The sequence below is a fragment of the Vibrio eleionomae genome, assembly GCF_009874545.1.
In the GTDB taxonomy this organism is placed as follows: domain Bacteria; phylum Pseudomonadota; class Gammaproteobacteria; order Enterobacterales; family Vibrionaceae; genus Vibrio; species Vibrio nitrifigilis.
Window position 1 is genome coordinate 1 of record NZ_WEKT01000015.1, and the last position, 57,671, is coordinate 57,671.

Here is a 57,671-nt window from a genome sequence, read left to right on the forward strand (position 1 = left end):
CTATTAGAGATATATCTAGAAATAAAATGGCTATTCCACAAAAAATTTAACATTTATTTATCATTTATGAATAAATAAAATTTATATTAAGGTATGTTTATATAAAACATTTTAATGATATTGGTTATCATTACCAAAAACAAAAAACCGACTAAGATACATAACCTACACCACCGTACAGCATTTTATCCTGCCAAATATGCATTATTAACACTTTAATCCGAACAACATACTTAACTAAAAATATTCACCATAATGCTGACAGATTTGAACCCAAAGTTTACAGGCACAAAAATACGGCGTTTAATATGAAAATTTGTGAAATTTATGGAACAAAATACTTTGGACATATTGCGTCCCTAAAAAGGACTCAGAATGATATGTTGTATATTAAGAATGCAATTAATAAAAAACTCTTTAATATAACGAACGAAGTACACTAATAGAGAGTTATTTAATATATTATAATAGTTAATTCCAACCATTTTGATTTGACAAATAATAGGTAAAATAAAAACACCGTATTATTAATAGTTAAATATGGCTATTAATTTCTGGTATTTTTATATTACTACTATTTTTAATTTCTAGAGGAATAGACAGTACTGCTATATTAATACTAATATTTAATTTCTATTAATAATAATATTAGTCACATTATCTCAGGAACAACATTTATATACGTCGAAAGAGAATGAACATTCTTGCCGTGATTGAACGTAACTTAAGCTCCTTGATGAAGCTTCGAATCATGCATCTTGAGATCATTTGGGTATAGACATGACGTTGGAAAACACCAGCACGCTTCTAGTTTTCATAGTACCACTACGCTTCCCGTTAACCCTGCCTGACAAAATGCAATATGATGCATAATACCATTAATTATTTCGTAACGCTAAATAACTTTTACAGAATATGTGTAGCGCCGCACAAGTTAACACCTGACATCAAATCAATAGAGCTCATATATTATAACTTAATCGTACAAAAAGCCCTTTCTAGACAGCTCTAGAAAGGGCTTTTGAAACATGGGGCATTGATGCTATTGGTCTGTTACACCGCTACATCATCATAAAGAGGCACTTGAGTCAGCTCGGTCACTTCATCAATGTATTGACGAACCTTTTCTGGGAACAGCACACCTTTCACTGCCGTGTAGTTACGCAAGAAAGGATAAAGATTGATATCATCATATGAAAGCTGACCACCACGAGAAGACGGTAAGGTTAACCAAGTTAATTGTTCAAGCTTCGCGTTAATCTGTTGGATGTATTCTTCACTGTGGGCTAGCGCATCTTCAAAACTCATATCAATCATTGCGGTCTTGTTTTTGGTAAACCAAGCGCGAGCTTCTGCAGTCTCAAATTCAGGCAAGTTCAATTTGAACCAGCGTGGATACAGCAACACTGACGCAAGAAATCCCGTCTCTTTTAGCCATTGAGAAACTTGGTCGGCTTGTTGTGCTGGTTGAATAGTCGATGTGCCGTCAAAGTTATCGAGATACTGAACAATATCTAGACTTTCTCCCATATAACTACCATCCGGTTTTTGCAGTATAGGAACCATGTTTGCCCCTACTTTGCTGATGCGAGCATCCACATCGTGATTTTGCAAAAAGACCCATTCCACATCGAGTTTTTTGTATCCTGCCGCCATGGTTGCTTTTACACAAAATGGACAGTGGTGAAAAATGAAAAGTTTCATGATCATTCCTATCTTGTTGAGCATGAAACCAGTTTACGCGTACAAATGAAACGCAACAAGAGTCATAGCTATTGAGAATCTGTCTTACCTAGTGAGCAAGATCACTTCATGACGAAATAATTAATTCAAAGTAGCCTTGAATGAAACATTTTAAACAACACAGTTTCTCCCTCGCTTTTTCCCCAAATAAAGGGCTCTATCGGAGATCTTTAATAGTTCTTGAATACTGTCCGATTGTGTTGACGATGCCACCCCCTGAGTAATCGTTATCGAAATCTTTTTTTTTCGGTGTTGAATAACATTATGTTCCACTTTTTGCCTTATACGTTCAGCAATGATAAGAGCAGCTTGGTGGCTTGTATCTGGGAGAAAGATGACAAACTCTTCTCCTCCCATTCTCGCAAATACATCTTTATCACGCAGATTTTTATTAATGCATTTTACCGTTTGTTTGAGTACGGCATCACCACCGTCATGCCCGTAATCGTCATTGACCGCTTTAAAATGATCAAAATCGATAGATATTAACGAAAACACCCAATCATGTTCACTATGCTGTTGTTTAAGTTCTTTTACTCTATTGAGCAAGAAGCGACGGTTATATGTACCAGTCAAAGGATCGGTTGTGGATTCCTTCTCTAATTGAAGCTCCATATTCTTACGGTCGGTAATATTGATCACTTGCCCCGACCATAAAACCGATCCCTCTCCCTGCTGTATTGGAGAAGACTGGAAGTAATACCATTGCGTTTTGTCATCACGCGTTATCCTAAATTCACATTCGGCATCAGACATATCTAAAAATGACTGATCAACCACATTAAGAATATTTTTCACATCATCAGGGTGAATTACCTCAAACACCCGCAATGCATCTTCAGCAGCAACTTTCGGAGACACACCAAAAACATGTTCAAATTCTTGACTCACATATGGAAATGACATGTGTCCATCCGCTTTTTTTTCAAATTGATAGATAACGCCAGGAGGTAGCAGTGACAGACTTTTAAGATGCTGATTAAGAGTAATAAATTCTGATAGATCAATAACCGACCCCACGAAATAAGCAGGTTCATCACCACTATCTACATAACGGATACGGTCCACAAGCCACACGCTCTCGCCATTTGCTTTGGTAAATCGATACTCACAGTCCATAATCGGATGATAAGAACGTTCTTTAGTTAATTCCGTACACCGTTGGTATTCTGCCAAATCTTCTTCAGCGATGTGGGAGCACCACCAGTGGGGTTTTCCGACCAATTCCTCAGCGGAGTAACCCAAAAGACGCTCAACACCACTACTTACAAACAAAATCTTTGCGTCTCTATCACTCGCCATTTTATAAATAACTGATGGCGACAATGCCATTAGTTCATCGAGTTGCTCCTGTAACTTTTCCAGCTCTAGTTGAGCCATTTTGGATCGGTTGATATCAATACGAGCACCAAACACCCATTCGGGTTCTCCATTGGATAACCTCGATACCACTCGCCCAATGTCTTTGACCCAAATCCACTCCCCTTCATGATTTAAAACGGGAGATTCAAGTTCAAAATACGCCTCTTTACCGACGTAATGAGCATTTAATTTTTGTGCTAAAAGATGATGATAATCTGGATGCAGGTGGTCTTGCCAGGTTTTATAAGTAACTGGTGCAATCGATTCTAATGAATAACCTAAGATATTGGCCCACAGTTCATTTACATGTAGTTCGTCGGAAGTTATGTTCCATTCCCACGTTGCAATACGGGCACTATCAAGAATGTTGATCATCTTATCATTTGGTGAGCTACTATTATCTGTGGCATGCTTTAAGCTAACAATAAACTCTTGTTGTCCATCGACTTTGGCTACACAGGTAACATTACCTGAATAGACTTGCTCCTCAAACTCGATATATACATCAATTCGAAATTGTTTCTGCAGTATTTCTTTCAGAGATGGAAACTTTATCTGTTGTTGATTCCTATACGATATGACTAATTCATCAATATTACGTAGTGACAGATCATCAAACGAATGGGTAGATGCGATTAGTCGTCCTTGTTCATTAAACACCAGAGACATGGTATGCATAGCTTGGAATCTCAATTGCCAGTAACAAAGTAAGTGTAGACAAAACTATTCAAGCACGACGAATTAGAAGAGCAATGAGAAAAAAGGTCATCAAAAAGATGACCTTAATTAAAATGAGTGAAATAAGAGAGTTAGTTTGAAGACTGTTTCTCAACCAGAGAAGCCATTACTGTTTCACGGTTATCTAAATACTCGTTCAACCCAGCTTTACGCAGCAGACATGATGGGCATTCACCACAACCATCACCAATAATGCCGTTATAACACGTCAATGTATGTTCACGTACTAAATCTAAAGCATCATTTTGATCGGCTAACGCCCAAGTTTCTGCTTTATTCAACCACATCAATGGGGTACGAATTTCTAACGCGCGATCCATTCCCTGCACCAAGGCACTATTCATGGCTTTCACAAAATCATCACGGCAATCTGGGTACCCTGAAAAATCGGTTTCGCATACACCAGTGATTACGGTGTCTGCACCAATTTGATAAGCGTAGATACCGGCCAGAGTTAGAAACAGAATATTACGGCCAGGAACAAATGAATTCGGTAATCCATTTTCTTGCAGTTCATTAGAAACAGGAATGTCATCACGAGTAAGAGAGCTGATTGCTAACTCATTGAGTAAGCCAACATCCATAACTTTATGCGCAGCAACGCCTAATTTCTTAGCTGTATCTTGTGCAACTTGGATCTCTTGCTTATGACGTTGACCATAGTCAAAGGTAATCGCATGAACCTCGTCAAACTCGTTCAACGCTTGCACTAGGCAAGTTGTAGAGTCTTGCCCACCACTGAATACAACAACCGCTTTTTTCATGATTTAGTTCCTTACGCAATACTAAGATATTTGTGGGTCTGCACTGATAAACGCCAATTACGGGCAATACAGGTATCGATACATAACTGAGTTGCACGCGCTTTTTGGCTGATAGGTTGCAAAGCAATCACAGTATGCGCAGGCACGTTGGCTTTGACAATGAGCTCATCAAGGTTATCTATATCTTTTTGGGTAGCGACCGGATGTTTGATCTCATTCGCTCTTAATAGGGCGCTATCCAATACTGGAAGTTTCCCTTTCATCGCCACTTTAGGTGACACTGTAACCCATGTATTATCTGATGCTAATACTTCACTAGTACCACTTGTTTCAATCTGACAACGACAATCAATGGCTTCAAATGCATCCGTTAATGGTCTTAAATCAAAAATACATGGCTCACCACCTGTGATAACAATATGCTTGGCGGTATAACCTTTCTCGCGATAGCGCGCAATAACTTGTTCAGCACTTGCTGAGCACCACGTTGGGTTATCCGCTGTCTTTGACAGAATAATGTCAAATGAGGTTTCATCCGATGGTGTGGCATCCCACGTCTGCTTAGTATCACACCAAGCACAACCAACCGGACAACCTTGCAAACGAACAAAGACAGCAGGCACGCCGGTAAACACGCCCTCACCTTGGATCGTTTCAAACATTTCGTTAATTTTATACACGATGATTGTTGCCTAACTCAATTACAAAAAATGCAGGGGGCTGACCTTAATGTATGGATCGCAAGAGGTCAAATTAAACATGCTTTTTATCACCATTTTCTTAACTATATAGCCCTGCGACGGCATTTCATCTCAATTCGAATCAAGGTAAGATAGGAGCATCATTCAACTTAAAGAAATGTTGACGTGATCTCGAATCGTTGAACATCGCTCGATCTAAGGGGAAACCCTCATGTAAGTATTGAGCATTCCCTACACATTTCTGTTCATCGACCGAGCCATTTATCCTTGGTATTCAATTTTCGCGCTGTGATTAGGTCTAATATGTATAAAATTATCGCTTTAGATATGGATGGCACCCTACTAAATAGCCAAAAGCAAATTTCTCCTCGCACGAAAGAAGCGATTGCAAAAGCCCAACAACAAGGCATCCGTGTTGTACTCGCCTCTGGCCGTCCAATCGAAGGCATCCGTAACCAACTTGCAGAACTTAACATTGCCTCAGATAGCGATTTCGTTCTTTATTACAATGGATCAATTGTAGAAAACGTGGGGACTGGTGAAATTATTCATCAAGATATTATTACCGGTAAAGATGCCAAGCAAATTGCTCGTATGGCCAAAGAATTAGGCGTACATACTCACGCGTTTAGCCAAATCCATGGTTTGATCACCCCAAAAAACAGTCGCTATACGGATGTTGAAGCAGAGATTAATGGCATCACCATCACTGAGATGGATTTTGAACAACTGGAAGATGATCACCCTATTATCAAATCCATGATCATCGATGAACCAGAGTTACTTGCTAAAGCGATAGAACAGATGCCTGCGGAGTTACAGCAACAATTTACCATGGTAAAAAGCGCTCCATACTTCCTTGAATTCTTAAATCCCAATAGTAATAAAGGTGTTGGTTTAAAAGCAGTAGCCGATTACCTTAATGTCTCCGCTGAAGAAGTGATCAGTATGGGCGATGCTGGTAATGATTTACACATGCTCCATTACGCAGGCCTTGGCATTGCCATGGCTAACGCAATGGAAGAAGCGAAACAGGCAGCCAACGCAATTACATTATCTAATGATGAAGATGGCGTTGCAGTGGCGATAGAAAAATACGCGCTGTCATAACCAGGTTTGTACCCAAGTAATATAAAGAGGCTCTGAGTGATAGAGCCTCTTTTTGATCGATGTTGACGTTATTTAGTTGAAGCGAGTCCAATCACAGTATCGCCATGTTGTAACATTGAAAATGCCTGTGTCTCTGGTGGCACAAAAATACACACGCGCACAGGTTGCTGTTTAAGCTCAGCCAAACGCTGGCCTAATTGCGCCCCATCGTTAAATAATTCTCTTTCTGCATCACGCCGACACAAATCAACCCATTCAAATGGGCATGTTTTCGGGTATAGAACTAACTCTGCTTGTTGCATGACACGCAATGCTTTAAGTGACAAAAGTTCAATATCATGATTAAACTCGATCCAATGCACCTCACTCTTACGTTCAATGGGCTCTTTAAGTAACGCTTTATATGCTTGTTCAAGCGTATCTCGTGTTTGCGCTTGTTTGACTTGGGGTAAATCGAAGTATCGTTCCCAAAATTGGCGGCGTAGATCCACACTTGGCAAAGCTTCTTTAATCGAATTACGCTTTGATGCGCCAAATTGGGCCAACAAACCTAAATTATTGGGTAAGACCGCTTCTATCTGTTCACGTAAGTTACGGACCAATACTGGTGAAGCACCACCACTGGAGATGGCGATTTGTATTTGTCCTCGTCCAATCATAGATGGGGTAATGAAATCACAATAAGGTTGATCATCAACAACATTGACTAATATGCCACGTTCTTTGGCATCTTTATATACTTCGTGATTTAGCTCCGGATTATCCGTCGTCGCCCAAACCTGGATAAATTCATGATTCATCACCTGAGATGAATAAAAATTCTTTATCCAGTGACACTTACCTTCATTGACTAGAGACTCAAGGTAGGTTGCGATATTTGGTGACACTATTGTTACTATAGCGCCCGCCCTAAGCAGGGCGTCGATTTTACGGCATGCCACCTCGCCTCCACCAACAACTAAGACGGGTTTATTGTTCAAATCTAGGAACAGAGGAAAATATCGCATTTAACGTTTCTCACCTTGATCTATGACTAATTTATTCATTCGACCAATAAAGGTGCACAAAACCCAAAAAAAAAGGAATCAAAAATAATTAACAACTGAAATTATGAACTAAACTAGTTAAATATTCCGATTTATTGTTTCAGTAGATAACTGTTCGCTATGAATACTAGCCGTTAACAGCATCCGTTCTGTTGCACCAAATTGGGTATCTCTTGCACTATTTACAATATAATGACATTTCGCCATTCTAACTACTGTGGCGATAAGGAGAGAATAACCGAAAAGCTTTTTAAATTATATATTTGTGAAAGTATAAACCTTATCTCTACGCATAAATGCTTGATTTATCAGTAACGGATATCACTGAAAATTCAAACAAATAAAGATTAAAACACAACAATTTGTGAACCTTGCATCAGGAAAACCTGATCATACATGGATCATACAGGAAGGATACAAATGGCAAATAAACTAACACTTCTTGCGTCTGTTATAGCCGCTTCTACTGCGTTAGTCTCTATCAATGCATCTGCTGCAGAAGAAAGCACTCTGGATAAAGTACTTGCTAAAGGTGAAGTCTCTTGTGGTGTAAGTACAGGTCTCCCAGGTTTCTCAAACCCTAACGCTAAAGGCCAATGGGAAGGTATCGATGTTGACTATTGTCGTGCAGTAGCTGCTGCAGTTCTGGGCGACAAAAATAAAGTGAAATTTGTTCCACTCACCGCTAAAGAACGTTTTACAGCACTCCAATCTGGTGAAATCGACATTCTTTCACGTAACACAACATGGACTCTACAACGTGATACAGCGCTAGGTCTTAACTTTGCTGGCGTTAACTACTATGACGGCCAAGGCTTCATGGTGAAAAAATCACTGGGTCTAAAAAGTGCTAAAGAGCTAGACGGCGCATCTATCTGTGTTCAATCTGGTACAACAACTGAACTCAACCTAGCTGATTACTTCCGTAAAAATGGTATGAGCTACAAATCAGTGGTATTCGATACCTCTGCTCAAACTGTTAAAGGTTTCGAATCTGGTCGTTGTGACGCACTAACCACTGACCAATCAGGTCTTTACGCACTACGTCTTAACCTAGCAGATCCTAGTTCAGCGATGGTTCTACCTGAAATCATCTCTAAAGAACCTCTAGGCCCTGTTGTTCGCCAAGGCGATGACAAATGGTTCAACGTTGCTAAATGGACACTGTTCGCACAAATCAACGCAGAAGAATACGGCATTACGTCTAAAAACGTAGACAAAATGTTGAAATCGAACGATCCAAACATCAAACGTATCCTAGGTGTTGATGGCCCTAAAGGTTCAGGCTTAGGTATCCGTGATGATTGGGGTTACCAAATCATCAAACAAGTGGGTAACTACGGCGAAATGTTTGACCGTACAGTGGGTAAAGATTCTCCATTGCAAATCGCTCGTGGCGTAAACGCACTGTGGAATGCGGGCGGCTTCATGTACGCTCCACCAATCCGTTAATCGAGATTGACACCTAACCATTAATGAGTGGTGGCTTATAGTAAACACTGTAGGCCACTACTTTATATCAACAAAGGTATACCAAGGATGGTTAACGTCATCTTTATATCGAAAAATGGATATGAGGTTATCGCTGTATGAAACCTAATAATAGTGCTGCGAGTTCGCCAACGGCTAACTCAGCAAAAAGCTCAAATCTACTCTATAATCCAACCTTTCGATCAGTCGTTTTTCAGTTCATCACTGTGGTTGCACTGGTCTACTTTATCTACACCATCGTAAATAATGCCCTTATCAACCTCGATGAACGTGGTATCGCGACGGGTTTTGGATTCTTAGATCAACCAGCAGGCTTTGGTATTGGTCTATCCCTGATAGACTATAACGAAACCTTTTCTTATGGCCGCACCTTCATCGTCGGTCTGCTTAACACAGCGCTTGTTTCTGTGTTGGGAATTATCTTCGCTACCATTTTTGGTTTTGCTATCGGTGTTGCGCGTCTATCGAACAACTGGTTAGTAAGCAAATTGGCAGCGGTGTATATCGAAATCTTCCGTAACGTTCCGTTACTGTTGCAGATCCTTTTCTGGTATTTCGCTGTACTTCAAGCATTGCCTTCAGCACGCCAAAGTTTACATTTGGGAGAAAGTATTTTCCTAAACGTACGTGGTTTATACATTCCTGCTCCTGTATTTGAAGCAGGCAGTGGTTATGTATTTGCTGCCTTTATTTTTGGTGTTGTCGCAACTATCGTGACCTATGTTTGGGCTAAAAACCGTCAAAAACTGACCGGACAACAAACATCAATGTGGCCGATTGCAACTGGCCTTATCATTGCGCTTCCTTTAGTTGTGTACTTTATCTCAGGCATGCCTATCTCTGCTGATTACCCAGTATTAAAAGGATTTAACTTCCGTGGTGGCTTCACCATCATTCCGGAATTAGTTGCTCTATGGTTCGCCCTTGCCATTTATACTGCTGCGTTTATTGCTGAAATTGTACGTTCAGGTATCAACGCTGTGAGTTATGGTCAAACTGAAGCGGCAATGTCACTGGGTCTTTCGCGTAAACGTACTCTGAAGTTAGTCATTATTCCTCAGGCAATGCGTATTATTATCCCACCACTGACATCTGAATATCTAAACTTAACCAAGAACTCGTCACTTGCGACCGCGATTGGTTATCCAGATCTCGTGTCAGTCTTTGCTGGGACCACCATGAACCAAACTGGTCAAGCGATTGAAATCATATCGATGACGATGGGAGTTTACTTAGTCTTGAGTTTGGTCACATCATTATTAATGAACATGTACAACCGTAAAGTTGCTTTGGTGGAGAGATAAGATGAAAGTACAAAAAGTACATCAATTTCAACCTGATCTTCCGCCACCAGAAAACACAACAGGCGTGATCGGTTGGTTAAAGAAAAACCTATTTAACGGTCCTATCAACACCATCGTTACTCTAATCTTGGTTTACTTAGCAGCTAAGGGCATTTGGGCTGTTGTTGACTGGGCGTTCATTCGTGCTGACTGGGTTGGAACGACTCGTGATGCCTGTACGCGTGATGGTGCATGTTGGGTATTTATCAAAGTGCGCTGGGAACAGTTCATGTATGGCTTTTACCCTGCCGATCAGCTTTGGCGTCCGCGGGTATTCTTTACCACTCTAGCTATCTTAATCGGTTTGTTAGCTTGGGAGAAAACACCTGGTCGTAAATGGATCTTTGCATTCTTTGTCTTCATCTATCCCTTCATTATGGGTGCCCTGCTTTCCGGCGGCTTCGCTGGATTGCCTGAGGTTGAAACTCATAAATGGGGTGGCTTATTGATTACATTGGTGATTGCATTAGTTGGTATTGTCGTATCACTGCCAATCGGTATCGTGCTTGCACTTGGACGACGCTCAAAAATGCCAATTATCCGTACCTTCAGTACTATCTACATTGAAGTATGGCGTGGTGTGCCACTCATCACGGTACTATTTATGGCATCGGTAATGATTCCGCTGTTCTTATCGCATGGACACGATATGAACAAGCTAATGCGTGCTCTTATCGGTGTGGCTCTATTTAGTGCCGCCTATATGGCAGAAGTGGTTCGTGGTGGCTTACAAGCGATCCCTAAAGGCCAATATGAAGCTGCAGACGCATTAGGTTTAAGTTACTGGAAGAAAATGGGACTGATTATCTTGCCTCAGGCACTGAAAATTACAATTCCATCTATCGTAAACACCTTCCTAGGCTTATTCAAAGATACTAGCTTGGTTATGATCATCGGTATGTTCGACGTACTGGGTGTTGGCCAGGCAGCAATCACCGACCCATCTTGGTTAGGTTTTGCAACAGAGAGTTATGTTTTTGTCGCGTTAGTGTTCTGGATTTTCTGTTTCATCATGTCGAGATACTCGATTTGGTTAGAAGACAGACTCAATACCGGCCACAAACGATAATTTTGATTCAAGGAACGTATTATGACGCAACAGAATACAAATGAATTTATGATCCAGTTGAAGGACATGAACAAGTGGTACGGTGAATTCCACGTACTGAAAAACATCAACCTGAATGTGACAAAAGGCGAGAAAATCGTTATCTGTGGCCCATCAGGTTCTGGTAAATCAACAATGATCCGTTGTATCAACCGCTTGGAAGAACACCAAGCAGGACAAATCATTGTCGCAGGCAACGAACTGACTGAAGATTTAAAAAATATTGAGCTAGTTCGTCGTGAAGTGGGTATGTGTTTCCAACACTTTAACCTCTTCCCTCACCTAACCGTACTAGAGAACTGTACTCTGGCGCCAATTTGGGTGAAGAAAATGCCGAAAGAAGAAGCAGAAGCCATTGCGATGAAATACCTAAAACGCGTTAAGATTCCAGACCAAGCGGATAAATTCCCGGGTCAGTTATCTGGTGGTCAGCAACAGCGTGTTGCGATTGCTCGCTCTCTTTGTATGAGTCCAGAAGTGATGTTATTTGATGAACCAACGTCGGCTCTCGATCCAGAAATGGTTCGTGAAGTGCTAGATGTTATGGTTGAATTAGCAGAAGAAGGCATGACCATGTTGTGTGTAACGCACGAAATGGGCTTTGCTAAAGAAGTTGCTGACCGAGTTATCTTTATGGATGCGGGTGAAATTATTGAAGAAAACAATCCAAAGGATTTCTTCGAAAACCCACAATCCGATCGTACTCAGAACTTCCTGTCGCAAATTTTGCACCACTGATGCTCAATCAGTAAAGAAACATCCCAAAAGCCAAGAGGTTCTCCTCTTGGCTTTATTTATTGGAATTCATAATCCTGTTAAACAACTGCACCAATGTGTGCTCTTCTCTTACCAATCACTTGAGATCAACGCCTTGTCTAAGCCCGAGTAGATTCTCTCTGAAGCAACATCTTGAGGTTGCATTGTATAACACTATGTTTTATTAACATTTACGCCTATAATGATTGACTTAAATGGTAACAAATCACTGGCAAGAAACCTTGATTTCGTTTTACATCGTCTCTATTTTAACTGAGTCGCGAATTGAACGAGTTTTTCTCAAAATCAAAGACATATTGTGTTACAACTTGGCAATACGTTTGTTACCCATTTTTGATTAATATAAATTTAGCGTTGGAGTTAACGGTGAATAGTTTAAGGCCGAATAACTAAGGCCACCATTTCACTGCCATAACCATACTAGATTGTACAAGATTAGACTTGATGGCTTGAAAAAGTGAACTTTTACCCCCATCAATGTCTATATAAAGTAAATAGTAAACCTTTGACGAGGAAGAATATGAACAAGTCAATGTACACAAGTTCAAGCACCTATAGTAGTGCGCTGCAAACGAACAAGGTGCTACGTAATACCTATGCACTACTGTCGATGACCCTACTTTGGTCTGCGATCGTGGCAGGCGTCTCTATGGCGTTTAACCTTCCTCGACCAGGCCTAATCATCATGCTAGTTGGTTTCTATGGCCTTCTCTTTTTAACAGAAAAGAACCGTAACAACGGCATGGGTCTTGTCTTCACATTCCTATTCACTGGCTTCTTAGGCTACACATTAGGTCCAATCCTAAATATGTACGTCGGTGCCGGTATGGGTGATGTGGTATTAACCGCTCTTGGTGGTACTGCACTAGCGTTCTTGGGCTCATCAGCTTACGCACTAACAACAAAACGCGACCTTTCATTCCTTAATGGTATGTTGATGGCAGGTTTTGTTGTGCTACTTATCGGTACTGTAGCGAATATCTTCCTACACCTACCAATGTTGTACCTTGCAATGAGCGGCCTGTTTATCCTGTTTTCAACAGGTGCGATCATGCTGACAACACAGCAAATCATTCGTGGCGGTGAAAATAACTACATTTCAGCAACCATTACGCTGTATGTATCCATCTACAATATGTTCATCAGCCTATTGAGCATTTTGGGTGTCATGAACGACGACTAAGTCGCGCATAATTAGATAAGCGAGTCGGGCCCGAGAAGAAATTCTCGGGCCTTTCTTTATGGGGCGCGTTATTACGCATAATTTCCACTTGAGCGAACAGAGCGGCTTCGCTACCCTATCGCCATCACGCAGATGAGATAATAAATACTAATGATTAAATACCAAGGTCAAGACATTGAAACAGATGCTGAAGGCTATCTGTTAGATTTTACATTGTGGGAAGAAGGCATGATCAATGTGCTCGCGGAGCACGAAGGTCTTGAAGTCACCGATGCCCATCTGGAAATTATCCTATTTGTTCGTCATTTCTACGAAGAGTTCAATACATCGCCCGCGGTAAGGATGTTAGTCAAAGCTGTAGAAAAAGAGCACGGAAAAGAAAAAGGCAACAGCAAATACCTCTTTAAGCTATTCCCTAAAGGGCCAGCAAAACAAGCAACGAAATTAGCAGGGCTACCCAAACCGGCAAAATGTTTATAAATAGATGCTTCTATCCCTACATGAGCTTAAGAGACAGACATAACGAGAAGTTTTAGTCTCTGAAACAAAATCTAGGGTTACTTGGGGGATCGTAAAGAAAACAAAACCTATCAGAGCCTAAACTCCGATAGGTTTTTTCATACTGCAGTATTGATGAACACCAAAGCGGTTAAAGAATTCTAAATCCGCAATAATTTTGATCACATCCCACTTGTTCTCGAATTACATCTTCAACCACGGCGGTTCGTGGCCCTTTTAAAAGAAATGCATATAATTCATCGAGTTGTTCTGGATGCCCATGGGCAACCACTTCAACACTGCCATCAAATAGGTTCTTGGCATAGCCAGTTAAACCTAATTTCATGCACTCTTGCGCTGTAATATAACGAAAACCTACAGCCTGGACGACACCAGATACATTAAATTTTTCACAAGTCATCGTCTCGTTCTTCCTTGTTGTCTGCATATTGTGTTAGTTAATACACTAGCGGTACACCTTCACCACACTAGTAACAAGGGTATTTTACTAAAATCGTAAAACACGGAACGCCACCTAGATCGCATCTCGTTCATTCTGTGACGTTCATCAAACCCAGTATAATCCAACTTAAAATGTTGCACTATTTAAAATAATTAGCATAAAAAGCTAACCATAAAGAATTACCCAGTTGGTGGTAGCTGTGTTTTATAAAATGGTAGTCAACTGCATGTTTATGCGATTTTTATTGATTTTCTCTATTGGTGAGAAATCAACGTTCGCTGGGTTTCTATCTGTTATCTCAAAGCAAATTTGCTTTTCACCAATAGTTACACGACAATAGCGACCCTTTTCTAACTATCGATTTTTGAGTATCGTCATGACTCCTGCAATTTATCTGGCTAAAGGCCGTGAAAAATCCCTACTTCGCCGTCATCCTTGGATCTTTTCCCGTGGTATTCACAAAGTAGACGGTGAACCACAGTTGGGAGAGACAGTCGATGTATTTAGTCACGATGGTCGTTGGTTAGCAAAAGCAGCGTACTCTCCAAAATCTCAAATTCGCGCGCGAGTATGGAGCTTTGATAAAGAAGCGATTGATACTGCTTTCTTTATTCGCCGTATTGAACAAGCGCAACGTTTACGCGATGAACTCATAGAGCGTGATGGTCTTACTGGTTATCGTCTCATTGCCGCAGAATCTGATGGTTTACCCGGCATTACCATCGATAAATATCAAGATTACCTAGTCTGTCAATTACTTAGCGCGGGCGCTGAATTTAATAAGCCAGCGCTAGTTGAAGCACTACTGCACTGCTTCCCGAATGCCAATATTTATGAGCGCTCTGATGTCGCTGTACGTAAAAAAGAGGGATTAGAAGAGACGGTCGGCGTACTTCATGGTGAAGAGCCACCAGCGTCAGTGGTGATTGAAGAGAATGGCGTAAAAATCAGCGTTGATATCGTTGGCGGCCACAAAACAGGTTTCTATCTGGATCAACGAGACAGTCGCGCACAATCGATGAAATATGTTGAAGGTAAAGAGGTACTTAACTGCTTCTCATACACCGGTGGTTTTGGTTTATATGCACTGAAGGGTGGCGCAAAACGAGTCATTAATGCTGATGTATCACAACATGCATTAGATACAGCGAAATACAACGCCGAGCTCAATGAATTTGATATTTCGAAAAAACGCGCAGTTTTCCTTAACGCCGATGTATTTAAATTGCTACGTGAATATCGCGATCAAGGTACCAAGTTTGATGTTGTGGTCATGGACCCACCAAAATTTGCAGAGTCGAAAGCGCAACTGAACGGCGCATGTCGTGGCTACAAAGATATCAACATGCTAGCGATGCAAATTCTTAAACCAGGTGGCACATTGCTCACTTACTCTTGCTCTGGTTTGATGGATCAAGTGCTATTTCAAAAAGTCATCGCCGATGCCGCCGTGGATTCTGGCCGCAGTGTGAAATTTGTCGAACGTTTTGAACAAGCGGCCGATCACCCTATCGATACCGCCTACCCTGAAGGTTTCTACTTGAAAGGCTTTGCTTGCAAAGTGTTCTAATACTAGCACCGTAGGTTAAATACTCAGAGTCACTGTTGTTAAAGATTAAAACTACTTAGTTTTAATCTTTAACATTCTATTCCCGAATGACCTTGTGCTCCCCCGACTCCACCTGTAGGTGGCTCATCTGCTCCAATATGTAATCAATTAACACTCGTACCCGAGGAGAGAGTTCCCGATGTTTGGGATACACCACACTGATGGGAGCCTCAGCGATACCTGTTTGAGGTAGCACCTGAATCAATCGGCCGGTCGCTAAATCATCGGCAACATCCCAATAAGACTTCATCGCAATGCCTAAACCTTGTAGAGCCAATTGATGGCTAATTTCCCCATCACTGCATAGAAAACAACCGTGAATGGCAGCCTTACCGGTATCAAATTGCCAATACGTTTCTGCACTGTTACCCAAGGCAATACAACGATGTTCGCCTAATTCATCTAACGAGCTCGGTAAGCCGTAGCGTTCTGCATAGTCAGGGGCAGTACATAGCACTCGGTTATTGGGTAAAATTTGTCGCGCCACTAAACGGGAATCTGGTAACACTCCGTAGCGAATGGCTAAATCAAGCCCATCGGCAATGAGGTCTTTCACTTCATCACTAAAGTAAAGCTCAAACTTCATGTGTGGGTAGCGATGACAAAACTCAGTCATTATTGGTAATAAACGCCGCTGACCAAAACTTTTTGGCGCCGTAATGCGTAAGCAGCCGGAAATTAAATCTTTCTGCTCTAACATCGCTTCTTCTGCGCGAGCCATCTCCTCAAGAATCTTACGTGCATACTGATATAACGTGCGCCCTTCTTCACTCACAGATAATTGCCGTGTACTGCGGTGAATTAACTGAACGCCAACCCGATGTTCAAAATTAGCTAAACGTTTAGATACTGCCGCAAGCGATAACCCTAATTCTTCAGCGGCACTGGTCATACTGCCAAGTGAAACAATTTTGGCAAACACCCGTAATCCCGCCACATCGTTGGTCCAGTTCATTTTTTACCTTATGGAAAGAGTCAATTGCAATTATGTCCATTTAATCAACCTTCATCGGTGATTACAATGAGAACTATTAATTCAACATGATGCGTAACGTACATCGTTGCCCTGAAACAGAAACACATCCGCTCAAAGGAGATTAGAATGTTAATCACGTTAGAAGGCAAAACGGCTTTAGTCACAGCATCTACTGGTGGTATTGGCTTTACCACAGCAAAAATTCTTGGCGAAAGCGGCGCTACGGTCATCATTAATGGCCGCAGCCAAGAAAGTGTCAATCGAGCTTTAGACAAGCTGCACAGTGAGCTGCCTAATGCGACATTTCAAGGCATTCCCGCAGATCTTAGTCGTTCTGAGGGCTGCCAAGCATTAATCGATGGCGCAGGAGAAATCGATATTCTGGTCAACAACGCAGGGATTTATGGTGCTCTCGATTTCTACGACACAAGTGATGAAATCTGGAATCAATACTGGGAAACTAATGTGATGTCCGGTGTGCGTTTATCCCGTGCGTTCATTCCTAAAATGCAGGAAAAAGGTTGGGGACGCGTGGTCTTTATCTCTTCAGAATCATCACGCAATATTCCCGCCGATATGATTCACTATGGCGTATCAAAAACAGCTCAGCTTTCCCTATCTCGTGGATTAGCAAAACGCTTTGCTGGCACCGGAATTACATTTAACTGCGTACTTCCAGGGCCAACCATTTCTGATGGCTTCGCCGCTATGTTTGAACAACAAGCCGCTCAAACAGGCCAATCAATGGAAGATATCGCTAAAGATTTCATTGCAGAAAATCGCCCTAGCTCTGTATTGAAACGCGCGGCCAGTGTTGAAGAAGTCGCCAATATGATTGTTTATGTCTGCTCAGAACAAGCGTCAGCAACCAGTGGCGCAGCTTTACGCGTCGATGGCGGCGTCGTAGACGACATTGTGTAATCTTGCTCCCCAATACAATGCGCAAATCATAGGTGCTAAGTAACAGCACCTTTGGCGTAAGCGAATTATTTAACAGTAATAATGGTCAAAGTGGTCATCGCCATTTTGACCTTCACTCAAAAGGAAGGACTCTATGAAAACGACAGCACTAGGTACAACTGGTCTTGATATCGTACCACTCGTCTTCGGTGGTAACGTATTTGGCTGGACGATTGACGAAAAAACCAGCTTCGACATCTTAGACTGCTTTATCGATCAAGGCTTTAACGCTATTGATACCGCCGATGTATATTCTTCATGGGCACCCGGTAATAAAGGCGGTGAATCAGAAACCATTATCGGTAACTGGTTAGCCGCACGCCCAGGTATGCGTGATAAAATTAAGCTCTTCACCAAAGTCGGTTCTGATCTTGAGCAACCAGGCAAAAAAGGCCTATCAAAACGTTGGATTATCCAAGCCATTGATGAATCTCTTGCGCGTCTAAAAACCGATTACGTTGATCTGTACTTCTCTCACTGGCCAGATGAAGGTACACCTTATGAAGAAACATTGAGTGCTTATGAACAGTTATTGAAAGAAGGAAAAATCCGTTCAGTGGGCGCTTCTAACCTCAATGCAGCTCAACTTGGTGAAGCAGTAAACGTCGCTAAAGCCAATAATTTACCTACCTATCAAGTGCTACAACCAGAATACAATTTGTATGACCGTGATGGTTTTAACCCTGAACTACAAGCGCTGTGCCTAAAAGAAAATATCGGCGTAGTCACCTACTACAGCTTGGCATCTGGTTTCTTGTCTGGTAAGTATCGCAGCACTGACGATCTCAAAAAAAGTGCGCGTGGTGAAGGCATTGCAAAATATCTCGATGCAAAAGGCCAAGCTATCTTAAAAGCGCTCGATACGATCGCCGAAGCTCATAATGCTGAACCGGCTCAAGTCGCGATTGCATGGTTAATCGCTCAAGACGCCGTCACAGCACCGATTGCGAGTGCAACTAAGCGTAGCCATATTGAAAACTTCCGCAAGGCCGTAGATCTAAAATTGTCTAACGAAGAAATTGCGATTTTGACTAAAGCAGGCCAAGCATAATATGTTGAAGATCGATCGCCGCACCGCTACCTCGCTACTAGTCGCAGGAACCATGTTTATGGAAATTCTGGACTCCACCGTTATCACAACGGCGCTGCCCGTTATTGCGAAAGATTTTGGTACTGCTGCCGCTCACCTGTCGCTGGGGGTATCTGCGTATCTTGTCGCATTAACCATATTCATTCCTATTAGTGGCTGGGCGGCCGATCGATTTGGGCCGCACCGTATTTTTAGCGCGGCCATTATTATTTTCACCCTCTCATCCCTACTCTGTTCCCTATGTACGGATTTAACTCAATTTACACTCGCAAGAATATTGCAGGGGTTAGGAGGGGCGATGATGGTTCCCGTTGGCCGACTCGTCGTCCTACGTCACACTCCTAAAAATCGCCTCGTTCAAGCGATAGCGATTCTTACATGGCCAGCCTTATTTGCCCCTTTAATTGGTCCCGTTGTAGGAGGATGGATTGCAACACACTGGAGTTGGCATTGGATTTTCTTACTCAATTTACCGCTGGGTGCCATCGCGTTAATTGCCACCCTGATGTTAGTTGACAACCATAGTGAGCCCGTGCAACGCTTTGATACGCGAGGATTTATCTTAAGTGGTCTAGGCTTTGGTATTTTAATGGCCGGTTTAGAGGCCTGCAGCCGAGATGATGTGTCGCTCAATATGTCACTCTCTTTGCTAGCCGGTGGCTTCATTCTGCTCGTGATGACGACCGTCTATTTACTGCGAAGCTCCCACCCTCTATTTAACTTGTCGCCCCTGCGCATCAAAACATTCCGCATCTCAATCGTTGGTGGTTCTCTGTTTCGTATCGCCATTAATACTGCGCCATTTTTGCTGCCGCTGCTCTTTCAAATCGGTATGGGATACAGCCCGATTCAATCGGGTACACTCTTGTTATGGTTGTTTGCAGGCAACCTATTCATTAAACCCGCCACCACTTGGATCATGAACCAATTTGGTTTCAAAAATGTTCTCATCATTAATGGATTAATGGTAGCGGCGGGGTTTGCCGCCATGTCACAAATGACCGCTAATACCCCTTATTTAATGATTGTGGCGATATTGTTTATCAGTGGTATGAATCGTTCGATTCAATTCACCGCACTTAACACCATCAGCTTTGCCGATATGCCCGACAAGAAAATGCGAGATGCAAACACCCTACAAGCGGTGTTTTTACAAATGAACATTGGGACAGGGATTGCGCTGGGTGCACTATTTCTATCGATTGCGTGTTTGCTTCATGGTCACACTTCTGCCAACCCTGTTACCGAAGATTTTAGCTTAGCGCTTTGGTTTACAAGTGCCCTAGCATTGATCGCCATCATTGACTCACTATTACTTTCTCCTCGGGCAGGCTTCTCAGTTTTGGAGAAAAAATCGCAAGTTTGCAAACAAAATAACTGAATCGTCTCACAAGATATAAAATTCATTTTTGACTGAAATAAAACCACAGCAAACGGTTCATTTGGTGTGGTTTTATAGTAAGCCCTTCTCAGATTTATACTTTTTTATTCTCACTTCGGCTTCCCATTTTTTGTCTCTCAGATTAAGCAACTTGTCTCTCAAATTTTTACCTCTTTAGTGACACATTCAATCCGTCCAATTACGTCTAAATTTTCCGTACTTAGCAATGCAACATTTAATCCCATATTCTCACTTTTGAGATAAACACTGCCGCTTTTACTAATTATGGATGAGGTTATTATGGCGCTGAAAAAGCATGTATCAACTCAAGACTTTGGCAATCGCGCAGCCAGCAATACTGCCGCTCCGAAAAAAGAAGCTGATGAGCTTCGTCGCCAAGCTCGCACATTAGCGCGTAAGCAGCAAGCCGCAGAGCGCATCGCCAGTTCAACGGCGGAACTGCTAGCTGGTTTAGAAGAAAGTTCATCAGCCATGACCCAACTACGCTCATCAATGGAGCAGATTGCGGTTGGCGCAGAAGAATCATCGTCTGCAACCAAACAAAGTGAATCGGCCGTATCACAAATGGGACAATATATTGATGAGCAGGCAACCTACGCTCAGCAATCAAAAACCATTATCACCACCGTCGAACAAGAAATCATCACTGTCGCTCAAAAGATTTCCGATATGGTCAGTAACGTACAAATTTCATCCGAAAGACAGAACGACTCGGTAAAACGCATGGAAGAACTGACCGAACAAGCCGCAAAAATCGGTGATGCGGTAAAACAAGTTATCCATATTGCCGATCAAACCAACTTACTCGCCCTTAACGCAGCCATTGAAGCAGGTCGTGCTGGAAAACACGGAAAAGGCTTTGCCGTCGTCGCGGATACAGTACGTACACTCGCGGAAAAGGCCGAGACCAATGCCGCGAATATTGAAAGTCTTATCCAAGATATATCTGATGGAGCATCAAACGTATCCGAGGGCGTAAAATCCAGCTCAGAAAAAGCCGAACAAGAGGTACAGAAAGGTAAAGTTGTCAGCAATCAGCTAACCGAAATCCGTGGTGAAATGTCCGATTTAGTACGCGATGCAGATTTACTGCTTAATGCAGCGAACGAAATGTCAACAGCCGCACAAATGGCATTAAAGGGGGCAGAGTCTGTTTCTAATTCCGCTCAAGAACAATCTGCTGCGTGTGAAGAGAGCTTAAAAACGCTTGACCAACAGCAATTAGCGCTAGATGGTGCGGTCACTGCAGCACAATCACTGGATGAACTGGCTGACGATCTACGAACCTCCACCGATATGGAAAAATCAGCCGAAGAAGTCGCATCTTCTGCTGAAGAACTGTCTGCAAGCATTGAAGAGATTAGCCGTGCGTCATCAGAGATCATGTCCGCCATCCGCCAGATCAGTGATGGCTCATCGGTGATGTCATCGAGTGTGGAAGAAGGCATTACCAGCCTCACCCAAATTGAACAAGGCGCTAAACTAGGCAAAGAGCGCGCATCTTCCAGTTTAGAGTCTTGTCAGTCCATGCTGGAAAGCATCGATAGCAACAAAAATACCGTGGATGAAATGATTGTTGCGATTACAGATTCGACCAACGCAGCGCGTGAAAACCTCAAAGAAATGGATAACATCGAAAAGATTTCTCGCCAAATCGATAAAATCGTTGATGGGATTTCGAATGTATCCATTCAAACAGCTATGTTAGCGGTTAACGGAGCAGTTGAAGCAGCCCGAGCGGGCGAATTTGGTAAAGGTTTCGCGGTGGTGTCTACCGATATCCAAAACCTTGCTAATGATGCGGCAGAAAACGCGGAACAAATCAAAGACCAGGTGAAAAACATCCAAGATCAAATTAACGTCGTGCGTCGCGACTTAGCCGATATTCTCTCAGATGTTTTAGAAGAAGCCAATAAAGCAACAATGACCACCAAACAACTCGAAGAAGTTAAAGAGAGCATGAACAGTGTTGTCACTGGAAGTACCAAAATCGTGCAAAGCGCTGAAGGTATCGAAACCTCCGTTCAAGATGCACGTAGTGGTATGGAACAAATCGGTTCAGCGGCAGAAGAAGCATCACAAGCTGCCAACGAAGCTTCCGCAGCAGCAAGACAGCAAAGTTCAAGTAGCGACGAACTGGCCAGCGCAATTGAAAACATTGCCGCTGTCGCCGATGAACTGCAATCCTTCTAAACGAGGTGGTCTATGAAGGAATCAACCCACGAAGCTGTCATGGAAGCAGAAGAAAACCTCACTCAATATGTTAATTTTGTATTGGGTGACGAGTTCTTTGCTGTACCGATGAATGAGGTCGAAGAAATTATTCGTCAACCTCTGACGTTTAGTGTTCCTCTAACGCCAGATTACCTAACCGGGCTTTCAAACCTGCGCGGACAAATACTCCCCGTTTTGTGTTTACGCAGCGTTTTAGAGCAAGATAAGGTGGAATTAACCGATGCCACCCGCGTTATTGTGATGAATATTCAGAATACGCAAGTCGGTTTCACTGTCGACCGAGTGTTAAATGTAGCAACACCCGACCCTTCATCTATCAAACAAACCAATACTGCCGGTGGCAACATTGACGCGGATCTTATCACTAACACCATTCATAGCGGTGATAACATCATCCAAGTGCTCAATTCGCAAAAATTGATCGGCCACTCAATGCAGGAAGAGATTGACCGCTGTTCGCAACGCTTTGGCACAGCGGCACAAGGACTCAACGCGCTGGATGCTAGTGATGACGAAGATGACAGCTCAATGCGTCAGCTCGTTTGTTGCATGGTCGATGATCAAGAATATGCCTTTTATCTAGAGGATACGAAAGAGATTGTTCGTATTCCTGAAACCATCACAAAAGTGCCTAAAGCAGGAAAAGCTATTTTAGGCATTATGAACTTGCGTGACAAAACATTGCCATTGGTCAGTTTGCGTTCAATGTTTGGCATGCCGCAAATTGATTTCAATGAAAGTCATCGTGTTTTAGTGGTGAATTTTGTCAATGAAGGCATCACAATTCCTATTGGCATTGTCATTGATGCAGTGCGAGAAGTGATTCGTCTCCATGATTCCAAGTTTGATGCCGTGCCTGAAATTATGAAATCGATGGGACGTTCCACCGACATCGCCGCGATTTGTAATCTTGATGATGGTGCTAGAACGTTAAGCGTCGTCGAAGTCTCGCAGCTATTCGACGCTGAAACCATTGGTGCGCTTGCCGATGTTGCTAATCCCGAGGATGCAGAAATGATCGATGATCAAGAGGATATTTACGATTCAGATGAGGATAGTACCGATACACAGTTGGTAATTTTCAAACTCGATAACGAAGAGTTTGGTATTTCCATTCATGCGGTACAAGAAATTATTCGAATTCCAGACAGTGTTAGCCGTGTCCCTCGCACTGACGATTTCATCGAAGGCGTCATAAACCTACGCGGTAACGTGCTGCCAATTGTTGATTTACGTAAACGCTTTGAGCTTCCCGATATGGAGCGCCACGATAGGCAACGTATTTTAGTAGTCAACTACGATCGCGTATCCACTGGTTTTGTTGTCGATTCGGTCAGTGAAGTCTTGCGTATTCCAGAATCTCAGCTCGAATACGCCCCGACATTGAGTGAAGAGCAAGCCCAATTAATGAAGCAAGTGGTTAATTATCAGAAACGGATGATTGGCGTACTTTCCGCAGATCAACTGCTAAGTAATACGGAAATGTACAAACTGTACATGGCAGCCAACGAAGCCGAAGGGCTAGAAGCAGAATAACTTGTCTTAGTAATGTTTATGATTACTGCTCATGGAGGACAGCAATGAAAATCCTGGTCGTCGATGATTCCGCGTTAATGCGACATACAATTACTGATATTTTAAGTGATTTGCCGGGTGCCGAAATTCAAACCTCTCGGGATGGTGTTGATGCACTACACAAGCTCAATAGCTGGCAACCAGATGTGATCACTCTAGATATGAATATGCCGAATATGGATGGCATGACCTGTCTTAGTCATATTATGTCTGAGCGCCCGACCCCGGTTATTGTGATATCTTCACTCACCGAAGAAGGCGCATTGGTCACATTAGAAGCATTGTATCTTGGTGCCGTTGATTATGTATGTAAACCAGGAGGAACCGTCTGTAATGGTCTGCATGAACTTGAACACACGATTAAATCGAAAGTGCTTAACGCGGTAACGAGCAAAGTCACCCCCACATCAATAGATGCCAGCCCTCATTCAGAGCCGCTGCCACCTGCTAAGCCAGTGAAACCAGGCACTGCTGCAATGGTTAACCGTCGCGGTCTTACCATTATTGGTGTTTCAACGGGAGGTCCGGGCTGTGTCGAGCGCCTTGCGCGCCAGATCCCTACCGATTACCCACAGCCTGTCATCGTTTGCCAGCACATGCCGGAGAGTTTCACCGAGGCCTTTGCAAAACGCTTAGATAAAGTACTCGATATTCCAGTTCATGAAATCTCTGGTGCAACTGAGCTCAAAGCAGGCCAATTATACATCTGTAAAGGCGACCGTGATTGTATCGTCACCGAACGAAACGGTAAGATTGTTGCCCTCCCCACTCCGTTAGATAACCGATTTACTTGGCATCCTAGTGTCGCCAAATTGGTTGAAAGCGCTCATCGTTCCCTACGAGCCGACGGCTTAATTTGCGTCATGATGACAGGTCTTGGCGATGATGGCGCAGAGGAAATGGCAAAAGTGGCCCAAGACCGAGGCATCGTTTTGGCCCAAGAACCGCACAGCTGTGTGGTAGATAGCATGCCAAAATCGCTGATAAAACGTTGTCCATCGGTCACTACAGCCCCACCAGAAGAGCTAGGGCGCTTGCTTTATCATCGTGCAAAAAGTTTCCCTTCGGAGGTGTCTTATGGCGTTAATTAAACAAGACAAACCATTGATGGTTGATGACGCATTAGAAGATGTACAACTTTCACCTTTGACCACCATTGATGACATTCGTCCACGGCTGCTCAGTAATGATGCCGAGACGGTCACCGAAGCGTTGCATGATCTTGATATCTTTGACAGTGACGCCATTTTGCCGCTCATTGACGACATTGTACAACTCATTAATCAAGAAGGCGCTTCTCATCTTGGAGAGGTAGCGTTCTCATCATTGCAAACCCATTTAAGCGACCAAGTTGTACAAAAACTGGTTCATTTTTTGGCATCTGAGGACCCATTTATTCGCAATCAATCCATTGAATTATTACAAAACTCCCCAGAACTTCTAGCGCCCTATATTGGCGATTTAATCCATAGTGATAACAATGATGTTCGTATTTTTTCAGTCGACATTTTAGGGCTTCTCCCCCATCCGGATGTGCCCGTGTGGATCAAAGAAATTTTACGCACGGAAAGCCATGTCAATGTTGTTGGTGCCGCAATTGATAGAGCGACACAATTAGCAGATCCCTCACTAGTGCCCGAATTAAAGCAGGTTAAGCAACGCTTTAATGATGTGGCATACATTCAGTTTGCCTGCGACTTGGCAATCACGCGATTAGCAAGTTAAGGAGCGGGTTATGAGTGATGTCACATTAACCGAAGCTGATTTCTACCGTTTTAGAGATTTCTTTTATCAAAAAACCGGTATTTTCTTTGAAGATAATAAACGCTACTTCGTTGATAAAAGAATCGTTCAACGCATCGCTGACACAAATCACCATAGCTTTCGAGGGTATTTTACCTTTCTCCGTTTTCAATCAACCGGTGAAGAACTGCAAGCACTAATTAATTCATTAACGGTGAATGAAACCTATTTCTTCCGCGAGACGGCACAACTTGAATCTCTGGTCGACGAAACACTTGATGAATTGGTTGCCAACAACCCCGATCAATTACTGCGTATATGGTCGATTCCCTGCTCTAGTGGTGAAGAACCCTATTCGATTGTGTTGTATCTGCTTGAACATTGGCCACAGTTAAACAATGTCGATATTGAAATTATTGCGTCAGATATTGACACAGAAATTCTAACTCGAGCACATAAAGGGTTATTTAGCGCGCGAGCTGTAAAAAACTTATCTGCGGATCTGATCAATCGTTATTTCGTCAAGCAAAACGATGGTATGTATCAAATCAGCGATGATATTCGCCAATCCGTACGCTTTACCAAATTCAATTTAAACAACCGCCACGACGCAAAAAAGCTTGGCAAAATGGATGTCATATTTTGTCGTAACCTACTGATTTATTTTGATGATGTATCAAGGCGCAATGCGATTGAGCTGTTTTATGAACAGCTTAATCCCGGCGGGATCTTGTTTCTCGGACACTCTGAATCCATGAGTCGAATTTCATCAGTGTTCAAGATTAAACGCTATAAAAAATCAACTGGTTACATAAAACCGCTGAAGGAGAACGTATCATGAAAAAGGTGATGGTCGTAGACGACGCCTCCACAGTACGTATGTACCACAAAGCACTCCTAGATGAGATCGGTGCCTTTGTGATTGAAGCCGCCAACGGAGTTGAAGCATTAGAACGTGCTTTAGAACAGACGGTCGATCTGTTTCTGGTTGATATCAACATGCCGAAAATGGACGGTTTTACCCTCGTACGTGAACTACGGTCACGTCCAGAGCTTGCTGAGACACCAGTGATTATGATTTCAACCGAAGCGCAAGATTGCGATTTACAACAAAGCTTAGATGTTGGAGTGAACTTGTACATTGTTAAACCAGTAAATCCTGAAGAGTTACAACAAACCGTCACATTGATGTTTGGGGGGCTGTCATGAATCCATTGATGGAGAATTTTATCAATGAAAGCCGCGAACTGATTGAACAAGCGACCAAAAGCTTTCTTGATTTAGAAAATAGCCCGAGCAATAGCGACATTATTAACGAGTTGTTTCGCGCTATTCACACCGTGAAAGGTGCATCGGGAGTGATTGAGAATATCGAATCTTTTACCCACTTAACGCATAAGATGGAAGATATCCTGCAGAAAGTGCGAGATGGGAAAATGTCACTCGATAGCAGCATGATCGATGTTTTTCTCAGCGGCTGCGACCAACTGTTACTTTGGCTTGACGAACTTGAAACTCAAGAGCATCTCAATGAAGACGCAGCTCAAATCAGCAAACACATGATAGGCCAGTTCGAAGCGATTAACTCAGGTTCTAACACCATTGAAGATCCCCCTCAGCCAGAACAAGCTAATGAGCTCGATACAGTGAGTATCAACTGGCTCGCAGACAAATTAGGCCGGGAGCAGTTAGATGGTTTCGATCAAGTAGAGCAATACAACAACAGTTTACTCATCAAATATCAGCCAGATCCACAGTGTTTTTTTTCTGGCGATGACCCGATCGCTTGGATGAAAAGCGTGAGCTCCCCTCTGTGGAAAAAAGTCATCCTGACTCCAGATACGGACCCGTTTGATATTTACCAAGCCCAGTTAACATTCTTTGTGCTTACATCCGCGGATGAGTCAGAACTACGCCACAGTTTAGAACCGATAGAAAACCAATATGAACTCTATCGCTTTAAGCATGATGACGATTCGGTAGAAGAAGATATCGACAAACGTGTTGAATACGTCAAACGTATTGTCGCACATCAAATCAATGTGTTACGTCATAACCAATCCACACCCGAAATTCGTCAAGGCACGATGCGTTCAGTGATCAAGATATATAAATCACTCTGCTGCCAGATTATTGATCGGCCGGAGCCGATCCACGATGATATTGAACCAGAGCAATTAGTGAAAATGTTCGAGCGAATTGTTCAATCATTTGATGCCAATAGAGCCGTTATTGAAACTGAACAAATTGCGCCCGACATTCCCGCTTCCACTTCGGTCAATGACCAAATTGAGAAAGCGAAAAAGAAGCAGATTAAAACCCTGAAAGTCGACCAAGAGAAAGTCGATTTGCTGATGGATTTGGTCGGCGAATTAATTGTCGCAAAAAACTCGATGCAATACCTCGCATTTCGAGCTGAAAGCGAATTTGGCGTACGCAAACTAGCGCAAGACATTAAATCAGAACAAACGGTCATTTCTCGCCTTGCGGAAGATCTGCAATCCGTCGTCATGCAAGTGCGTATGGTACCAATGGCGACTGTATTCCAGCGTTACCCACGCCTCATTCGAGATATTTCTAAAAAATTGGGTAAACAGGTTGATCTCATTATTGAAGGTGAAGAAACCGAAGCAGATAAAAGCATCGTTGAGGACTTATCCGAACCATTAGTACACCTAATTCGCAATTCACTTGATCACGGCATAGAAATGCCTGAAGAGCGTGTTCGTAACGGTAAAAATCCGACCGGTAAAATTACCCTAAGCGCCTACACTCACGACGATTCAGTGATCATTAAAATCAGCGATGACGGAAAAGGCATCGATGAGTCGCGGGTTCGCACCAAGGCGTTAGAAAACAAATTGGTCGATCCTGCAAAGCTAGAGCGAATGTCACAACAAGAGGTTATCAATCTCATCTTTGAACCTGGTTTCTCCACAGCGGAAGCGGTGAGTGATTTGTCAGGGCGCGGCGTGGGAATGGATGCGGTACGTTCAGCCATTGAGCGTAACGGAGGCACATTGAGCCTAAGCTCTGAGCAGAATAAAGGCAGTGAAGTCACCATGATACTGCCTCTTTCGATGACCATTTCTCGAGTCATGATGTTTGAGCTGGCAGACCAATCTTTTGCTATTCCGATTGAAACGGTGATTCAAACGCTAAAAGTGGATCGCACCAAAGATATTCGCCGAGTCAAAAGCTTTGATACCTTCACCTTACGCGGTGAAACCGTGCCTATTTTATACCTCAAAGATGTCTTTCAAATGGGAGAGCCATCCGACAAACCCGATATTCAACCCGTATTAGTGGTGAGGGTTGGTGATGATATTTTGGGCCTTGCCGTCGATAAATTACAAGAAGGACAAGATGTGATTATTAAACCACTTGAAGGGGCGTTATCACCGTTTTCTATCTATCGCGGCGCTGCGATTATGGGAGATGGGCGCGTTTTATTAGTATTAGACACTGAAGAGGTCGTTCGCCATGCCCATTGAATATAAGACACGCGTAGCACATTTGATCGATAGTGTTGCAGTCGAGGAAGCTCAAGAACTGTTCGAGTGGATAGAGAACACTCCTGCTTCTAGTATTAATCTTAAGCGCTGTTCTCATCTACATACATCGGTTTTACAAACCCTTATGTATGATAAACCCAAAATTACGGCGTTGCCAACCGATCCATTGTTATTGAGCTGGCTAGTTGCTGCAGATATCGTTTCTCAAGGAGATTAATATGAGCAAAACCGTACTAATTATCGATGATTCTTCGACAGTTTTAATGAGTGTAGAGTCGATTTTGACTCGACTAGGACTCAAGGTTGAAAAAGCCCGCGATGGTGAAGAAGCCATTAATAAATTGAACAATGGCTGTCGCCCTAACCTCATCATTACCGACATTAATATGCCAAGAATGGATGGCATTACTTTCATCGGTAAAGCTCGCACCATGCCATCTTGTCGTTTTACACCTATTTTGGTACTGACAACCGAACAAGAGCAGCAAAAACGTAATGAAGCACGAGCGAAGGGCGCGACAGGATACCTTGTAAAACCTGTCGCAGGCGAGCAGCTAAAAACTGTCATCAATCAAGTACTCCCGGGTAGTATTGCGTGAGGTGCGTATGGGTAGCTATTTATTCAACTGGTTAGATCATAAACATAAATTTAGATTAATCGTCTCACTCATAGTGCTGAGCTTAGCATCAGCTTTGGCGATACTGTATGCGCTGCCACTCATGCCCAGTTGGATGCATCTACCCGTAGCAGCCGTACTCATTTTTGCAGTGATGATTACCATGGTGCTGCATTTCTCGGAAAAATACGCTCACATGGTCAAACATGAGCATCAAGCTGAAATGTGTAAACACCGAGAAACGGTCGCCTCTATTTGTGATTGGGTTGAAGAATATCGCGATCTGAACCGCGTCGTCGCCGACCACATTGAAAACGTAAACGGCGACGCACAAAAAGCGACCGAAGATATTCTCACTCATATCGCGGGGCTAGATGACGCTGCGGCTAATTTCACTCACTATCTAAAAGATATGGAGTTCGATTCTAAAAACATGATTGAAACGCTCGACGAGCACACACGAGTTATTTCTCATTTGGCTGATAATACTCGCAGTTTGATGGATAACATTCGTCACGAACGTGAAGAAGTAAACAACGTATTAAATCGTGTACTCGGGCTGAATGAAATCACCGATGTAATTGCCAACATTGCTAATGAAACGAATCTGTTAGCATTAAATGCGGCGATAGAAGCAGCACGCTGCGGAGAAGCAGGCCGAGGCTTCGCTGTTGTTGCAGATGAAGTCCGTAATCTTGCGATCCGATCGAGTGAAGCCACAGCACAAATCAGCCAAGAAATTGAGAGTTTGCGCAAAGATGTGACTGCCCGTTTTGAAAATGCTAATAAGGAAAGCAGTGAACAAACGGTGAAAGCCGATCAAATGATTGAATCAGTGCAGAGCTTACGCGAAAGCTTTAGCGCAGTACGTGAATTGAGCGAAAGCCAGATTACGCAAATTATTCTCTATACCAATGATCTGGAGCGTAATATTAGTGGCAGTATGGCGTGTACTCAGTTCCAAGACATTGTTCGTCAGAAACTCGATAGCATTGAGAGCTTAATGCGTGAAAAACATCTGCTCGTGGGTGACTTATTCAATGGAATGCGTATAAATGACCTACGAAGTCGAGAACTGGAATATACACAAACCCTAAGAAAGTTGGCGGATGAATATAAACACGATTTCGAAAGGCACTGTAATTATGCCGACGCCGGCTTTGGAGCGGAGAGCTCCGCCGGTTCATCTTTAGACAATGGACTACCAAAAGTCGAATTATTTTAGCCATTGTTTGATCAACCTAGAGTTTTTACTAAGCCACCTTAACATTAGGTGGCTTTTTGTTTAGAGTTCTAAACAACTCCGCTGTGTTATTTCAAGTCTTTCTTTTAATTAGACATATTATGTTCATATTCGCGGAGTATTTTTCTATTTAAGTCAGCTCATAAGGTTAATCATTACAATGAAAAAGCGACACGGATCATTTTTGGCTGTTGCACTATTAATAGCAGCAACAAGCAGTGTTCAAGCAAAAGATATTTGCCAAGAAAAAAGTTATGAAATGGCACTACGCTATCAGCAACAATCTGCGGAAATTGCCGCATTGCGGCTGCAAACGTACCATTTTGCGCAACAGCGTCTGGCCACCATTTTGCAAGGGAAAAAAGACCACAACAAGCTTGCGGTGGTAATGGATCTTGATGAAACCATCCTAGATAACTCTGCTCTTCTCGTACGCGATATGCAGAACTGTCACGACTACACCAGTTGGGATACCTGGTCTGATTGGGAAATCAATGGGAATCCAACATTAATTCCGGGTGCCAAAGCCTTTATTGATTACGCAAACTCACAAAATGTAAACGTGTATTATGTTTCCGACCGTTACAATGAAAATAAAAAATACACGATGCAAACCCTCACTAAATTAGGTTTACCTCAAGTTAAAGACGATCACGTATTATTATATGGCCTATCAAAACAGCAACGCCGCGATAATATTAGTAAAGATCATCAAATTATTATGCTAATGGGCGACAGCCTACCCGATGTCTCTGCTCAATTTAAAAATAAAAAAGACACCCACTATAATCGTGACTTAGTGAAGAAAAATGCTAAGCATTTCGGTGCAGATTGGATTGTCTTCCCTAACGCGAGCTATGGTGCTTGGACCAAAGCTAAACTAAACGCTTGGCAAGAAAAATAATATCCATATATTCGATATGATAGACACAAAAACGGCCCATTCGGGCCGTTTTCTTATGTTGCGGCTTACCTAGTTTATTGATGCCATGTAGGCACGCCAACTTCCGAATTGGGTGATTTCGGTAGCACCTTGCGTTGCACAAGGCTCACAGATAAATCCTGTTACCCAAGTTCCATCCTCAAGCTCGACACTGCCAAGACCTAATGGATGAGGGATTTGCGCAAGTAACTCACCAACACCGGCTTGATTAACCGTCCAAACTTCAACGTCGATAGTGCTGCCCTGCTGGTCATCACGAACCAACCCTGGACGATATGGTGGCCCGCCCGCTAACGCATAAAAACGATAATTCGGCGCGGTTTTTACCTTATGTTTTAACTCACCACCAATATTTTGCATTTGTTGATTTAGCGACAGCCCTTGCATATGAGCGCCACATACCATGATGTCCATCTTAGGCATGAGCGACTGTCCGGTCGCACCTAATGGTAAATTGGCATGAGTTTGCCACTCTTTAGCTAAGCCAATTAACCACGTATCCGTGAAAGCGCGTGTAAAGAGTGTGACACCGAAAGGTAAACCTTGTTCTGTCATCCCTGCAGGTACAGCGATTGCGGTATAATCCAACAAATTCATGAAATTAGTGTAGTAACCAATATTGCTATTAAGCGTAATAGGATCCGCATTTACCGCATCAATGGTATAAGTTGATCCCGCTGTTGGCGTCATCACCAAGTCTACATTTGCCATCAGCGCGTCACATTGCTGTTGGTAGGCTTGTAACTGGTAAATCGCTTTGAACGTATCAACTGCAGTCAAGCCTTCTGCGCCACCAATAATGGTCTCAATCACAGGTAAACATTCTTTGCGATGCTCCTTAAAGAACGACTCGATAGCAGCATAACGCTCAGCGACCCACGGACCTTGATAAAGCAACTTAGCCGCTTCAACAAATGGTTTAAGGTCAAACGCCACAACTTCTGCACCAAGTTCAGTGAGCTTTTCAACGGCGAGGTCAAACTGCTTTTTATACGCATCGTTACCGAAAAATTCGAGATGGTCGCAGGTTGGCACCCCTATTTTTAAACCCGCAAAGCTCTCTAATGGCTGCACATCGCTATCCACATCACGGCTATAACAATCTTGTTCATCAAATTGGCAAGCCACGGGAAAAACATGCTCAATATCTTGCGCTGAACGCGCAAAGATCGTCACACAATCAAGACTCTTACATGCCGGTACAACACCGCTACAACTAAGTGCTCCACGAGTGCCTTTCAATCCGTAAAGGTTATTAAAGGCAGCAGGAACGCGGCCTGACCCAGCCGTGTCCGTACCGAGTGAAAAGTAAACTTGTCCTAACGCCACAGAGACTGCGCTGCCAGAGCTCGAACCACCTGACACATAATCTGGATTAAAGCTGTTTTTTGCTGCGCCCCACGGGCTGCGTGTTCCTACAAGCCCCGTTGCAAATTGGTCGAGATTGGTTTTTCCCAATGGCACAGCGCCAGCGGCAATCAATTGTGCTACAACAAATGCGCTCTCTTGTGGCTGGTAACGATACGCTTCGCACCCTGCGGTGGTAGGTAAGTCCACCAAATCAATATTATCTTTAATCGCAAACGGCACACCATAAAGTGGCAGACTTTCCGGCTCAACACTTTCTAGGTGTGCAATGTAACGCTCTAGTTGCGCTTCGCTCAGTAACGACAACCATGCATTATGGGTATCTTGTTGCGCCGCCTGCCAGCAGCTTACCAGCACATCACGCACACCCATGCTTTTGGATACATACCCTTCAAGCAACTGCTCGATGGTTATTGGTAAGGTTTGAATTGTTTGGGTCATCACGCTGCTCCTTCGCTTGATGGCTGTGTGTTAATTACGATAAGTGGCTGACCTGCATGTACTTGTTCTCCAGCTTGATGACACAATACATCGATCGTTCCAGACACCGGTGCCGTCACTTCTAGTTCCATCTTCATCGCTTCTAACACCATGATAATGTCACCTTCGTTTACCTTTTGTCCCTCTTCCACCAGTGTTTGCCAGATGTTGCCAGCCACATGGCTCTCGACCACTTCTTGACCCGCTTTTAGTTCCATCGCAGCATCTTCAGCGACATCTCCTTCTTCAGCGACAAAGTCGGCTTGGCCAGTGGCAATCCAACGTTGGCGCTCAGCTTCAAATGCCGTTTGCTGTCTGACTTTACACTGATGTATTTCCTCACTGTGCTCCGCCACCAATGCGTCGTAGTCGGCTAGCGAGAATGTCGTTTCTTCGATTTGCAGTGGGTATTGGCCGAGTGGATGTTTCTCGCGGATATCCAACAGTTCTTCAGCGCTGACTTCGTAAAATTGAATCTGGTCAAAAAAGCGTAGCAACCACGGTTGAGTAAATTCTTGAGTGCGGCGATAACGGTTCCACATTTGCAGAGTACGGCCAACAAATTGATAGCCACCAGGGCCTTCCATACCGTATACACAAAGATAAGCACCACCGATACCCACCGCATTTTCCGGCGTCCAAGTTCGGGCTGGATTGTATTTAGTGGTCACGAGTCGATGACGCGGGTCCATTGGCGTTGCAACTGGCGCACCAAGGTAAACATCTCCGAGTCCCATTACTAAATAGCTGGCATCAAAGAGGATCTTCTTCACGTCATCCACCGAATCCAGACCGTTAATTCGACGAATAAATTCAATGTTATCCGGACACCATGGCGCATCCTTGCGTACCAGTTCATCGTATTTACGGATCGCTAAACGCGTTGCATGGTCATCCCAAGAAAGCGGCAACCGCACAATACGTGCTGGAACACTCATGGTATCGATATCTTCAAGCTGTGCTTCAATATCTTCCAGCAAATTCAACAACTGAGCGCGTGGTAAAGTGAGGTTATCAAAGTGAATTTGCAGAGAACGAATCCCGGGAGTCAGTTCGTGAATGCCACTAATATTCATCTCTTCAAGTTTGAGCATCAATGCATGGACGCGAAAACGTAGGCGAATATCGAGAACTTGTGGGCCATACTCAATCAACAAGAAATCTTCACCACTAGGGCGATACACCACTTCCTCCCCGTAACGCGACGCAGGAATGGTCTTAATAATCGGCGTCGTAATCTTTTCAGCGGTGAGTGCAGTTGATTGCCATTGCAGCGCATCGATTTGCGCATTTTGTTGGCGCTCAGCTTGTTCGGCTTGCTCAAGTGATACCGGAATAAAGTGCACTTTATCCCCGGCTTTAAGCTGCCCCATTTTCCATAAATCCGCTTTAATAATGGTCGCCGGACACACAAAGCCACCCAAACTTGGGCCATCAGGGCCTAAAATCACGGGCATATCACCGGTAAAATCAATGGTGCCCACTGCATACGCATTATCGTGAATATTCGATGGATGCAAACCGGCTTCGCCACCATCGGCACGTGCCCAATTGGGTTTGGGACCGACTAAACGAACGCCCGTGCGGCTAGAGTTAAAATGCACTTTCCACGTTGCAGCAAAAAACGTATCCATGTCTTCTTGAGTGAAGAAATCGGGCGCGCCGTGCGGGCCATACATAACATGGATTTGCCATTCGTCTTCAAACTCAGGTAATGATGTACTGCGCTCGGCTAATTCCGGATTCATCGGTTCGGAGCTCACATGAAGCACGTCACCAGCTCGAATGGCTCGGCCAGCGTGACCACCAAACAGCCCCAAGGTAAAGGTAGCGCGACTGCCCAGATATTCTGGGCATTCAATGCCACCTTCGATAGCGAGATAACTGCGCGCACCCGAGCTATCGATATGGCCCAGTTTAAGTGTCTGCCCTGCTTTGGCTAAATAGACCTTACCCATAGTGAGCGCCTCACCATCGAGTTTGGCGTCAATGATCGCCCCAGTCAGCACGAACTGTTTGTCGCAGTTAAATTTAAGCGTTGGACCTGAGATGATCATTTCTAATGCCGCGCAATTGCCGGCATTGTCCAATAATTGATTGGCTAGACGAAAACTCACACTGTCCATTGGTCCAGAAGGCGGCACACCGATATGCCAATAGCCAACCCGGCCAGGAAAGTCTTGAATGGTTGTTTGTGTACCGCCGCTTAGAACATCAAATGTGCTTGGCTGGTAAGTAAAATCATTCAGTGTATGAGTTAATACAGTGCCTTGTTGAACAGCGTCAATGGCAATTAACTGGGCCAAATATGCTTGGTTATGCTCAACGCCATAAATTGAAATATCGCGCAGCGCAGCAGCCATTTTAGCCAGCGAATCTTGGCGGTCATTGCCATGCACAATGACTTTCGCCAACATCGGATCGAAAAATGGCGACACTTCAACGCCCGCTTCAATCCAATGCTCAATACGTAGCCCAGCGGTCGTTGGCCATTGCACATGAGACAATAGTCCTGCACAAGGCTGAAACTGTTTATTGGCATCTTCGGCATACACACGTACCTGCATGGAGTGACCATTGGCAGATAAGACTTGATGATCATGGTAATGCCAATCGCCCGCGCCCAAAGAGACCATCCAGTCAACCAAATCAATGCCATAAACTTCTTCTGTCACACCATGTTCGACTTGGAGACGGGTATTCACTTCTAAAAAATAAAACGCATGAGTCTGCTGGTCGAGAATAAATTCTACGGTGCCTGCATTGCGATAATTGACCGCTTCGGCCAGACGCACTGACGTATTGTGCAGCGCATGACGTGTTTCGTCAGAAAGGTGCGGTGCCGGACACTCTTCAATCACTTTCTGGTTACGACGTTGCGCAGAACAATCTCGCTCGCCAATCGCTAATACGTGACCAGCTCCATCACCAAAAATTTGCACTTCAACATGACGCGCTTCCTCAATGTATTTTTCAAGGAACAGCCCACCATTACTAAAATTGTTTTCACTCAGACGTTTTACTGAGTCATAAGCTAAGTTTAATTCTTGCGCGCTATAACAGCGCTGCATACCAATACCACCGCCACCAGCCGTGCTTTTTAGCATGACGGGATAACCGATTTTTTCCGCTTCACTTAGTGCTTGCTCGCAGCTGTCGAGAAGTTCAGTCCCAGGAAGAAGTGGGACATTCGCGTTTAACGCAATGGCGCGCGCGGAATGCTTTAAACCAAATTCACGAATCTGCTTCGGTGTTGGGCCTAAAAAGACTAAGCCTTCTTGTTCGCAGCGCTCAACAAATTCAGGGTTTTCACTTAAAAAACCATAACCAGGGTGAATCGCGCTCACTTCGTGCTGGTTCGCGATCGCTATGATTTTATCGATATCAAGATATGTCGCACTTGCGCCACCTTCACCTAATGAATAGGCTTCATCAGCCGCAGTAACATGCAGACTCTGTGCATCCGCCTCGCTATACACTGCCACGCTCGTGATGTTCATTCGTTTTAACGTACGAATAATACGGCACGCAATCGCACCTCGGTTAGCAATCAGTACCTTTTGTAACATAATTCAGTTCCCAAAGACCGGGTCGTCCCGGTGGTCGCTTCGCGTGAGTTTTAGAGGTCGTCCCCTACGCGTCGTACCCTGTGCTGGGGGTTTGCATTTACTTTGATGATCAATCCCAGATCAGTAATTCAACTGGCGTTGGATTGTATGCATTACATGGGTTATTAAGCTGTGGACAGTTAGAAATCAACACCAAAATATCCATATGAGCTTTCATTTCGACGTATTTACCCGGTGCGCTAATACCATCTTCAAACGTCAAGCCGCCCTCTTCAGTAATGGGCACGTTCATAAAGAAATTGATGTTATGGGTGATGTCATGCTTGTCCATACCCAGCTCAGGATGCTCACTGAGTGCCAGCAACCAGCTGTCACGACAAGCATGCATGCACTTGCGCTCAATCGCATAGCGAACTGTGTTGCTTTCTGTGGCACACGCACCGCCTAAGGTGTCATGACGGCCACACGTATCCGCAACGATTTCTAGCAACACATTCCCTTGGTCAGACAACAATTTGGTTCCTGTAGAAAGATAAACATTGCCCTGCTCGCGGATGGTATCGACCGCACTGTAATGCTCGGCAGTGTTACGAGCGTTATAAAACAGCGTATCCGCTGCTTGGTTACCTTCTGAGTCCAAGATGCGAAACGTCTGACCCTTTTTCACTTCTTTTAGGTAGTAATCACCTGCAGGCAACACATCACGACACACGGCTTGTTCTGGGTGTAATTGGCTTTCAACGATCATGACAAGGTCTCCTTAGTGAGTCAGTAAATCTGCAGTGAAATGGTAACGACGGTTGTTTTCAAAACCACGACGGTTTTCTGGTCGAGAGTTCAAACATACATCGTCTTCTTGCATTGGTGCGGCCTTCGCGACCGATACTTCAACTGGCTTGTAAGGGTAGTCAGTGGCAGGATTCATAGGATGCGGACATGTCGTAAAGACCACTAAAGTATCCATTTCGATACGTAGCTCAATGATGTCCCCTGCTTTACTATGCTCTGGGGTGTAGTGCATCATGCCTTCACTGTCGGTCGATACCTTGGTAAAGAGATTAAGGTTAGCCGCGATATCGCGTTGCCCTAGCCCATATTTTGCTACTTCCACCAACAAAGCGTCATAACCGTTTTGTTTCCAATGGTTGCGCTCGTGTTGATAATCACGATCGCCCCACTTATCAGCGACTTTTTTCTTATTCGCCACACCTGTCACGGTATCAATCCAACCCGTGTCGTCACGAACAATAGAAGCAAACACACGTCCCATATCGGAATATAGGCAATTACCAGTGGTTAATTTAAAGGTGTGCTGGCATTTCAATGTATCGGGCGCGTTGTAGCGCTCCAACAAATTCTTTGGATTGTAAAACAGCACGCTTAAATTCGCGCCGCCTTCGACGTCTTTCAAACGTAACGTGTGACCTTTCGGAATCACCATTGACCAGTGCGAAGCACCTGGAATTAAATCGGTTAAGAGTGGTTCAAAATTTGATGACATTTCACATTCTCCTTTTGCTTTAATATGTCACAGACTAAAGTGACATTGTCACCTAACGCAATGACGCAAGAAATTACGATAGACCAATGTCTTGAGTGCAGACTCGCCTCGTCTCAGTACAAAATTTACTGTGAATAAGACAGAACTTAACGGGAAGAGTGGCGCAAGTCGTCAATGACCAATAAATGAGATCAAACAGACATAGACAGCCATTGACTAATAATTTGGCTGTCGAAGTAAACGTTGTTTTAATTAGATAACGGATAGTATGCATAAGAACCTCTATTTTTCATCACATGACGTTCGCCATACGGGTAACTTCTCAAGCTCACGCTTGGTTAATCTCCCGGGCTTTTGTCCCGCCGTGTGACCTCATAAATAGAGGTTGACAACTCTCGGACCAGACACTGCTTTTGCAGCCGGAACCCTAGATGTCCTTTGAACAGATTGTGGTATAGGTTTGACTAACTGAACCAACCATAAGATAGATACAGTTCTCGTCTACCAACGAATTAGAGTTAGCAAACTTGATGCCAACTCCAGTAATCGCATACCAGCTAAACTGAATATTAATAATATAAGTGCATGATTATTAGTTCATTAAATTAGCCATGAGTGTTGCTAATAGACACATTATCCCGATTAAACAGACTCAGCTCATCGCTCGTTGCGCCCTTAATTTCGTCCCATACGCTTCATATCAGTGCATACCTGCACCAAAAAAACACAATAAGTATTACCAATTACAAATATAGTAATACTATAAAATCCAGTTAAATACATTTAATTCAATTAGTTAAATAATTAATTACCATATTGGAACAATGATTGCTTATGACATTAGTATTACTAATTTTAACATTAGTAATACCACAACAAGAAACATAACCTAATAAAACTCACATTTAAGGAAAAATTATGTTTGGAGTAAGGAAACCCTCTTTAATTAAACGCACCCTTTTAAAGGCCCTCATTCCAGTGATGGCATCGATGGCCGCCTTTGCAACTCAAGCCGAAACGTTAAAAATTGGCTATAGCGACTGGCCTGGCTGGGTTGCATGGCAAGTGGCAATTGATAAAGGTTGGTTTGATAAAGCTGGCGTCGATGTCGATTTTGAATGGTTTGATTATTCAGCCTCTATCGATGCGTTCGCTGCGGGCCGAGTGGATGCGGTGACGATGACCAATGGCGATGCTCTGGTTACTGGTGCCAGCGGTGCAAAAAGCCGCATGATTTTGGTGACCGACTATTCAAATGGTAACGATATGATCATCGGCAAGCCGGGCATTCGCAGTATTAAAGATCTGAGAGGCAAAAAAGTAGCCGTAGAAAAAGGCTTTGTAGAACATCTTTTACTCCTTAAAGGCTTAGAACAGAACGGCATGAAAGAATCTGACGTGCAGATCGTCAATGCAAAAACCAACGAACTGCCACAAGTATTAGCCTCTGGCGAAGTCTCTGCAATCGGTGCTTGGCAACCTGTTTCTGGGCAATCAATGAAATACACCCCAGGTGCACGTCCTATCTACACATCAGCAGATGAACCGGGATTAATCTACGATGCACTTGCTGTTAACCCTGCTAGCGTAGCCCAACACCGTGCCGATTGGCTCAAAGTGGTGAAAGTATGGAATAAAGTTGTCGCTTATATTAACGATCCTAAGACCCGTGATGACGCTGTAAAAATCATGGCAGCTCGTGTTGGCGTCACACCAAAAGAATATTTACCTATTTTGAAAGGCACCCGTCTACTTAACTTAAAAGAAGGGATGAAAGTGATGCACAAAGGCGACACATTTGAGTCACTTTACGGATCTTCTGCTATTTCCGACAAATTTAACGTCGACAACGGCGTGTATACACAGCCGCAAAAAATCGCGTCATACATTGATGATTCTTTAACTAAAGCAGCACTTAAATAATCTCAACCAGTAATAATACGGAGTAGTAGGAATGAGTAAAATGCAATGGTTCGCGGTGAGAACCGAGTTAGATCCAAAGAAAAGGTTAGTATTGGGAACCCTCTCATTCCTGCTACCCATATTGATTTGGGCAGCCGTTAGCTACCTACCCTTTATTTGGCATCCAAAAATGGAAGTCACACAACCCGGTGGGGTTGATTATTTCCAAGTGGGGATGCTAGTCGATAAATCTCTGTTTGCCGATGAAAGCAAACGCATGGCGGAGCAACACCTCGCACTGCCGCAAGGAAACCCGGCCAACCCAGTCTATTTACCTGGCCCGATTGAAGTTGCGAAAGCCTTGTATCACGGTTTTACCCAAAAACCGCTCCAACCGGGAGCACCTTGGCTGCACGAAAGCCTTTGGCACAGTATTCAAATTATTTTTTGGGGATTTGTCATTTCCTCCATCATCGGCGTGCCTTTAGGCATTATTTGCGGCACATACACCGCAATATCGCGACTTTTCGAACCCTTTATTGAATTTTTCCGTTACTTGCCAGCACCTGCTTTTGGCGCATTGGCAGTGGCGATCTTAGGTATTTACGATGGCCCTAAAATCACCATCATTATTATCGGCACCTTATTCCAACAAGTGCTGATCATTGCCAACACCGCGCGTAAGTTTGATTTCACCCTACTTGAGGCAGCACTTACTTTAGGCACTAAGAAACGACATTTACTCACCAAAGTGGTCATTCCGGGGATTTTGCCTGACTTGTATCGAGACCAACGTATTTTGCTCGGTTGGGCCTGGACTTATCTGATCGTTGCCGAACTTATCGGTACGAGTAGTGGTATCACTTGGTATATCACGCAGCAAGCGCGCTACCAACATTTCGATAATGTCTTCGCTGCCATTTTCATCATCGGCTTTATCGGTCTTGGCTGCGATATTTTACTCGGTTTACTTGGCAAAAAACTCTTCCCATGGGTTGTCACTAACAAAGCTTAATCGGCTAGCAAGGAATGACTATGCAAAACACTACAGCACTCCCAAGTTATTTGGATCAATCGGAACAAGTGCGCGCACGTTTTGATGCGATTAAGCAACGCCCGGTTATTTTAGATGTCAAAGATCTATGTAAAAGCTATCCATCCCATCAAGGCACCGTCGAAGCGCTAAGAAATGTTAATTTTCAGATTCATCGCCGTGAGTTTGTCTGCGTGATCGGACCATCGGGTTGCGGTAAATCCAGCCTGATTCGCACGCTGGCAGGATTAGAAACCGTCACCTCTGGCGAGATTCTTATCGATGGCAAACCCGTTGACGGACCAGGACAAGATCGCGGCATGGTGTTCCAAGGTTACACCTTATTCCCATGGCTGACGGTGAAGAAAAACGTCATGTTCGGTTTAGAACGGGCCGGTAAAAGCAAGATGGAAGCAGAATCTGATGCACTAATGTGGCTCGATTTAGTCAGTCTTGAATCTTTCGCCGATCACTACCCTCACCAACTTTCAGGGGGAATGAAGCAGCGTGTGGCTATTGCACGCTCGCTTGCAACTCAACCTCGCATGTTGTTGATGGATGAACCCTTTGGCGCGTTGGACGCCCAAACGCGCACCAAAATGCAATCTCACCTGCTCGATATTTGGAAAAACATCGATATCACGGTGCTATTTATTACCCACGATCTCGATGAAGCGGTCTTCCTTGCCGATCGCATTTTGGTTTTAAAAGCACACCCGGGGGAAGTACAAGAATTGATTGAGGTTCCCGTTCCCCACCCTCGTTCTTTAGATCAACTTAACTCTCCCGAATTCTTAGCCACTCGCGCCCGGGTGGATGAACTTATTCATCCGCCAGTAAACGAAGAAGACGAGCTGGACATTAGTTCTCGCATCATTCGTCTCACAAACGTCAACGATAATGTGATTTAAGGAATGTCTCATGGACTGGGCAGAACTTAGCTGGGAAGAAATTCCCAATGTATTAAAAGCCGTTAATGGAGCAGCATTGTTACCGATTGGTGCCACTGAGCAACATGGCCCTCACCTTGCGTGTGGCGTCGACACTGTAGTGGCCCAAACGGTATGTGACGCGGTATCAACACGCACGCATGTCCCAGTATTACCGGCGATGCCTTATGGCTGCTCTTTAGGCCATAGTAGCAAATGGCCAGGGACCATCTCCCTTGATCCAGTGATGCTTATTCAACTGGTAAAGCAAATTGGTGATTGGGCTTATAAAAGTGGGGTTAGACGCCTATTTTTAGTCAATGGTCATGTCACTAACGAAGCGCCTTTGCGCTGCGCACTGGAAATGCTACGCGCACAATACAGTGACTTAATGGTGAATTTAACCTGCACTGGCAAAATGTCACCTCGCGTTGACCAATTTCATCATGCGGATGCCATAGATTGGCATGCTAATGATGCCGAAACCTCATTAATGATGGCCGTTGCACCTGAGCAGATTCGCAGTCACGATTTCGTCCGAGCTGATGATCCTGACCGCACCCAAGATTTGGTCTTTGCTCATCCGGTCAATCACACCAGTTTAAATGGCGTCACCGGTTTCCCAAGTCAAGCAAGTTTAGACAAAGGGAAACAAGGCTTTGCGTGGATGGTGGAAGATTTAACCGCCATCGTCGAACACGGCATCAATGAATGTGCACCGTTAACGTCTTAACAGTCATCCACAACATTAACCTAACTTTAAATTTATCATCAGGCTAGACCTATCACGTCAGTCATAATCGGTAAGGATACCCTATGTACACAGCAGAACAGATCACCACAATACAAAACGACCTCAAACAGAAAGGCGTGAAGTATTGTATTGGCGCTTATGTCGATATTCACGGCGTTCAAAAAGGTAAAGTCGTGCCTATTGACCACCTTCAACAAATGATGAAAGGCTCCGAACGTTACACAGGCTACGCACTCGATGGGCTTGGGCAAGCACCAAACGATGAAGAGCTGGTGTCCATTCCTGATCTCAGCAAAATCATTCAGTTGCCATGGGAACCTAAATTGGCTTGGATGCCTGCCGATCTGCATTTTCAAGATAAGCCGTATGAACTGAGTACCCGTGTTGCGCTCAAACGTCAACTTGCGGCAGCTAAAGAACTTGGCTTTGGCATGAACCTAGGTATTGAATGTGAAATTTACTTACTTGATCGTGATGAGCAGACTGGCAAAGTGTCTGTCCCTGTTAAGCGCGATAATCTCACTAAACCTTGTTATGACATTCAAGGCTTTGTTGATAATTTCTCATGGCTCGATAAAGTGGCTTCCACCATCAACGATTTGGGTTGGGACCTGTATTCGTTCGATCATGAAGACGCCAACGGTCAATTTGAATTCGATTTTAAATACGCCGATGCACTAGAAACCTGTGATCGCTTAACCTTCTTCCGTTTTATGGCAAAACATTTTGCCGATGGTGAAGGCTTGGTTGCAACCATGATGCCAAAGCCCTTTGCGGATAAAACCGGTAATGGCGCTCACTTCAATATGTCTCTCTATGATATTGAAACCAAAGAAAACCTATTTGAGTGTGACCCAGCCGATGATCCTCGTGGTTTAGGCCTAACACCGCTGGGCTATCACTTCATTGGTGGCATATTGAAACACGGCCGCGCCCTGTGTGCTGCTTTTGCTCCCACCGTCAACAGCTATAAGCGCTTGGTTCGTCGCGGTGAAATGGCAACATTTTCTTGGGCTCCTGTATTTAACTCCTACGGTTCGAATAACCGCACTAACTCAGTGCGCGTGCCATTTAAAGGCGGCCGCTGTGAATCGCGCAACGCAGATGGTGCGGTTAACCCTTACCTAGCATGTAGCCTAGCACTTGCTGCCGGCTTAGAAGGTATTCGTGAACAAATTGACCCAGGCCATCCAAATGAGGATAACCTTTACGAAATCAATGATACAGAACGCAGAGATAGAGGGATTGAATTTCTTCCTCATACGCTGCAAGATGCAGTAGAAGCGTTTGCAACGGATCCTTTGGTGGAAGAAACCCTAGGCACAGAACTAAAACAAGAGTTTATCCGCTACAAAACTCTAGAATGGGAAGCGTACCATCTAACCATCAGTGAGTGGGAACGCGAACGTTACATGGACATGTTTTAATTATTGAAGGTATTTACATGACACAACAGGCCGATAAGCCCTCTAGTTCTGTAAGTCGCATCAGTGTCTCTATGGACCCTGATGTGTTGAACGAACTAGATGATATGGTGGAACTAAGAGGTTACAGCAGCCGCTCCCAAGCCATCAGCGACATGGTCAATCAGCAGTTGATTGAACAAAAAGCTCAGCTCGGTACCAATGTCATGGTTGGAACGATTACCCTTTTCTATGATCGCAATACACGTGGATTACAAAAACGCTTGAGTGATCTGCAGTTCGAACACATTGATGAGGTGATCAGCTCATTACACGTGCATCTAACTGAAGATAAAATCATGGAAGTGATTTTGGTGCAGGGACCTGCGAATACTCTGCAAGACATCATCGACAAATTTTCGATTTTAAAAGGCGTGATATCCGCCAAACTACAATTGATGGCTGAGGCAACGGCAATCTTGCCTCCCCTACATAGCAAATAACATCAATAAAGGCCAAACGTTCGTTTGGCCTTTATTTTATACGTTAAAAAGGAATGCCATTCCTGCCGAGATTGAGCTTGACCTCGGCTCGTTGATGAAGCTCTGAATCCTGCATCTGGAGGTCATTTGGATCAACGTTAGCCAGATTAGGCTCAGTTGATCGAGATCATCACAAGTTCGAATAATCATACTTTTGCATAAAATGTTCTTACTGGAGAGTAGCACTCTATAGATCAGCGGCGTATATTTTCGCCATATCCCTTTCATTATTATGGTTTATACCCAAGTAACCTTAGACTCAGGTTCAATGAGAAGTGATTCACTTTTGGGGTATATCGTTCAAAAATTATTGAACACCATTCATGCTTTAAGGTGCTTATTGTGACTATTTCGCTCAAATCTCGTTCCACCCACTTATTAGTCGGGCTTGCGGCACTCAATGTTTTTATTTGGCTGTGGGCATTTATTTCCTTTCAAGGTCACTCAATCTTACTTGGGAGTGCATTGCTTGCATGGACTTACGGCTTACGCCACGCGGTCGATGCAGATCATATTGCTGCCATAGACAATGTGACACGAAAAATGATGCAACAAGGAAAAGAACCGATTAGTGTCGGTGCATTTTTCTCTCTAGGTCACTCCACTATTGTGATTTTAGCTGCAGCTTTAGTTGGCATCGCCGCCAGCCAATTTAGCCATAAACTTGATTGGTTTCAATCAGTTGGAGGCACCATTGGCACATCAGTATCGGCACTTTTTCTGTTAATACTGGCTATTATCAATGGCTTTATTTGTCGTGACGTGTGGCAGCAATATCAGCAAGTTAAGCAAGGTAAATCGCTCGACCAAGACGCGGCGATCGGCGGAGGGTTAATGACGTGGTTATACCGCCGCCTATTTCGCTTCATTAATCACAGTTGGCAAATGTATCTGGTTGGTTTTTTATTTGGCTTGGGTTTTGATACCGCGACCGAAGTCGGTTTACTTGCCATTTCCGCCACAGGTTCTTCCAATGGGTTAACGCTAAGTTCGATTATGGTCTTCCCCGCCCTATTTGCAGCGGGAATGGCACTCATCGATTCAGCAGATAACATCGTTATGGTCAAAGCCTATTCATGGGCGTTTGAGCAACCTTTTCGTAAGCTCTATTACAACCTAACTATCACCGCGTCGTCTCTTGTTATCGCTCTCTTCATTGGTGGATTTGAAGCCATGGGATTATTGTCCGATAAATTAGGCACTGATTCGGTATTTAGCCATTGGATTGGAACCGTCAATGACCATTTAGGGAACGTAGGCTTTTGGATTGTCGGCCTAATGATCGCTTGCTGGTTAATCTCTTTGCTCAATTACCGCTTACGCGGCTACCATAAGATGCCTGTCGGTACGATTTAAATCATCTCACGCTATAACGCCTATAAACAATAGGCGTTATAGCACCGACATCCATGCCGACTCTGGCAATAAGTACAGCCCTGCCGCATGTTGCGATCCTTGGCCGACAATATGGCCAATACCACCAGCCATGACTGCTAACGTCACATCAAACGCATTTAGGCTATCGCCAAAACCCGCCGTCAAATTAAACATCGATCCATTAGCTAAAAGATAAATGGTTTTGTCATAAAGCTGATAAGCGTTAATAAATGGCATTGGTTGTTGATGCGTGGCATTTTCTTGCAAAAACGCGACATCAATTTCTTTAGCAACATGTCCAACGTTCAGAACAAACACACCATCTTTCATATTGGCAAGATGCTCTGCACTCAGCACATTATTGGCTCCGGTTGCCGTAGCAAACACATCGCCTTCGTCAGTTGCTTGCGCCATGGAGATCACCTGCCATCCATCATATTGAGCTTGCAGCGCACGGGCTGGATTGGTCTCAACGATTTTGACCTGACCACCGTATGCCTTGGCAGCCTCCGCAGTCCCCTGCCCGACTAACCCATAGCCAATGACAATCACCACTTTTTCATGCAAGGTTAAGTGAGTGGTTTGAAAGAATGTATGCCAAGCCGTTAAGCCGACCATATGGCGATTATGCAGCCCTTCTTTTACGGGTAAATCGTCCCAATTAAAGATGGGATAACTAGGTTCAACATCGCCAAGACGATTAATCCCCGAACCTGTTGCTTCCAAACTGGCTTTAACCGACGCCTCTACTTCGCTTCCAAGAAAACGATCATGCAAACGAGTGGTTAGATCAGCCCCCATTTCACACAAGTGAGTCGGTAACCATTCCAACGCTAAGTCAAATGAGCGCGACCATTCATCATCGCTCATATCACGCCAAGCGTATGCTTGCGCACCTTTACTGACAAGGTATTGCACCACATCATCTTGGACTGTGGTTGGATTACATGTCGTTAGGTAGATCTGAGCACCTTTATTAATCAGCCCTTCAACGAGTGGAATCATTTTTAAATCTAAATGCATATTGCAGGCTAAACGAATACCATACAGATCAGGTAAAGCAGCCGCCGCAGCAGCAGTGCGCTTCATATGTAACGTGGTCCAGTTAAGCTCAGCAGTAAAATCCTTGTACATGACAGTCTCCCAAAAATTGACTGAGAGATTATAACCTATACCCAAATGTTCAGGAAACAGAGTCTTATCAATGTGTTCGGTAGAAGTTGAACGGATCTCACCGACATGAAATTAAGATGGATGTTAGATACGATAAGTTTTTTATAACCGGGAGAGATAGAAGGAAAGAGTAGGACAACCACCCTATTTATTGTGAAGCGTTGAGCTTACCAGTACGCAGTTTGAGTTGATTATTAATTGTGCGCGTAGCCAAATAAATAGAGTGATAGAAAAGCTTGAACATTTTGCTCTACGTCGAAAACGATTACGACGGAGCTCTGTGACCGAGGCCGTTAATGATAAGGATTACTCAAGTAACCTATCATTCAAGACTGGAACAGATTAGATATTGAGTGCGCTTTGAACTGGCGCATTATCACGACGAATGAACGCTAGGTTCGCAGAAGAAGTGGTATCTTCTAAGTCGTCAATTTCTTCACGAGACAGAGAAAAATAAGCTTCTGATTGCATCAAAAATTGCTCTAAAGCATTGTTATGTTGTTCCGTATTATTTTTCAAATTACCCATATACTCCTCTTTGGTTGATTTTAGGGTCAACAAACACTCCTTTTAAATTTTGTTGTTGAACGCTGTTCATTATACATAACTGAGACATAAAAACCAGTACCAACTTTGGATAACAGTATATTTTTGAACGAAAAACCCTTTATTTTAATGCCATAAGCGTCTGATTTTAAAGAATTAACATTGATATACAAAAAACTATATTAATGTAATTTAAAAACATCAATTAACCTCTTTAAATTAATTTAAGGTTAAGTAATTAACTTAATTATTGGTTTATTCATCGCTATGTCTATTTTATTTCAAATTACTGTCAGGCTTCTTTCTAGTACAACGACTGATTTGAAGACATAGAATGGCTATGTCTTCAAATCAGTGCCTTGCCTAAGAGCGAAACCATTCTCGCTGAGAAATTCGCCATCACACTCTTGAGCATCCCAACGAGAAAAAGTAACCCCAGCAACATAAGCACGCTGCTCACTGTACTAAACATCAACGGCCAAAATCATAAGTGCTCCTCAATAACGACAAAACCACTACTAAATAACATTTAGTAGTGGTTTCCGTTGCTTACATCAATACTATTTAGTCACTTTCATCAACGATGATCGCGAAATGCATCATTGATCTTTTTATCAGTGTTGTATTGGCTCAGGGCATACACCGACCATATTGCTGCGGGGATCCAACCAATGACCGACAATTGCAAAATTAAGCAGATGATACCTGCGATTGGACGACCAATGGTAAAGAACTGAAGCCAAGGGATTAAAATCGCCAGCAATAATCTCATAATATTTCCTTTTACTGCATACGCTGTACGTTCGAATGCTCGAGGGCTATCAATACGGTGAGCCTATACATACAGCGCAAAGGTGTTTGACTCATGGAGAGAGGTAGCCCATTGCGCTAATCACTTCGTAAGAATCTAAAATTCTCACCACTTAGGCTTACAGCTTGCAAACGTCACAGGACAGCTATGCCTTAGTTAACAGAGTTAACGTCAATGGGAAGCGCGAGAATATCGATGTTACTCATTATTAATGTCAGCATTGAGCGTGAGAGATGTCAGGATTATGTCTGGCAACTTTCTGCCTAAGCTATTGATTAAAATAACATTAGAACTATGTAGACGTTTAATACGTTCAACCTAGAGAAAGAGTAAGTGCAGTAGAGTTAGCTATTTTAAAGACGAAGGTTTAACCGAAGCGAATTCCCAAAATAGGTCATCTTCTCCTACAATTTCTAGCTCAGCCTTACGATACAGAGCTATCGCTGCGTGATTATTTTTAAAACAAGATAATGTTAACGACTTTCCTAGATAAAATGCTTGGCGCTTTAACTGGCTGATTATCTCAAAACCGATCCCTTGCTTCTGATTCGCTTCTGGCACCACTAATAAATGCAAATGAAGAGCCTCTTTATCATGGTGATAACAGATTACCGCTTCATTTTCAGTGTCATCGCGTACCCAGTAGAACCAGTGACATGGCAAGTTTTTGTGAAAGCGTTCATATTGAAACTCTTCATCCCAGCCAAGCGCTTGATCAATGACATCAAACAACCCTGCTCGAAACCAGGGATAAGCATGTTGATATTCACTCATTTTGAATGGAATAAAACGCACATTTCCTCCATGAACTCAATTCTGCGCGACCGGATATATCGATGAGATTGATACTCTGTCGTCTATAGCTCCATCTGAACATCCAATTCATAGGAATCCGCTATATGCGATATCTATATAGTGAACCCAATTGGGTATAAAGTTAACTTACAACATACGCTTAGCTAACGGAAGACTCACATTGCATAATTATTAGCAAGACGAAGTTGGAGGAACTGCGACAACGCAGTGCATGAATAATGAACAAGATGGCGAAAAAGCCGACTTAGTCATCAACGTGCATGATGAAAAGAGTTGGAATAATCGCGATTTAAAGGAGAATTGTTGTAAAAACAGACATAAAAACGCCAAAAAATACCAAACTAACTCATTGATTTTTATAAATATAAAAAAGAATTTGCAACATTTTATTCAAAAACAGAATTTAACGCTAGTGTTCATCCGACTTGTGTGTATAATTGCCCTCAGTTCTTAGTTAGAGCTATTAATGAAAAATTTAGTACAAGTCTTTCCCAGCGATTCATCGATACCCTCGTTTATCACTTGCGTCAACTTAGCTTCATCGTCCATCTAATAGCATCTATTAAGACTTATATTGTAAACAATCTAGACTATATAAAGAGGTATCTATGTCTGCGAAAGTAACTGGTTCAGTAAAATGGTTCAACGAAACTAAAGGTTTTGGTTTTATCTCTCAAGACAACGGCGGCAGCGACGTATTCGTACACTTCCGTTCAATCGTTTCTGACGGTTTCAAAACTCTTGCTGAAGGCCAACGTGTAAGCTTCAACGTTGAGCAAGGCCAAAAAGGCCCACAAGCATCAGAAGTTACTCCTCTGTAAGCTTGTTGTATTTGGCGTGACTCCGGTCACGCCATTAAATTCTCTACTCACACTCCCCCAGCTGTACCTTCTCTTTTAATTCCCACATTCTGTTATTTAGGTTTCTGCGCTACCAATAAAAACATGGGATAAGTACGTCTGTCTGCCCCATCTTCAATCTCGACATCAAAATAGTGTTCACATTGAGTGACGGAAAACCCACACTCTATCGCTAAATCAATCAATTGTTGCGTATCGAAACCATTATGGCCATCAAATTGCTTGATATGCCGATGAAAAGAGCCATCCTCAGTAAATAGATCGCCTACAATCAACACCCCACCGGGTTGTAACCTATCGAACGCATGTTGAAAACATGTTTGTGTATCAGGTATGTGATGCAACACCATTAGTACAGTAATGGCATCGGCTTTGACATCTAACTGAATGAGACTGCTTATTTGATGAACAACAGCATTCTCGATTTTATAATGTGCAATTTTTTGGCGCGCAACATCCAACATGTTGCACGAGCTATCAGCCAGATGAACGTGATCAAAATGACTTGCCAGCAGTAAACCAAGTAAGCCTGTTCCACAGCCAAAATCAATCACTGTGTGAGTATCGATCGCCAAACGCTTAACTGCTTGCACAGTTGCACTAGCCCGCGCTACTTTATGAGGATTATCATCCCACTCTTTGGCTAAACTATCGAAGTAGTCATTAGAATTCATACACACTTTCCTTGTATCGAATATACCAGCGTAGCATCACCTTCCATCATCATTCTGTATCACTACGACTTTCTAGTGGTATCTGCACACCTAGCGCACTAAATACGCAACTATAAAGCAGCTGATTTAACTGACTTGGATCTTGTGTTTGCTGCACGATTTGAGCACCACAGGGCATCGCTACTGCCATACACTGCTCAGGGGATATAGTTCTCCCCCCTGTAACCGCTTTATTATTCCATATGTCACTATCGCTGCAAAATGGTTGTAAGTCATCTACAGTTGGTGCGGTAAGAGCAAAAGCATAAGTAGAAAATGAGGTTATAGATAAAGAGAGTAATACTGCTTTTCCCCAACAAGACAGGCGTAATTGGTTCATTCCATCTTTCCTTTTATCATCCATCACTGGAATCAATCATAGAAAGCTTATTTCAAAACTTGGTTAAAGTGGTGAAAGAATAACCACACCATACCAATACGACAACGTTTTATATGCAAAAATCTGGCGCAATATTGCATTTCCATTACCAAAAAGAATATGCAGTAACATACTGTTTTAGAAGATAAATATTCAACACAATTTGCGAGGAAATTTCTTATTGTTTTTTATTAAATGAACGTTCAATTAAAAACATTTCAGACTAACTAAACAACTGAGATACTAACTAATATTTCATTCAAAAAACCTTATCGCAACACCTATTTCAACAACCAAAATATCCAATCATAAAATAATTTAACCCTACCGAAACTGATAAATTTACCACTCTGAAAACTCACCTTATTAGACTATTTATTCCAACAAGAAATCAACAACCGACAAAGATTATAACTGATTGTTTTTAAAAGGTTATTTTGAACAAAATCATGACATATTTATATTTAAAACCACCACATTGAAATTTAATCTAAATCAAAGTAAATTAGAAAATATTCAAACACGAAATAGCTTAAAATATTTCATTTAAGGAAATGATTATGGTTTGTAAATTTGTATCCCAAAATTTCTTGTGTTAAGGTAATTCAATCAAAATCAATAAAGGAGTATTGTTTTGGGATCACGAACGTGTAGTTCACTCAATACAGATAAAGAAGATTGTAGGCATATTTTTCAACACACGATTACTTATTTATTGCCCTGACAGAACTGTCTGATTATCCGTTCTACTAGCACTTAGGCCTTTCCTAGTGTTGGTTGGAAGAGTAGATACTTGGATGTGTTGTCACGCGCAACCTTTGATACAAAACATCATTGATAGCGCAACATTTCCCCCATCCAGACGATATCTACTCCAAAACTCTAGAAAGAAACAGGAGTCAGTTATGTCTGTAATGAAGAGTTATAATTTTAAGTACATTATTATGATCTGCGGAGTCGCTGCACTTGGTGGATTACTATTTGGTTACGATACCGCTGTTATTTCCGGTGCGATTAACCCGATTAAACACTATTTTGATTTAAGTTCTGTTGGTGTGGGTTGGGCAGTATCAAACGTCGCAATCGGTTGTATCATTGGTGCATTTGTCTCAGGCGCATTAGCCGCCCGAGTCGGTCGTAAAAAGGCGCTTGTTATCGCCGCCCTTCTTTTTACTATTTCCGCTTTAGGCGCGTCACTCGTCGATTCGTTTACATGGTTTATCATCTACCGCATGATCGGTGGTCTAGCTGTAGGACTAGCCTCTGCTATCTCACCAATGTACATGAGTGAAGTGTCACCACGTCAGATTCGTGGTCGAGCCCTGAGCATGCAAAACTTCGCCATTGTTGGTGGTCAAGTAGTTATCTTTATCGTGAACTTTATGATCGCCAAGGGTGCGTCACAAGCATGGTTAACCGATATGGGTTGGCGAGTTATGATCGGTTCAGAAGTCATCCCTTGTGTCGCCTTCTGCATCTTTGTTCTCTTTATTCCAGAATCGCCTCGATGGTTAGTGATGGTTAACCGCTCTAAAGAAGCAAGAAAGATCCTGAAAAAAATTGGCGGCAAAGAATACGCAGATAACATGCTGCAAGCGATTGAAGAATCTTTACGGGAAGACTCTAAATCCAAAAATTCACAACCATCTGCACGAGATCTTATCAAACAAAGTCGCTTTTGGTTGTTCGCATTCCTTGGTTGTACCGTCGCGGTAATTCAACAATCAAGTGGGGTTAACGTCATGATGTACTTCGCCCCAGTCGTATTAGAAAAAGTCACGGGTAATACCGAAACAGCGATGTTCATGACCATCTGGATTGGTGTATTCCAATTAATTGGTACCGTTATTGGCTCAATGCTGATGGATAAATTGGGTCGTTTACCGCTATTAAAAGTCGGCTCTATTGGTGCTGTTGTCGGTTTAACGGTCACCGCCTTCTTTATGTATCACTCAGCCGGTTTAACCGGCGATGCAGCCATCCAAAGTGGTTATTTCACTTTATTTGGTATGCTGATATTTATGCTGTTTTTCTCCTTCTCTTGGGGATTAGGAGCATGGATCGTGATTTCAGAAATTTTCCCGAACCGTATGCGTTCTGCAGGTATGTCTCTGGCAATCACGGCAATGTGGGTAAGTAACTTTGTGATCGGGTTAGTCTTCCCGGTTTTAAACGAAAACCCATGGCTAAACGAACACTTTCATGGTGCTGCACCGATGGGAATGTTCGCCGTCATCATGGTTTTAGCAACGTGGTTCATCTATCGATTCTTACCTGAAACCAAAGGGGTTCAGTTAGAAAAAATGGAAGATCATGTGATGAAGCACCTAAATCGAGACAAAAAATCTCGTCTATCTGCCTCAAATACGCCAAGATGGCAAAATAATCGTCTAAGAACAGGAGAATAAGATGAAAGTAGGTAAAATCTCGAAATCAGCAAAAAACCTGATTCAACAAGTAGCTCTTACCGTCCTAGGTTGGATTGCACAATCAGGACAAGCCATTCATCCTTTTAAAGGCAGTGAACGGTTAATTGATGCGTACCACGACGATATTGGTGTTTCTACGCGTAATGCCTAGAAACGCACGATAACACTCTCACTAAACCAATGAGAGCTGGCAATTTGCCAACGTGTATCATTTCAGATGCCCTTGCGTTGTAGAGAAACTTCAACGAAAAGGTGGTAGGTCATCTGAAATGGTGTTGAATACCTAACCGGGTATAAAAAAGCCGCTGACAGTAATCAGCGGCTTTTCTTTTCCATTCAATTCAAGCATTCCTGCGTCTTTGGGTATCACATGCAGTTACGGTTGTCCCTTGGGGCCTGGCTTAGATTGGCATTCGTTAAATATCCGTTTGGTACACGTTTTACACACCTCATTATCTACCCCTTCGACAGCCACCCTTATTGAATTCTCAGCCGTAACAGCGGTCGGTTTATCCAAGAATGCCTGACTTAACTCGCGTATTTTAAGATTATCGATAACAAAGCCGAGCAAAGAGCAAGGCAAAACGCGGCACTCCCCTTGGGGATTGTTCATATTGTCTAACAAAAAATGTTCACCGGATAAATCGATAAAATTCACGCCGCGCATAACCAAAATACAGTGAGTAATACCGTTCTTTGCATACTCATGTAGGATATTTTGTACGTACGTTGTCGACCCAAAATAAAGCGCCCCCTCTACCCGCAAAATTTTTATCTTGGGACACTCCTCTAAATGATAGCGTTCAACTTTACGGAGTTCACGTTTACCATGTCTTTCGATTGGCGCAACTTCAGTCAGTTTTGGTAACACGGTGTTTGAAAGAAACACTAAATAGGATAAACCTATGCCCACATAGATAGCGTATTCCAATTTGATAAACAGTGTACAAAAAAAGGTGCCAGCAAAAATGAGCAACTCAGAGCGGCTTTTACCGATTGCACTGACTATCCCTTTAATATCGAATAAATTCCATGCAATAACCATGATCCCAGCAGCCATAACAGACATCGGAATATATTGAGTCATTCCCGGTAGTAACAACATTACGATAAGTACAAAAAGTCCGGAAATGACACTAGCTATGGGTGTTTTTGCCCCAGAATCAAAATTCCCTCCGGAGCGTGTGAAAGAACCGGAGCTGGGATAACAACTAAAAAAAGCCCCCACTAAATTTGAGATCCCCTGACCAATAAACTCCCTGTTACCCTCTACTTTCTGCTTAGAACGCAGAGCAATCGAACGTGAAATAGACGCCGCTTCAATCAACCCTAAAAAGGCAATGGCTGTCGCCGCTGGAAGTAATTGAGACAGTAAACTTGATGAGAATTCAGGCAGTGTCAATGTAGGTAAACTACCCGACAAAGCGGTCACCATAGGGATAGGTGCTGACGTTGTAGGGGCGATAAAATAACACACGGTTGAACCAATGATCATTGACCCTAAAAGATAGGGAACCTTTTTGATATAGCGTTTCCAGATAAGTGCGCTCACAACGGTAATCCCGCCAATCGATAATACCGTGATGTTAGTTTGCCCTATTCCTTGCCATATTGCTGATAAATATCCGATTAATGTTGGCGAAGAGGAGACCTCGATACCGAGTAAATATTTGAATTGACTCGCGGCAATCAAAACAGCCGCTCCCGAAGTAAATCCTTGAATAACCGTATGGGAAATAACATCAACCAATCGCCCTACTTTTAATACAGCGAGCGCTAATTGGATAACGCCAATCATTAACGTAATCAATGCGACTAATGACAATATCGAAGCATTATTCACATTGTGTAATGCGGCTAGCGATGTTGCGAGCACCATAGATAACGCCGCTGTTGGCCCTGAAATCATGTGTTTCGAACTACCAAAGATAGCCGCTAACGTACCAGAAATGATGGAGGTATATAAACCAACTTGTGGGGATAAGCCCGCAATGATAGCGTAAGCAATACCTTGTGGTAATACTAATACAGCGCCTGTTAAACCAGCCCAAAAGTCGTCTTTTAGCGTAGTAGGATTAAGCCAGGCGACTGAGTGACGATTAAACATACGAGAAAAAAACATGATAAATCCTTAGCAAAAGTCAAAGGCCGCTAACCTTTGACTCTTTAATTCCGATAAATTAGGCCTTCACTTTAATATATCTAAACAATCTCACACTGCTAAAGTAGGCAGATAAATTACTAGCGACAGTAAAGGTAATGAGCCAAGTTTACATCAATCTGCAATAAATCCGAAAAAACGGCTCAAGGTTGAGATGCTCGTGGGACTGATTCAAGATTCGATTGCTTCCTCAGAAAACAATTAGACAGCATCGCGCAATACAATTTAGTGTTGAACGCTAAATTGTATTGCTATATACCCAAGTAACCTCAAGATGCTGTTTCAGCGAGAATGTATTCGCTCTTAGGCAAGGCACTGATTTGAAGACATAGTCATTCTACGTAGAAAATCAGTAACACAGCCTAGGAGCGAATAAAACTCGCCCTTCGGGAGCTCATCAAAGAGCTTTTTGCAAATTCAGGTATTTGTCCGGCTTCTATGTACCCCACTTTACAATACAACAGCGAAGCGACGTCCCCTAAGCGGGTATCTAGGACCAATAACCGCAGCCCTATCTCTTTCGCGTAGGTTTCTAAACTCGCAAGTAACTGCTTTGCAATCCCCTTACCTCGCATAGTGGTATGCACCATGAGCTTTTCTACCTCACCTCTATGTTTGCCATTGGGTTTATAAGTCAAAGACAGCTGAACGGCACCAACAACACTCCCCTCCTCGACCGCAACCCAAAGG

Annotated in this window: 51 protein-coding genes and 1 riboswitch (1 of these 52 running past the window's edge); of the genes, 32 read left to right on the top strand and 19 right to left on the bottom strand. The window is 43.2% G+C overall.

The features are described from left to right. Positions 1 to 1,053: 1,053 nt before the first annotated feature. The 4 genes from grxB to queE form a co-directional block, all read right to left on the bottom strand. Positions 1,054 to 1,704 (bottom strand): glutaredoxin 2, encoded by a 651-nt coding sequence (grxB, locus tag F9817_RS10260; RefSeq protein WP_161155156.1) that lies wholly within the window; start codon positions 1,702 to 1,704, stop codon positions 1,054 to 1,056. A 150-nt stretch (positions 1,705 to 1,854) separates the two neighbouring features. Continuing rightward, on the bottom strand, positions 1,855 to 3,783 hold the full coding sequence (locus tag F9817_RS10265; RefSeq protein WP_161155158.1) for a GGDEF domain-containing protein: 1,929 nt from the start codon (positions 3,781 to 3,783) through the stop codon (positions 1,855 to 1,857). A 131-nt stretch (positions 3,784 to 3,914) separates the two neighbouring features. After that, on the bottom strand, positions 3,915 to 4,607 hold the full coding sequence (gene queC / locus F9817_RS10270; protein ID WP_161155160.1) for a 7-cyano-7-deazaguanine synthase QueC: 693 nt from the start codon (positions 4,605 to 4,607) through the stop codon (positions 3,915 to 3,917). A gap of 11 nt (positions 4,608 to 4,618) precedes the next feature. Beyond that, positions 4,619 to 5,269, bottom strand: coding sequence for a 7-carboxy-7-deazaguanine synthase QueE (gene queE / locus F9817_RS10275; RefSeq protein WP_161155305.1), 651 nt, complete (start codon positions 5,267 to 5,269; stop codon positions 4,619 to 4,621). A 342-nt stretch (positions 5,270 to 5,611) separates the two neighbouring features. On the opposite strand from queE, the gene yidA reads away from it, so the two are divergent. Continuing rightward, positions 5,612 to 6,418: a sugar-phosphatase gene (gene yidA / locus F9817_RS10280; RefSeq protein ID WP_161155162.1), complete on the top strand. Its 807-nt coding sequence runs from the start codon at positions 5,612 to 5,614 to the stop codon at positions 6,416 to 6,418. Between the two features lie 68 nt (positions 6,419 to 6,486). Here the strand turns inward: yidA and F9817_RS10285 are convergent, their stop codons facing one another. Next, positions 6,487 to 7,425 (bottom strand): precorrin-2 dehydrogenase/sirohydrochlorin ferrochelatase family protein, encoded by a 939-nt coding sequence (locus F9817_RS10285; protein WP_161155164.1) that lies wholly within the window; start codon positions 7,423 to 7,425, stop codon positions 6,487 to 6,489. 459 nt (positions 7,426 to 7,884) lie between these two features. Here F9817_RS10285 and F9817_RS10290 point away from each other — a divergent pair, with 459 nt between their 5' ends. The 6 genes from F9817_RS10290 (at position 7,885) to F9817_RS10315 (ending at position 13,846) form a co-directional block, all read left to right on the top strand. Next, a complete protein-coding gene (locus F9817_RS10290; RefSeq protein ID WP_161155166.1) occupies positions 7,885 to 8,916 on the top strand; it encodes an amino acid ABC transporter substrate-binding protein in 1,032 nt (343 codons plus the stop codon). A 137-nt stretch (positions 8,917 to 9,053) separates the two neighbouring features. Then, complete coding sequence (locus tag F9817_RS10295; protein WP_161155168.1) at positions 9,054 to 10,259, top strand: amino acid ABC transporter permease; 1,206 nt, start codon at positions 9,054 to 9,056, stop codon at positions 10,257 to 10,259. Between the two features lies 1 nt (position 10,260). After that, positions 10,261 to 11,367: an amino acid ABC transporter permease gene (locus tag F9817_RS10300; protein WP_161155170.1), complete on the top strand. Its 1,107-nt coding sequence runs from the start codon at positions 10,261 to 10,263 to the stop codon at positions 11,365 to 11,367. Positions 11,368 to 11,388: 21 nt separating this feature from the next. Beyond that, complete coding sequence (locus F9817_RS10305; RefSeq protein ID WP_161155172.1) at positions 11,389 to 12,144, top strand: amino acid ABC transporter ATP-binding protein; 756 nt, start codon at positions 11,389 to 11,391, stop codon at positions 12,142 to 12,144. A 559-nt stretch (positions 12,145 to 12,703) separates the two neighbouring features. Next, complete coding sequence (locus F9817_RS10310) at positions 12,704 to 13,366, top strand: Bax inhibitor-1/YccA family protein (RefSeq protein ID WP_161155174.1); 663 nt, start codon at positions 12,704 to 12,706, stop codon at positions 13,364 to 13,366. 150 nt (positions 13,367 to 13,516) lie between these two features. Then, a complete protein-coding gene (locus tag F9817_RS10315; protein ID WP_161155176.1) occupies positions 13,517 to 13,846 on the top strand; it encodes a TusE/DsrC/DsvC family sulfur relay protein in 330 nt (109 codons plus the stop codon). A gap of 169 nt (positions 13,847 to 14,015) precedes the next feature. Here the strand turns inward: F9817_RS10315 and yccX are convergent, their stop codons facing one another. Then, complete coding sequence (gene yccX, locus F9817_RS10320) at positions 14,016 to 14,285, bottom strand: acylphosphatase (RefSeq protein ID WP_161155178.1); 270 nt, start codon at positions 14,283 to 14,285, stop codon at positions 14,016 to 14,018. A 418-nt stretch (positions 14,286 to 14,703) separates the two neighbouring features. On the opposite strand from yccX, the gene F9817_RS10325 reads away from it, so the two are divergent. Beyond that, complete coding sequence (locus F9817_RS10325) at positions 14,704 to 15,897, top strand: class I SAM-dependent methyltransferase (RefSeq protein WP_161155180.1); 1,194 nt, start codon at positions 14,704 to 14,706, stop codon at positions 15,895 to 15,897. A 76-nt stretch (positions 15,898 to 15,973) separates the two neighbouring features. Here F9817_RS10325 and F9817_RS10330 read toward each other — a convergent pair whose 3' ends face one another. After that, positions 15,974 to 16,891, bottom strand: a complete 918-nt coding sequence (locus F9817_RS10330) for a LysR family transcriptional regulator (RefSeq protein ID WP_161155182.1) — start codon at positions 16,889 to 16,891, stop codon at positions 15,974 to 15,976. 147 nt (positions 16,892 to 17,038) lie between these two features. Here F9817_RS10330 and F9817_RS10335 point away from each other — a divergent pair, with 147 nt between their 5' ends. The 14 genes from F9817_RS10335 (at position 17,039) to F9817_RS10400 (ending at position 32,196) form a co-directional block, all read left to right on the top strand. Further along, positions 17,039 to 17,833, top strand: a complete 795-nt coding sequence (locus F9817_RS10335; RefSeq protein ID WP_161155184.1) for an SDR family NAD(P)-dependent oxidoreductase — start codon at positions 17,039 to 17,041, stop codon at positions 17,831 to 17,833. A 133-nt stretch (positions 17,834 to 17,966) separates the two neighbouring features. Continuing rightward, positions 17,967 to 18,923, top strand: coding sequence for an aldo/keto reductase (locus F9817_RS10340; protein ID WP_161155186.1), 957 nt, complete (start codon positions 17,967 to 17,969; stop codon positions 18,921 to 18,923). Between the two features lies 1 nt (position 18,924). Further along, positions 18,925 to 20,343, top strand: coding sequence for a DHA2 family efflux MFS transporter permease subunit (locus F9817_RS10345; protein WP_161155188.1), 1,419 nt, complete (start codon positions 18,925 to 18,927; stop codon positions 20,341 to 20,343). 300 nt (positions 20,344 to 20,643) lie between these two features. After that, entirely contained in the window at positions 20,644 to 22,557 is a 1,914-nt protein-coding gene (locus F9817_RS10350) for a methyl-accepting chemotaxis protein (RefSeq protein ID WP_161155190.1), read from the top strand. A 12-nt stretch (positions 22,558 to 22,569) separates the two neighbouring features. After that, a complete protein-coding gene (locus tag F9817_RS10355) occupies positions 22,570 to 24,135 on the top strand; it encodes a chemotaxis protein CheW (RefSeq protein WP_161155192.1) in 1,566 nt (521 codons plus the stop codon). Positions 24,136 to 24,179: 44 nt separating this feature from the next. Continuing rightward, positions 24,180 to 25,265: a chemotaxis-specific protein-glutamate methyltransferase CheB gene (cheB, locus tag F9817_RS10360; RefSeq protein WP_161155194.1), complete on the top strand. Its 1,086-nt coding sequence runs from the start codon at positions 24,180 to 24,182 to the stop codon at positions 25,263 to 25,265. Further along, complete coding sequence (locus tag F9817_RS10365; protein ID WP_161155196.1) at positions 25,252 to 25,899, top strand: hypothetical protein; 648 nt, start codon at positions 25,252 to 25,254, stop codon at positions 25,897 to 25,899. Before cheB ends, F9817_RS10365 begins: the two co-directional genes overlap by 14 nt. 10 nt (positions 25,900 to 25,909) lie before the next feature. Beyond that, the gene (locus tag F9817_RS10370) at positions 25,910 to 26,758 is read left to right on the top strand and encodes a CheR family methyltransferase (RefSeq protein WP_161155198.1); all 849 of its coding nucleotides are present in this window, start codon (positions 25,910 to 25,912) and stop codon (positions 26,756 to 26,758) included. Further along, on the top strand, positions 26,755 to 27,126 hold the full coding sequence (locus F9817_RS10375; protein WP_161155200.1) for a response regulator: 372 nt from the start codon (positions 26,755 to 26,757) through the stop codon (positions 27,124 to 27,126). Before F9817_RS10370 ends, F9817_RS10375 begins: the two co-directional genes overlap by 4 nt. 8 nt (positions 27,127 to 27,134) lie before the next feature. After that, positions 27,135 to 29,411: a chemotaxis protein CheW gene (locus F9817_RS10380; RefSeq protein WP_161155307.1), complete on the top strand. Its 2,277-nt coding sequence runs from the start codon at positions 27,135 to 27,137 to the stop codon at positions 29,409 to 29,411. Continuing rightward, positions 29,401 to 29,649 carry a hypothetical protein gene (locus F9817_RS10385; protein ID WP_161155202.1) on the top strand — a complete coding sequence of 83 codons (249 nt, stop codon included), beginning with the start codon at positions 29,401 to 29,403 and terminating at the stop codon, positions 29,647 to 29,649. The genes F9817_RS10380 and F9817_RS10385 overlap by 11 nt, the downstream gene beginning before the upstream one ends. Position 29,650: 1 nt before the next feature. After that, complete coding sequence (locus tag F9817_RS10390; RefSeq protein ID WP_161155204.1) at positions 29,651 to 30,031, top strand: response regulator; 381 nt, start codon at positions 29,651 to 29,653, stop codon at positions 30,029 to 30,031. A 214-nt stretch (positions 30,032 to 30,245) separates the two neighbouring features. Further along, a complete protein-coding gene (locus tag F9817_RS10395) occupies positions 30,246 to 31,274 on the top strand; it encodes a methyl-accepting chemotaxis protein (protein WP_427916706.1) in 1,029 nt (342 codons plus the stop codon). A gap of 178 nt (positions 31,275 to 31,452) precedes the next feature. Continuing rightward, positions 31,453 to 32,196: a 5'-nucleotidase, lipoprotein e(P4) family gene (locus tag F9817_RS10400; protein ID WP_161155208.1), complete on the top strand. Its 744-nt coding sequence runs from the start codon at positions 31,453 to 31,455 to the stop codon at positions 32,194 to 32,196. Between the two features lie 69 nt (positions 32,197 to 32,265). Here F9817_RS10400 and atzF read toward each other — a convergent pair whose 3' ends face one another. The 4 genes from atzF to F9817_RS10420 form a co-directional block, all read right to left on the bottom strand. Further along, on the bottom strand, positions 32,266 to 34,044 hold the full coding sequence (atzF, locus tag F9817_RS10405; RefSeq protein WP_161155210.1) for an allophanate hydrolase: 1,779 nt from the start codon (positions 34,042 to 34,044) through the stop codon (positions 32,266 to 32,268). Next, on the bottom strand, positions 34,044 to 37,652 hold the full coding sequence (gene uca / locus F9817_RS10410) for an urea carboxylase (protein ID WP_161155212.1): 3,609 nt from the start codon (positions 37,650 to 37,652) through the stop codon (positions 34,044 to 34,046). Before uca ends, atzF begins: the two co-directional genes overlap by 1 nt. A gap of 109 nt (positions 37,653 to 37,761) precedes the next feature. After that, complete coding sequence (locus F9817_RS10415; RefSeq protein WP_161155214.1) at positions 37,762 to 38,400, bottom strand: urea amidolyase associated protein UAAP2; 639 nt, start codon at positions 38,398 to 38,400, stop codon at positions 37,762 to 37,764. A gap of 12 nt (positions 38,401 to 38,412) precedes the next feature. After that, entirely contained in the window at positions 38,413 to 39,153 is a 741-nt protein-coding gene (locus tag F9817_RS10420) for an urea amidolyase associated protein UAAP1 (RefSeq protein WP_161155216.1), read from the bottom strand. A 341-nt stretch (positions 39,154 to 39,494) separates the two neighbouring features. Continuing rightward, positions 39,495 to 39,595: riboswitch (guanidine-I (ykkC/yxkD leader) on the bottom strand. Positions 39,596 to 40,071: 476 nt separating this feature from the next. Here F9817_RS10420 and F9817_RS10425 point away from each other — a divergent pair. From F9817_RS10425 to F9817_RS10455, 7 genes are all read left to right on the top strand, one after another. Further along, positions 40,072 to 41,076: an ABC transporter substrate-binding protein gene (locus F9817_RS10425; protein ID WP_161155218.1), complete on the top strand. Its 1,005-nt coding sequence runs from the start codon at positions 40,072 to 40,074 to the stop codon at positions 41,074 to 41,076. A 31-nt stretch (positions 41,077 to 41,107) separates the two neighbouring features. Next, positions 41,108 to 42,070 (top strand): ABC transporter permease, encoded by a 963-nt coding sequence (locus F9817_RS10430; protein ID WP_161155220.1) that lies wholly within the window; start codon positions 41,108 to 41,110, stop codon positions 42,068 to 42,070. Between the two features lie 20 nt (positions 42,071 to 42,090). After that, positions 42,091 to 42,999, top strand: a complete 909-nt coding sequence (locus tag F9817_RS10435) for an ABC transporter ATP-binding protein (RefSeq protein ID WP_161155222.1) — start codon at positions 42,091 to 42,093, stop codon at positions 42,997 to 42,999. A gap of 10 nt (positions 43,000 to 43,009) precedes the next feature. Beyond that, positions 43,010 to 43,750: a creatininase family protein gene (locus F9817_RS10440; protein ID WP_161155224.1), complete on the top strand. Its 741-nt coding sequence runs from the start codon at positions 43,010 to 43,012 to the stop codon at positions 43,748 to 43,750. A gap of 83 nt (positions 43,751 to 43,833) precedes the next feature. After that, positions 43,834 to 45,198, top strand: a complete 1,365-nt coding sequence (gene glnT, locus F9817_RS10445) for a type III glutamate--ammonia ligase (RefSeq protein ID WP_161155226.1) — start codon at positions 43,834 to 43,836, stop codon at positions 45,196 to 45,198. 17 nt (positions 45,199 to 45,215) lie between these two features. Beyond that, the gene (gene nikR, locus F9817_RS10450; protein WP_161155228.1) at positions 45,216 to 45,677 is read left to right on the top strand and encodes a nickel-responsive transcriptional regulator NikR; all 462 of its coding nucleotides are present in this window, start codon (positions 45,216 to 45,218) and stop codon (positions 45,675 to 45,677) included. 381 nt (positions 45,678 to 46,058) lie between these two features. Beyond that, positions 46,059 to 47,072, top strand: coding sequence for a HoxN/HupN/NixA family nickel/cobalt transporter (locus tag F9817_RS10455; RefSeq protein WP_345789723.1), 1,014 nt, complete (start codon positions 46,059 to 46,061; stop codon positions 47,070 to 47,072). A 36-nt stretch (positions 47,073 to 47,108) separates the two neighbouring features. On the opposite strand, the gene F9817_RS10460 is transcribed toward F9817_RS10455, so the two are convergent. From F9817_RS10460 to F9817_RS10475, 4 genes are all read right to left on the bottom strand, one after another. Then, positions 47,109 to 48,227, bottom strand: a complete 1,119-nt coding sequence (locus F9817_RS10460) for an adenosylhomocysteinase (RefSeq protein WP_161155231.1) — start codon at positions 48,225 to 48,227, stop codon at positions 47,109 to 47,111. 381 nt (positions 48,228 to 48,608) lie between these two features. Next, positions 48,609 to 48,794, bottom strand: a complete 186-nt coding sequence (locus tag F9817_RS10465; protein ID WP_161155233.1) for a hypothetical protein — start codon at positions 48,792 to 48,794, stop codon at positions 48,609 to 48,611. Between the two features lie 595 nt (positions 48,795 to 49,389). Then, complete coding sequence (locus F9817_RS10470; RefSeq protein WP_161155234.1) at positions 49,390 to 49,584, bottom strand: YqaE/Pmp3 family membrane protein; 195 nt, start codon at positions 49,582 to 49,584, stop codon at positions 49,390 to 49,392. A 387-nt stretch (positions 49,585 to 49,971) separates the two neighbouring features. Then, positions 49,972 to 50,418, bottom strand: a complete 447-nt coding sequence (locus F9817_RS10475) for a GNAT family N-acetyltransferase (protein WP_161155236.1) — start codon at positions 50,416 to 50,418, stop codon at positions 49,972 to 49,974. A 629-nt stretch (positions 50,419 to 51,047) separates the two neighbouring features. Between F9817_RS10475 and cspE the strand changes: the two genes are divergently transcribed. After that, complete coding sequence (gene cspE, locus F9817_RS10480; RefSeq protein WP_161155238.1) at positions 51,048 to 51,260, top strand: transcription antiterminator/RNA stability regulator CspE; 213 nt, start codon at positions 51,048 to 51,050, stop codon at positions 51,258 to 51,260. Between the two features lie 92 nt (positions 51,261 to 51,352). On the opposite strand, the gene F9817_RS10485 is transcribed toward cspE, so the two are convergent. Beyond that, the gene (locus tag F9817_RS10485) at positions 51,353 to 51,973 is read right to left on the bottom strand and encodes a methyltransferase (protein ID WP_161155240.1); all 621 of its coding nucleotides are present in this window, start codon (positions 51,971 to 51,973) and stop codon (positions 51,353 to 51,355) included. 49 nt (positions 51,974 to 52,022) lie between these two features. Next, positions 52,023 to 52,352 carry a hypothetical protein gene (locus F9817_RS10490; protein WP_161155242.1) on the bottom strand — a complete coding sequence of 110 codons (330 nt, stop codon included), beginning with the start codon at positions 52,350 to 52,352 and terminating at the stop codon, positions 52,023 to 52,025. Between the two features lie 836 nt (positions 52,353 to 53,188). Here F9817_RS10490 and F9817_RS10495 point away from each other — a divergent pair. Together F9817_RS10495 and F9817_RS10500 are read left to right on the top strand one after the other, a co-directional pair. Beyond that, a complete protein-coding gene (locus F9817_RS10495; protein WP_161155311.1) occupies positions 53,189 to 54,799 on the top strand; it encodes a sugar porter family MFS transporter in 1,611 nt (536 codons plus the stop codon). 1 nt (position 54,800) lies between these two features. After that, the gene (locus F9817_RS10500) at positions 54,801 to 54,971 is read left to right on the top strand and encodes a hypothetical protein (RefSeq protein ID WP_161155244.1); all 171 of its coding nucleotides are present in this window, start codon (positions 54,801 to 54,803) and stop codon (positions 54,969 to 54,971) included. 225 nt (positions 54,972 to 55,196) lie between these two features. Here the strand turns inward: F9817_RS10500 and F9817_RS10505 are convergent, their stop codons facing one another. Continuing rightward, positions 55,197 to 56,942: a SulP family inorganic anion transporter gene (locus tag F9817_RS10505; RefSeq protein ID WP_161155246.1), complete on the bottom strand. Its 1,746-nt coding sequence runs from the start codon at positions 56,940 to 56,942 to the stop codon at positions 55,197 to 55,199. Positions 56,943 to 57,343: 401 nt separating this feature from the next. Next, positions 57,344 to 57,671 carry the 3' portion of a GNAT family N-acetyltransferase gene (locus F9817_RS10510; protein WP_161155248.1) on the bottom strand. Its footprint extends 182 nt past the window's final position, so only the last 328 of its 510 coding nucleotides appear in the window; the start codon falls outside the window, past its right edge — the gene reads right to left on this strand; it ends in the stop codon at positions 57,344 to 57,346.

What these genes read in the sequence shown, in the direction of transcription:
- yidA (WP_161155162.1), top strand. Translation starts at nt 5,612, where the DNA reads ATGTATAAAATTATCGCTTTAGATATGGATGGCACCCTACTAAATAGC.
- F9817_RS10310 (WP_161155174.1), top strand. Translation starts at nt 12,704, where the DNA reads ATGAACAAGTCAATGTACACAAGTTCAAGCACCTATAGTAGTGCGCTG.
- F9817_RS10265 (WP_161155158.1), bottom strand. Translation starts at nt 3,783, where the DNA reads ATGCATACCATGTCTCTGGTGTTTAATGAACAAGGACGACTAATCGCA.
- uca (WP_161155212.1), bottom strand. Translation starts at nt 37,652, where the DNA reads ATGTTACAAAAGGTACTGATTGCTAACCGAGGTGCGATTGCGTGCCGT.
- F9817_RS10355 (WP_161155192.1), top strand. Translation starts at nt 22,570, where the DNA reads ATGAAGGAATCAACCCACGAAGCTGTCATGGAAGCAGAAGAAAACCTC.
- F9817_RS10370 (WP_161155198.1), top strand. Translation starts at nt 25,910, where the DNA reads ATGAGTGATGTCACATTAACCGAAGCTGATTTCTACCGTTTTAGAGAT.
- F9817_RS10285 (WP_161155164.1), bottom strand. Translation starts at nt 7,425, where the DNA reads ATGCGATATTTTCCTCTGTTCCTAGATTTGAACAATAAACCCGTCTTA.
- F9817_RS10325 (WP_161155180.1), top strand. Translation starts at nt 14,704, where the DNA reads ATGACTCCTGCAATTTATCTGGCTAAAGGCCGTGAAAAATCCCTACTT.
- F9817_RS10485 (WP_161155240.1), bottom strand. Translation starts at nt 51,973, where the DNA reads ATGAATTCTAATGACTACTTCGATAGTTTAGCCAAAGAGTGGGATGAT.
- F9817_RS10385 (WP_161155202.1), top strand. Translation starts at nt 29,401, where the DNA reads ATGCCCATTGAATATAAGACACGCGTAGCACATTTGATCGATAGTGTT.
- F9817_RS10365 (WP_161155196.1), top strand. Translation starts at nt 25,252, where the DNA reads ATGGCGTTAATTAAACAAGACAAACCATTGATGGTTGATGACGCATTA.
- F9817_RS10345 (WP_161155188.1), top strand. Translation starts at nt 18,925, where the DNA reads ATGTTGAAGATCGATCGCCGCACCGCTACCTCGCTACTAGTCGCAGGA.
- F9817_RS10395 (WP_427916706.1), top strand. Translation starts at nt 30,246, where the DNA reads ATGGTCAAACATGAGCATCAAGCTGAAATGTGTAAACACCGAGAAACG.
- F9817_RS10465 (WP_161155233.1), bottom strand. Translation starts at nt 48,794, where the DNA reads ATGGGTAATTTGAAAAATAATACGGAACAACATAACAATGCTTTAGAG.
- F9817_RS10490 (WP_161155242.1), bottom strand. Translation starts at nt 52,352, where the DNA reads ATGAACCAATTACGCCTGTCTTGTTGGGGAAAAGCAGTATTACTCTCT.
- queC (WP_161155160.1), bottom strand. Translation starts at nt 4,607, where the DNA reads ATGAAAAAAGCGGTTGTTGTATTCAGTGGTGGGCAAGACTCTACAACT.
- F9817_RS10460 (WP_161155231.1), bottom strand. Translation starts at nt 48,227, where the DNA reads ATGTACAAGGATTTTACTGCTGAGCTTAACTGGACCACGTTACATATG.
- F9817_RS10425 (WP_161155218.1), top strand. Translation starts at nt 40,072, where the DNA reads ATGTTTGGAGTAAGGAAACCCTCTTTAATTAAACGCACCCTTTTAAAG.
- queE (WP_161155305.1), bottom strand. Translation starts at nt 5,269, where the DNA reads ATGTTTGAAACGATCCAAGGTGAGGGCGTGTTTACCGGCGTGCCTGCT.
- F9817_RS10315 (WP_161155176.1), top strand. Translation starts at nt 13,517, where the DNA reads ATGATTAAATACCAAGGTCAAGACATTGAAACAGATGCTGAAGGCTAT.
- F9817_RS10400 (WP_161155208.1), top strand. Translation starts at nt 31,453, where the DNA reads ATGAAAAAGCGACACGGATCATTTTTGGCTGTTGCACTATTAATAGCA.
- grxB (WP_161155156.1), bottom strand. Translation starts at nt 1,704, where the DNA reads ATGAAACTTTTCATTTTTCACCACTGTCCATTTTGTGTAAAAGCAACC.
- F9817_RS10375 (WP_161155200.1), top strand. Translation starts at nt 26,755, where the DNA reads ATGAAAAAGGTGATGGTCGTAGACGACGCCTCCACAGTACGTATGTAC.
- F9817_RS10305 (WP_161155172.1), top strand. Translation starts at nt 11,389, where the DNA reads ATGACGCAACAGAATACAAATGAATTTATGATCCAGTTGAAGGACATG.
- F9817_RS10500 (WP_161155244.1), top strand. Translation starts at nt 54,801, where the DNA reads ATGAAAGTAGGTAAAATCTCGAAATCAGCAAAAAACCTGATTCAACAA.
- F9817_RS10350 (WP_161155190.1), top strand. Translation starts at nt 20,644, where the DNA reads ATGGCGCTGAAAAAGCATGTATCAACTCAAGACTTTGGCAATCGCGCA.
- F9817_RS10340 (WP_161155186.1), top strand. Translation starts at nt 17,967, where the DNA reads ATGAAAACGACAGCACTAGGTACAACTGGTCTTGATATCGTACCACTC.
- F9817_RS10390 (WP_161155204.1), top strand. Translation starts at nt 29,651, where the DNA reads ATGAGCAAAACCGTACTAATTATCGATGATTCTTCGACAGTTTTAATG.
- cheB (WP_161155194.1), top strand. Translation starts at nt 24,180, where the DNA reads ATGAAAATCCTGGTCGTCGATGATTCCGCGTTAATGCGACATACAATT.
- cspE (WP_161155238.1), top strand. Translation starts at nt 51,048, where the DNA reads ATGTCTGCGAAAGTAACTGGTTCAGTAAAATGGTTCAACGAAACTAAA.
- F9817_RS10380 (WP_161155307.1), top strand. Translation starts at nt 27,135, where the DNA reads ATGGAGAATTTTATCAATGAAAGCCGCGAACTGATTGAACAAGCGACC.
- F9817_RS10505 (WP_161155246.1), bottom strand. Translation starts at nt 56,942, where the DNA reads ATGTTTTTTTCTCGTATGTTTAATCGTCACTCAGTCGCCTGGCTTAAT.
- F9817_RS10335 (WP_161155184.1), top strand. Translation starts at nt 17,039, where the DNA reads ATGTTAATCACGTTAGAAGGCAAAACGGCTTTAGTCACAGCATCTACT.
- atzF (WP_161155210.1), bottom strand. Translation starts at nt 34,044, where the DNA reads ATGACCCAAACAATTCAAACCTTACCAATAACCATCGAGCAGTTGCTT.
- F9817_RS10440 (WP_161155224.1), top strand. Translation starts at nt 43,010, where the DNA reads ATGGACTGGGCAGAACTTAGCTGGGAAGAAATTCCCAATGTATTAAAA.
- F9817_RS10290 (WP_161155166.1), top strand. Translation starts at nt 7,885, where the DNA reads ATGGCAAATAAACTAACACTTCTTGCGTCTGTTATAGCCGCTTCTACT.
- F9817_RS10470 (WP_161155234.1), bottom strand. Translation starts at nt 49,584, where the DNA reads ATGAGATTATTGCTGGCGATTTTAATCCCTTGGCTTCAGTTCTTTACC.
- F9817_RS10495 (WP_161155311.1), top strand. Translation starts at nt 53,189, where the DNA reads ATGTGTTGTCACGCGCAACCTTTGATACAAAACATCATTGATAGCGCA.
- nikR (WP_161155228.1), top strand. Translation starts at nt 45,216, where the DNA reads ATGACACAACAGGCCGATAAGCCCTCTAGTTCTGTAAGTCGCATCAGT.
- F9817_RS10420 (WP_161155216.1), bottom strand. Translation starts at nt 39,153, where the DNA reads ATGTCATCAAATTTTGAACCACTCTTAACCGATTTAATTCCAGGTGCT.
- yccX (WP_161155178.1), bottom strand. Translation starts at nt 14,285, where the DNA reads ATGACTTGTGAAAAATTTAATGTATCTGGTGTCGTCCAGGCTGTAGGT.
- F9817_RS10430 (WP_161155220.1), top strand. Translation starts at nt 41,108, where the DNA reads ATGAGTAAAATGCAATGGTTCGCGGTGAGAACCGAGTTAGATCCAAAG.
- F9817_RS10300 (WP_161155170.1), top strand. Translation starts at nt 10,261, where the DNA reads ATGAAAGTACAAAAAGTACATCAATTTCAACCTGATCTTCCGCCACCA.
- F9817_RS10330 (WP_161155182.1), bottom strand. Translation starts at nt 16,891, where the DNA reads ATGAACTGGACCAACGATGTGGCGGGATTACGGGTGTTTGCCAAAATT.
- F9817_RS10435 (WP_161155222.1), top strand. Translation starts at nt 42,091, where the DNA reads ATGCAAAACACTACAGCACTCCCAAGTTATTTGGATCAATCGGAACAA.
- F9817_RS10295 (WP_161155168.1), top strand. Translation starts at nt 9,054, where the DNA reads ATGAAACCTAATAATAGTGCTGCGAGTTCGCCAACGGCTAACTCAGCA.
- F9817_RS10415 (WP_161155214.1), bottom strand. Translation starts at nt 38,400, where the DNA reads ATGATCGTTGAAAGCCAATTACACCCAGAACAAGCCGTGTGTCGTGAT.
- glnT (WP_161155226.1), top strand. Translation starts at nt 43,834, where the DNA reads ATGTACACAGCAGAACAGATCACCACAATACAAAACGACCTCAAACAG.